This window comes from Gordonia malaquae NBRC 108250 (assembly GCF_000344135.1).
Taxonomy (GTDB): domain Bacteria; phylum Actinomycetota; class Actinomycetes; order Mycobacteriales; family Mycobacteriaceae; genus Gordonia; species Gordonia malaquae.
The window spans coordinates 1-56,829 of sequence record NZ_BAOP01000024.1 but is presented as its reverse complement, the minus strand read 5'-3'; the positions used below and the strand labels follow the sequence as shown (position 1 = coordinate 56,829).

Below are 56,829 nucleotides of genomic sequence, written 5' to 3'. Positions count from 1 at the left end.
CCCGAACCACGTCGCGTTGGTGATGGACGGCAACGGTCGATGGGCGCAGGATCGGGGACTGCCCCGCACCGAAGGGCACAAGCGCGGCGAGGCTGTGCTGATGGACTCGGTGTGCGGGTCCATCGAGATCGGCGTCAAGTGGCTGTCGGCGTACGCGTTCTCCACCGAGAACTGGTCGCGCAGCCCCGACGAGGTCAAGTTCCTGATGGGGTTCAACCGCGACGTGATCCGTCGTCGTCGCGACGAGATGAACGAGATGGGCGTCCGCGTGAGGTGGGCCGGTCGACGCCCCCGTCTGTGGCGCAGTGTCATCAAAGAACTCGAAGTCGCCGAAGAACTGACGAAGAACAACACCGTCATGACGCTCACCATGTGCGTCAACTACGGCGGACGCGCCGAGATCGCCGACGCGGCACGCGAGATCGCCCGCCGCGCCGCTCGCGGGGAGATCGACCCCGAGCGGATCACCGAGGCGTCGTTCGCCAAGTACCTCGACGAGCCGGACATGCCCGACGTCGACCTGTTTCTGCGGCCGTCCGGTGAACAGCGACTGTCGAACTTCCTGCTCTGGCAGTCGGCGTACGCCGAGATGGTGTACCAGGAGAAGCTGTTCCCGGACTTCGACCGTCGCGACCTCTGGGCCGCATGCCTCGAGTACGCCAAACGCGACCGCCGCTTCGGCAGCGCCTGACCAGTTCAGGGAGTCATCGCGTCGAGCATCGCGGTGAGATCCGACTCCAGGGCGGCACGGTCGACGCCTGCATCGGCGAGCGGTCCTTCGCCGTTCTCCACTTCGAGAAGCGCCAGCAGGATGTGTTCGGTGCCGATGTAGGCGTGGCCGAGCCGGAGCCCGTGGCGGAAGGTGAGCTCCAGTGCTTTGCGCGCCGAGGCGTCGTAGGGGACAAGGTCAGGGACCTCGCCGTCGACGACCGGCGATGCCGCCGCAACCGCCTTCCGGATCTCGATCGGATCCACCCCTTGGCGTGTCAGGAGCAACGTGGCGAGTGACGTCTCGTCGTCGAGCAGTGCCGCCGCCAGGTGAGCAGCGGTGACCTCCGGATTCCCGGCGGACTTGGCGTCGTTGTGCGCAGCGGCCAGCACGTTTCGAGCTCGTTCGGTGAAGGCGGCGAAGCCCTTGCTCGGATCGAGTTTCGCGGCGCCGGGCGTGAACCGCTTCTGGGCGGCCTGCTTCGTGACTCCGAGGCACTGCCCGATGTCGTTCCACGAGGCGCCCGCTGCTCGTGCAGCGTCCACGAAGTGGCCGACGAGGTGGTCGGACATCTGGTCGAGGTGTTCGCCGGTCAGGACCGCCGAGGTGAGACGGTCCAGCGGGTCGTCGGAGTTCTCGGTGATACCGCAAATCAAATCGTCGAGGTTGATGGAGTCGAGGCGTGTCGGTTCGGTCATGCGTCAACTGTAGGTTGACGAATTGTGAACGTCAACCGTTGGTTGACAACGGAGTGGGCGTTCCCAAGATCGGTCTAGGTATCGAAGTCCGACGGCACAGTGCCGCCGAGCAGTGACAGATCGACCGATCTTTGAACCATCGCCCGGTCCTTGACGCCGCGAGCGCGGTGCCTGTCCGCCCTGGTGATCGCGCGAATGTCGGCGAGTACGCCGTCCCAGTCGCACAGGATGTCGTCATACGTCAGGCGCATCACGATCCATCCGTCGACCAGGGCGCGGCGATCGCGGTGGTGGTCACGCTCGTAGTCCTCCTTCGAGGAGTGGTGACGAACGCTGTCGCATTCCAGCAGGAGTTTGCCGATCCGCAGGTCGGTGTGGCCGACACCCTCGACCGCTGGCTGGACGACCACGTCGTAGCCGACGGCACGGAGCCGCACTCTCGCGATGCTCTCCGTGCCCGACTGTGATCGCCGGTCGGTCTTCTCGAGCATCCCGATCACCTTCGCGCCTGTGACGCCCATGTCGGCAGCGAGGTCGCCGCGACCGACTCCCGTTCGGTTCCGATACGAGTCGCATACTGCGATCCACTCATCGGAGTCGAGACATCGAGTCGCATGATTGAGGGCGACTGGAATCGGGTCGACGGCCTCGTTCGCCGTTCTTAGGCGGCCGACGAGTGGACGGCATTCGGGGAGCTTTCCAGTCAGATGAGGCGTCCGGCGCAGATGGAGTCCAGGATGGCCTGGAGGAACCCAGAGGCCGTGGAACTGAAGGGCGACGGCGGGGTGCGTACCAGCCGACGCGGAGTCGGACCAGGACGCCGGACTGCACTGCTCGGCGGATCTGTTCGTCGTCGTAGCCCATCGCCAGGAGTTGTGCGCGTGTGTACACACCGGAGTCGTCCATACAAGGTTGGACGCGCAGAACGGGGGATCGGTTCCAACATGGTTGGGGATACTCCGAAGATCGGTCGCTATTCCGAGGTGCGGCGGCACTATGCCGTCGGATCTGGAAATAACGACGGATCTCAGGAGCAGGCGGCGCAGGTGCCGAAGATCTCGACGGTGTGTGCGATCTCGGTGAAGCCGTTGTCGGCTGCGATGCGGGCCGCCCAGCGCTCGACCGGGTCGGCCTGGACCTCGACGGTGGTCCCGCACTCCCTGCACACCAGGTGATGGTGGTGGCCGGACGAGCAGTGGCGGTAGCGCGTCTCTCCGGAGCCGTCCCAGATGGCGTCGATCTGGGCGGCTTCGGTGAGCGCGGTGAGATTTCGATAAACAGTCGTGAGGCCGATCGACTCGCCTCGGTCACGCAGTTTGTCGTGCAACTGCTGTGCCGACAGGAAGTCGTCGGTCGAGGCGAGCACGTCTGCGATCGCGGCTCGCTGCTTGGTGGACCGCTGGCCGGTCACCGGCTTCGCGGGTTTCTCGGTCACTGTTTCGCCTCGCGCAGTTCTGACGCGTGGATCAGTGCGTCCACCACGATGTGGGCGACGTGGTCGTCGGCGAGCGCGTAGTCGATCTCCCTGCCACGACGGGTTCCGACGACGACTCCGGACTTCTTGAGAACGCTCAAGTGCTGGCTTACCTGCGGTTGGTTCAGGTGCAACGCGTCGACGAGTTCGTGGACGCACATGGACCGCTCGCGCAGGCTCAGGACGATGGCGACTCTGGCAGGCGACGCGAGAGAGCGCAGGAGGTCGGCGGCTGCTGCGTTTCCCGCGTGGTCGGTCGTCGGCGTCACGGAGGGACTCGGGTGAACCATCCCACCATCTTAAAGGAAGTGATTGTCATTTGCTGTTCCAGTGTGGAGGGAGGTGATGCGGTGTTGCACGCAACGACTACCCTGGTGACTGTTCCCAACCCCAACGTCGTGGAGATCAGAAACCGTGGCTGTGCAGTCCAAAGTCGATGCTGTCGTCAACCTCGCCAAGCGGCGCGGTCTGGTGTACCCGTGCGGTGAGATCTACGGTGGTACGCGCTCGGCCTGGGACTACGGCCCCTTGGGTGTGGAGCTGAAGGAGAACATCAAGCGTCAGTGGTGGCGGACCATGGTCACCTCGCGCGACGATGTGGTCGGCCTCGACTCATCGGTCATCCTCCCGCGTCGCGTGTGGGAGGCGTCGGGTCACGTTGACGTGTTCACTGATCCGCTCATCGAGTGCACCAACTGTCACAAGCGTCAGCGCCAGGATCATCTCCAGGAGGCGTACGCGCTCAAGAAGGGCATCGACGACCCGGACACCGTTCCGATGTCGGAGATCGCCTGCCCGGACTGCGGGACCAAGGGCCAGTGGACCGAGCCGAAGGCCTTCTCGGGTCTGCTCAAGACCTTCCTCGGCCCCGTCGACGACTCCGAGGGTCTGCACTACCTCCGACCGGAGACGGCCCAAGGCATCTTCATCAACTTCAAGAACGTGATGACGACGTCGCGCCGCAAGCCGCCGTTCGGCATCGCACAGGTCGGCAAGAGCTTCCGCAACGAGATCACGCCCGGAAACTTCATCTTCCGCACCCGCGAGTTCGAGCAGATGGAGATGGAGTTCTTCGTCAAGCCCGGTGACGACGAGGAATGGCACCAGCACTGGATCGACGCTCGCTTCAACTGGTACGTCGATCTCGGCATCGACCCGGAGAACCTGCGTCTCTACGACCACCCGAAAGAGAAGTTGTCGCATTACTCGAAGCGCACCGTCGACGTCGAGTACAAGTTCGGCTTCGGCGGCAACCCGTGGGGTGAGCTCGAAGGCGTTGCGAACCGCACCGACTACGACCTCCGTACGCACAGTGAAGCCTCCGGCGACGACCTGGTCTACTTCGACCAGGCCACCGGTGAGAAGTACACGCCGTTCGTGATCGAGCCCGCCGCAGGCCTCGGCCGGTCGATGATGGCGTTCCTGTGCGATGCGTACACAGACGAAGAGGTCCCGAACGCCAAGGGCGGCACCGACACCCGCACGGTGCTCAAGCTCGACCGTCGTCTCGCGCCGGTCAAGGCCGCGGTGCTCCCGCTGTCGCGGAACGAGAAGCTGTCGCCGAAGGCGCGCGACCTTGCCGCGGAGCTGCGCAAGCACTGGAACGTCGAGTTCGACGATGCCCAGGGCATCGGCAAGCGTTACCGCCGTCAGGACGAGATCGGCACACCGTTCTGCGTGACGGTCGATTTCGACACCCTCGACGACCAGGCCGTCACTATCCGTGAGCGCGACACCATGAGCCAGGAGCGTGTCTCGCTGGACAAGGTCGTCGAGTACCTCGGCGGCAAGCTCATCGGTTCCTGACCTCGTTCGACACCGAGCCCGCCGCCGTGTTCCGGTGGCGGGCTTCGTCGTGCGCGCTGTGATCAGGCGAGCGCGGCGACGACGCCGAAGCCGTCGTCCCAGCCTGCGACGAGTCGTGCGTCGCCGATGGCGGGTTCGGCGAGGTCGTGGGTGAAGAGGATGGTGTCGCCGGTCGAGGCGCCCTCGAGGCGGATCCGGACGGGCGGGTCCATCGGAACGACGCTCCCGTCGGCTTTGTGGACCTCGAGTGCGGCTTGCTCCAGATCTCCGTGCAGCGCACGTGTGAAGCAGTCGACGCCCACGGGGTCGGCGGCGGCGTCGTAGATCCACCTGTCGCCGAGCACGGAGTGGCTCATCGTTGTGATGAGGTGCGCATCGGCTTCGGGAAGGGGAGCGTCGCGATAGGTGAGCGGAACGTGCAGCACGCGGTCGCCACGCGTGACGAGCAGTGCTTCGACGCCGACTCTGCCCGCTGGGTCGTCGAAGCGATATCCGCCGATCATCGTGACCTCGCCTGAACCACCCCACGGGACCGCATCGAGATGCGCGATGACGAGTTCGAGTTTGGTGGGCGTGATCGTCGCCTGATGCAGGACTGCCATCTCTGCAGAGCGTAGTCGGTACTGTTCACGTGTGAACCCGAGATTTCTCATCTTCTTCGCCTGTGTGCTGATGTTCGTCGCCTGCGCCATGATGGTCGGTCAACAGCAGTGGATGATGCTCGCGATCGCCGTGCCGGTCTGGCTGGCGATCCTCGGCTTCTGGGTGTACCGGCAGCGGACTCGCTAGGGCTTCTCCTCGGCAGCGGCCCGGAGTGCGGCGACCTCACTCTGCAGTTCGGTTATCCGGTCGATGTACGGCTGGACCCGCTCACGAACTTGGTCTGCCGTGTATTGAGGGACGAGGCTGCGGGAGCAGTTCCAGTCGAATGCCTCCACGTCGACGACGATGCTGCGCTCGCATGTCGCGGAGATCTCGCCGTCGTCCACCCGGCGAAGTCGGCGAAGGAGTCCGGGGTCGTCGGACACGTGTGCCCGGCCGAATACTTTGAGACGACTGCGCAGTGGATAGTCGGCGACGAAGATCGCGACGAGGCCGTTCGCGTCGATGTTGCCGGTGGAGACGAATTGACGGTTGCCGCGGAAGTCCGCGAACGCGATCCGGTTGTCGCCGAGGTGATGGACGAATCCCGCTGGACCGCTTCGGTATTGGACGTACGGCCACCCTGATTCGGTGACCGTTGCGAGATGGAGTTGAAAGGCGGACGTCAGCATCGACAGCTCGCGTGACCCGAGTTCCTGACGGCCTTCATCGACCGGAGCCTCGTCGCCTGACATGTCTCCGCCGTAGGCTCCGACGCTGCCGGCCGACCGTTGGCGCGCTCGGGCGGCGTCGCCGAACACGATGCGCTGGTAGCGATTTCCCATGACCTTCAGTGAACACTGATCCTTCGTTCGAAGGACGCCCTGGCGTGCTGATTGTGCTGGTGAGCACATTTTCCAAACAAAGTAGAACGTGTTCTAGTTCGCTGATGTAGTGTCGCCGACATGGACCGACTGAGTGGCCTTGACGCAAGCTTTCTCTACCTTGAGACCCCCGAGCAATTGATGCATGTCTGTGGGCTTCTCGTCCTCGACACGACGACGATGCCCGGCGGCTACTCGTACGCCGCCATGCGCGACACCCTGGAATCGCGAGTGCGGAAGGTCCCGCAGTTCACTCGCAAGATCAGGCGTGTTCCCCTCGATCTCGGGCACCCGATCTGGGTGAACGACGACCATTTCGACATCAATCACCACTTCCATCGCATGGCGCTGCCTAAGCCGGCGACCTACGCCGAACTCGTCGAGGTGTGCGGACATCTCGCCGGACTGCCGATGGACCGGAACCGGCCGCTGTGGGAGATGTGGCTGATCGAGGGGTACATCGACTCGAACGGCGTCGAGAAGGTGGTGATCTTCTCGAAGATGCACCACGCGACGGTCGACGGCGCCTCGGGTTCGAACCTCATCTCGTACCTGTGCAGCCTCGAGCCGGACGCGCCCCCGCTCGCTCCCGACGCAGACGCCCGCAACGAGAGCGGCCCCGGCGGCCTGGAACTGTTCGGTCGAGGACTGCTGGACACGCTCGCTCGTCCGCTGTCGATCCCGAAGATGGTGATGCCGTCGGTCGGGCTGATCACCGCGACGATCGGCCGCGCACGCGAAGGAACGGCGATGGCGCCGCCGTTCACCGCGCCCCGCACCTCGTTCAACGGGACCATCAACGGTCATCGCACGATCGCCGTCGCCGACATGGATCTCGAGGACATCAAGACTGTCCGTCGAGCCACCGGCGCGACCGTCAACGACATCGTCCTCAGCGTTGCCGGCGGTGCACTGCGCGCCTACCTCGACGAACGTGGTGAACTTCCGGAAGCGCCTCTGCTCGCGTCGGTTCCCGTGTCCGTTCGCGGCGAGTCGGAGCGCGAAGGCGGCGCGAACAAGGTCTCGGCGTTGTTCGCACGCCTCGGGACCGACATCGACGACCCGATGGAGCGCCTCCAGTCGATGACGGAGGCCAACAAGAACGCCAAAGAGCACCACAAAGCGATTCCCGCCGACACGTTGCAGGACTGGGCCGAGTTCGCGGCGCCCCGGACCTTCGGACTCGCAGTCCGGGCCTACGCTGGTCTGCGCCTCGCCGAGAAGCACCCGGTGGTGCACAATCTGGTGATCTCGAACGTGCCCGGACCGCCGATCCCGCTCTACTTCATGGGTGCTCGGATCGACGGCCTCTACCCGCTCGGACCGGTCTTCCACGGTGCGGGCCTCAACATCACCGTTCTGTCGAACAACGGCGTGGTGCACGTCGGAATCATCGCCTCCGAGTTGAGCGTGCGCAATCCTCAGACCATGGTCGAGCACTTCCCGCGTGAACTCGCTCGACTCAAGGAAGTCGCTGAAGCTGGGGCTGCTGCGGTCGAGTAGACCGCGTCATCACTCGACGACGGCGGCGCTGAACGTCGGCGGATCACCCAGAAATGGGCGGTGCGACGGTGGTTGGTTGCCGTCGACGTCGGTGACTCCGAGTTCCTGGGCGATCTCGGCGCCGACGAGCACCTGGCCCGTCCGCTCCATGAGTGACGGGTCGCGATGCAGCGCGTCGATGATTCGGCCGGGGAACTCGACGCTCTCCGCCGTCGCGGCCAGGCCTTCGTACATGGCCGGGTTCGCGGCGAAGGCTGCCATCGTCCTCTCGGTCTTGAGCAGCCCCATCCACAGTGAGATCACGGCGACGCCGAACGGTTTGAAGTCGACGGCCATGTCGTGGGCCATCTTGTCGACGGCGGCCTTCCCGGCGCCGTATGCCGGTCCGTGCATGTAGCAGGATCCGCCGAACGACGACGTGTTGACCACCAGGCCCGAACCGTTCGCGGCGAGCAGTGGGCCGGCGTAGAACGACGACACGTACGACGAGCGCATTCCGACGTCGAACAGGTCGGTGAGATCCAGTGGTTTCTCCCAGAACGGCCCCTTCTTGGTGAGCGCCGACGGGATCGCGATCGCGTTGTTCACCAGAATGTCCAGCTTGCCGTGTTCGGATCGGACACGATCGAACAGGGCTGCGACCTGGGCGTCGTCGGAGTGGTCGACGATCACGGGGATGCCGACTCCGCCGCGGGCGGTGATCTCGTCCGCGGTCTGCGCGACGGTGCCGGGCAGGTCGGCTTGGCCGTCAGCCGAGGTGCGGCCGGTGACGTAGACGGTGGTGCCGCTCGCGGCGAGTGCAAGGGCGATGCCTTTGCCCGCACCACGAGATGCTCCGGTGACAACGGCGATGCGGGTTGCGTTCATGTCCATCCTCAGTGCGTACTCCTGCTCGATTCGACGAAGCGTGTTCGCTCCCACCGAGCGGGAGGGAAGTCAGTTGGGGGTGCTGTTCTCGCGCCAGCGCGCGAGGACGGTGTTCGTGGCCTCGATGAGGACTGGGACGAACGCGTCGGCGTTCATCACGCAGCACGAGTGTCCCGCGTCGACCTCGTGGATGGTGGCACCGGGAATGCGTCGTGCCATCGCCATCTGGCGGGCCGGGGGGATCGCCTTGTCGCGCAACGGGACGACAACCGCGGTCGGAACATCGATCTCACGGATCCACGGCTTGGTGTGGTGGCTGCCGATCGCGGCGACAGCACGTCCGACGGCGGCCGGGCGAGTGGACTTGAACTCGGCGAGCGCCCACCTGTGGATGTCGTCTCTGGGATCGACAGACCGGGGAGTCGCGCCTTTCGCCGGTGTCCGCCGACGGGGCGAACCGAGAGACATCCCCATGGCGCGATGAAACAGACGCTCGGTCGTGTTGGTCTGGAATTGATCGGTGCTGGCGCACAGCACGAGCCCGCCGACACGATCGGGATGCTGTCGCCAGACGCGCTGCGCGATGAGCGATCCCATCGAGAAGCCCGCGATGATCGCCTTGTCGATGCTCAGTGCGTCCAACACCGCGGCGGCGTCGTCGGCGCAGTCTTGCAGCGTGAACTTGTCGGTGTCGATGCCGCGACCGTGCAGTCGTTGGTCCATCGTGATGACGCGGAACTTCTTCGACAGCGCCGGAATGCTCGGGAACCACGCCAGCAGGCCGGTGGTCGACAACGCATGCAGCAGCAGAATGGCGGGCGCGTCATCTGTCGGGCCGGGGGTGTCGGTGACGTACGTCGATCCGCGCCCGGGGAGTTCGACCATGCGGCCGTCGGGGATCTCCACGTCGGGGATCCGGACGTTCGCGGGCAGACGGGAGCCGAGGTCCCGGCGTGTACTACTCATCGATCCAGCCTTCGGTCGGCAGCAAGAAACTGAAACACGTTCCAGTGGTTTCGATCACTATGCCACAGGTCGACTTACGCTCGATCATGTCGAGTCGTCACTCGGCGTAGTCGTGTCCGTTCCAACGCAGGGTCTTCTTCGTGATCGTTCCGCCCGCGCAGTCGGGCGTGCAGTTGTTGCTGCTCTTTTCGATCACGTACCGCCCGTCCGACCCCGGGCCCTTCGCCTCGGCGTAATAGAACATGAGCTCGCCCATGTATCCCGATTCGTCGACGCCTGGATCGGCGAAGCCGGTCGGAGTCGGGACCAGGACGATCACACCGTCGTAGCGGCCGGGGTTGTACTTCACAAAGGTGTTCCCGGTGATGTCGTACGCCGGGGAGTAGAACGACAGGCTGTCGTCATAGACACCGACCTTGATGACGGGCAGGACCGCCCCGGAGCCGGTCACCGAGATCACGCAGCCTTCGCCCATCGAATCGCCCGGTGCAACGAGGAACACCCGAACCGTGCCCAACTGGGGATGCTTCACTCCGTCTTTCCGGTCACCGTGGTCGGGCATGTGCCGGACGGTGGCGGTGAATCGGGCAGTGGTGTCTGCGGGGCGGGTCTTGCTGCGCATCCGCAGACGACGACGTCCAGGATGCGACCGGAGCTGCCCGCGCCCTGCACTCTCGTCCGATACCCGGTGCCGTCTGCCGTGCCTGCGTCGAAAACGACGGTGCGGGTCCCGTCGGCGTTGTCGGAGTCGGGGACCGGCTTGCCGTAGAACCTCGTCGCGTCTGCGACACTGCTGCCGCGACCGATGCCGTCGATCGTGGTCGTCCCGCTGCCGGGGCGGATCTCGACAAGAACCCCCGTGCCGGCGAACGCCCAGTCGCAGTCGTGCCAGTGATACACCGTCAGGTCGCCGTCGCGTGTCGACGACGTCGGGAAGTCCGGATGGTCGCGGCGGATGTCGCTGATTCTGTCGCCCAACTCGATTCCGTTGAACGACGGACCGTTGAGAACTGTGGATTGCGCCTTCTCGTCCTGCGTCGCCAACAGTCGCGCCGCCACCTGCGCCCCGTTCGCTGCGCCGACGAACATTCCTCCAGTGCTGTCGGCGACGCATCGCGCTTCAGCGGTTCCGCGATCGGCGTGAACCCACGTGGCACGACTCCGTTGACAGCCGTCCGGGCGGAGTTCTTGTCCACCGCACCGAGCGGGACGAGAACGCTCACGTCGCGGCAGCCTGCTCGGCGTTCTCCACGTGTGTTCCCGGTGCCGGTGTCGTAGGTGAGGATCGCCAGGCGTGATCCGGCTGGAATGGCGTCGATGAGCCCCGTCGCCGCTGATCGTGCAGCGTCGATCCGCGCGCCCGGCGCGTCCGCGATGAGCATCGAATCGGACGCGTCGATGATCAACGCGGTCGGCGCGATGGCGGTGATCGTCTTCGACGTCGGCGCGGGCTGGGCGACCCGTGCCGGTGAGCCTTCGACGGAGCAGCCCGCCAAAACCGTGATGGTCGTCAGGGCAGCGGCGGCGAGCAGGCGACGACAGGCGTTCATCAGCGCAGATTGCGTCCGCGGAATCCTCGACGGCCGAACGCCAACGACTCGATTCCTTCGAACGGACGAACTGTAGGACCGAGGCTTGTAGTCCGAACGCGCTAATGCAGGTCACGATTGGGCACGCATTCATCACATTTCGGCACGAGACTGGTGTGGTGGGAGTGAATTCGGGACACCATCGTCATCACCCGATCCTCTGATTTCTGAATCCTGGAGTGCCCTCATGAAGATCCGTCTTGCCGTCGCCGCCGTCGCGGCGTCCGCAGCCCTGCTCGGCGGTGTCGTCGCCGCACCGGCCCACGCCGCACCGACCGGCCAATCCCTCGCCGCCAAGAACGCGCTCGATTCGATCAACCCGCAGCCGCAGGACGCGGCGAGTGTCATCGACGGCATCGAGGCCGCGAACGCCCTTCTGAAGAAGATGGGCATCACACCGTTCACTCCGACCATCGGTGCGTGCACGGACTTCACCTTTCCGCTTGCACTCGGCGGCGCGATGCCCGGACCCAACACGCCGTTGCTCGGTGACCTGGAGATTCTCGGTCTCGACTTGAACACAGTGAAGAAGGGCGAAGTGTTGTATGGATTCGTACCGGTCGGGGTGTTCAACGATTCCGGTGACAAGGCCGGAATGCAGGTAGCTTGGTTCAACGTCAACACCTTCAAGGGCGGACTCGGCGCGCCGATGGACGGGCTGGCCGACACCCTTGTCAATGCGACCGTCAAGCGTGTCAAGGAACTGTCGCCGGTTCCGGTCGTCGATTCGATCGTCACGGCAGCAGTGAAGACGACTCTGAAGCCCGTCCTGGATCTGCTTCCGTCGAACGGCGTCCGCGGTGGACTCGTCGACACCGGATCGGGAACGGTGCTCTCCGCGATCTACGGATCGGTGAAGAAGGGCGACGCCACCTGCTACTTCTTCCCGTCACTCGGCATCGCGACCGCGAAGTAGTCCCGCACCACCGCACACAACGCCGCCCTTCTCCGCTCATCGGGAGGAGGGCGGCGTTGCGTGCGGTGAGCGGCCGGACCGTACGATGGACGGGCCAGCGTGCCCGACGAGTCGGGTAGGGAATCCGGTGCGAATCCGGGACTGACGCGCAGCGGTGAGAGCGACGCTCCGGACAACATGCCACTGGTGAGAACTGGGAAGGCGTTCGAGAAGCGGTAGACCTCGAGTCCGAAGACCTGCTGGCTCCGGCGGGCAGCGGCCTGCAGGATCCATTGAGAGTCTCGCGCACAGACTCGGACCCGCTGAAGGACTCCATGTCTCTCACCGCACGTCGCGCCCTGATCGGTTCGACCGTTCTGATCCTCGCCCTCGCCGGATGCGGCGCGACCGATCCCGAGCCGCCGAGCACGTCCGCCGCAGGATTCCCGGTCACCCTGCAGAACTGCGGCCAGTCGCTGACTGTCGATGCACCGCCCCAGCGCATCGTCTCGCTGAATCAGGGGAGCACCGAAGTCCTGTTGTCTCTGGGGCTCGCCGACCGGATGGCGGGCACCGCAACGTGGACCGACCCCGTCCTGCCGTCTCTCGCCGACGCCAATGCGAGAGTGAAACGGATCTCCGACGACTGGCCGTCGTTCGAGGCTGTGCTCGCCGAAGAACCCGACCTGGTGACCGCGTCGTTCGGTTCCACCCTCGGCAAAGGCGGCACCGCGCCGCGCCAACGCTTCACCGACCTCGGAGTGCCCACCTACCTCGCGCCGTCGGACTGCGAAGGCAAGAACGACACCGGCGGGGACGGGTCCCGAGACGAACCGATGACACTCGACTCGGTCTACAAGGAGATCACCGAACTCGGCGCCCTCACGGCGACGACGGATCGGGCGACTGCACTCATCGCAGAACTGAAGGGGCGCGCTCAGGCCGCCGCCGACTCGATCGACGCACGTGGGACGCGGGTCGCCTACTGGTTCTCCGACTCCGAGTCGCCCTACCTCGCAGGCTGCTGCGGCGCGCCGGGCGTGATCACATCGGCACTCGGTCTGACGAACGTCTTCGACGACACGCATGACGAATGGCCGCAGATCAACTGGGAGGTGGTCGCGAGCCGGAACCCGGACGTCCTCGTCCTCGGCGACCTGACACGCGACATCCAGACAGGCGAATCGGCGCAGGGCAAGATCGCGTTCCTCGAATCCAACCCGGTCACTCGTGAGATGGACGCAGTGAAGAACAAGCGCTACATCCTGCTGTCGGGGGCTGCGATGAACCCGTCGCTGCGGACGGTCTACGGCATCTCCGATGTGGCGGCCGGACTGAAACGGCTCGGCCTGGGCAGATGATCCACCGCCTGCAGACTCGCCCGACCGCCCTCGCCACGCTGTGGCTGGGCGGCCTGGTGCTGCTGACGATCTCGATCGGGTTCGCGGTGACGATCGGCCCATCCGGTCTGGGCATGTCCGACGTCGCCGCGTCCGTGCGCGCGGAGATCGTCGGCGGCACGTCGGGTCTGAGTCGGCTCGAGGAGTCGATCATCTGGCGACTTCGGCTCCCACAATCGGTCTTGGCCGCTGCCTGCGGCGCGGGTCTGGCGGTGTGCGGCGGCGTGCTGCAGTCACTGCTTCGGAACCCACTCGCCGACCCGTTCGTCCTCGGTGTCTCGTCAGGCGCATCGGTCGGTGCGGTGTCGGTGATTCTGCTCGGCGTGGGTGCAGGTGTCATCGGCATGGCCGGAGGCGCGTTCCTCGGCGCCATCGCCGCGTTTGCGCTCGTCCTGCTCCTGGCTCGGCTCGCGGGTGGCACCACCGACAGGGTGGTCCTCGCGGGCATCGCCGCGACACAACTCTTCTCGGCGTTGACCTCGTTCATCGTCTACACGTCCGCCGACGCGGAGCAGACCCGCGGGGTGCTCTTCTGGCTGCTCGGATCACTGTCGTCACCGTCGTGGACCGAGGTGGTGATGTGCGGCGCCGTCACCGTGGGCGGCCTCATCGTGTGTCTGCTGTACGCGGGCGGGCTCGACGCGTTCTCCTTCGGCGACGACGCGGCCGCGTCCCTGGGAATCCACGTGGCGCGCACCAGACTCGTGCTGCTCTCGGTCACGGCGCTCATCACCGCCGTGGTGGTGAGCGTTGCGGGCGCGATCGGATTCGTCGGCCTTGTGCTGCCGCACGCCGCACGGGCGATCGTCGGGGTTCGGCATCGGGTGATGATGCCGACACTCGCCCTTCTCGGCGCCTTGTTCCTCGTGTGGGCGGATGTCGCAGGCCGGGTCCTCATCGAACCGCGCGAACTGCCGATCGGCGTGATCACCGCTATCGTCGGCGTCCCGGCGTTCATCGTCGTCCTCATCCGAGAGGGCCGACGATGATCCTGCAGGCGCACGACATCGGGTGGGACGTGGGACGGCGGACGATCTTGACCGGTGTGGACCTGACCGTCAGCGACGGCGAGGTCGTCGGACTCATCGGACCGAACGGATCGGGGAAGTCGTCGTTGCTACGCCTGCTCGCAGGCCTCCGACGTCCGTCGCGTGGACGAGTCGACCTCGACGGCGCCGACCTCGGTTCGGTGTCCCGACGCGACGCCGCACGTCGAATCGCATTTGTCGAACAGTCCGCGGTCACCGACCAGAATCCGACTGTCGCCGACGTCCTCGATCTCGGGCGCACTCCGCACCGCCGGTCGTGGGCGATCGGCTCGGACCGGGACAGACGAGTGATCGCGACCGTGGCGCGTGAGACCGAGATCGAGGGATTGCTGGGCGAGCGGTACGGCGCGCTGTCGGGTGGCGAACGCCAACGGGTTCAGATCGCGCGGGCATTCGACCAGGAACCCGAGGTGATGATCCTCGACGAGCCGACGAACCATCTCGACGTGAAGTATCAGCTCAGTCTGCTCGATTTGGTGTCTACGCACGTCCGGAAGACATCGGCGGCCGCCATCGTCGCGCTGCACGACCTGAACCTCGCCGCGGCCTACTGCGACCGCATCGTCGTCCTGGCGGGTGGACGAGTGGTCGCCGACGGAACGCCGGCAGACACGCTCACCGAGCAGACGATCGCGTCCGTCTTCGACGTCGCGGCGCGCATCGTCGACGACGATGGACTCTGGGTCCGAGTGGATCGCCGTTGACGCTTGTAGGGTTGGAGAAATGTCGTCTGACGGTCGGAATCCGCTCGTGCCGCCGATGATCGGGGTGCTCGGTCCGGTCACCGTGGACGGACGTGCCGTGCCGGGTGTTCGCGCCCGCAGGCTCCTTGTCGCGTTGGTACTCGCAGGTGGACGTCCCGTGTCGACGGCCGCGCTCATCGACGACGTGTGGGGAGGGGATCGGCCCAGATCGGCGCTGTCGGCCCTTCACACTCAGATATCCCGACTGCGCCCACTGCTGGGCGGCGCGGACCTCGCAGGTTCGGACGGCTTCTATCGGCTCACCGGTGCAGTCACTGACATCGAATCGGTGGAAAGGCTCCTGACGCGAGCTGATCCGCAGGCGGCAGAACGCCTGTGGCGCGGCATCCCCGGCGCCGACCTCGGCGCCGACGACGGTCCCGGAGAGCGTCTCAGAGCCGAAGCCGACCGATTGCGGATCCGTGTCGACGATGCTCGGGCACATTCGGCGTTCACCTCGGGCGACTACGCGACGGCGTCCGACATCGCCCGTTCCCGGATAGCCGACGACTTTCTCGACGAATCCGCCCACGTGCTGCTGATGCGCGCGCTCGCTGCGCAAGGGCGAACGAACGAGGCGTTCGCTGTGTTCGCCGCGCTCCGGCGAACACTGGCGGAAGAGCTCGGCGCGGATCCGGGTGTCGAGGCGACGGCTCTCAACGCCGAACTCGCCGCCGGAAGACCGCAGACCAAGTCTGCCCGTAGGCCCCCGCGGCTGCGTGCCGAACCGTTGATCGGACGGGCCGGGGACCTCGCATCACTTCACGACCTGATCGCCCGGCATCGGGTCGTGACCGTTCTCGGTCCCGGTGGCGTCGGCAAGACGAGCATCGCGTCCTCGCTCGGCGACGATCTCTCCGATAGCGGTGCAACGGTCTTCTACGTGCCGCTCGCCGCCGTCCGTGATGACGACGATCTGGTCGGTGTGGTGGCGTCCGCGCTCGGCGTCGGTGAATCGGACGTGCGCAACTCGTCGGTTCCCAGACTGCACCTGCGTGACCTCACCGACAGCCTCGGCGACGCTCTGCGAGCTGTCGACGCCGTCCTCATTCTCGACAACTGCGAGCAGGTGATCGACGCCTGTGCAGGTCTGGTCCGGGGCCTGATCGCCGTTCTGCCCGCACTCCGCGTCGTCGTGACGAGTCGTTCGCCCTTGCTCATCGGCGCCGAGCAGGTGTACCGGCTGCCCGTGCTCGACACGGCCGGGGCGGCATCGGCCGGGGTGGAACTGTTCACCGCTCGCGCACTGTCCGTACGACCGGACGCCGACTTCGATCCGGTCGCGGTCGCCACACTGTGCGCTCACCTCGACGGTGTGCCGCTGGCCATCGAACTGGCGGCCGCTCGAACCCGCGTGATGAGCGTCGGCGAGATCAGTGACGGCTTGGCCGAGCGGTTTCAACTCCTCCGATCTGCCGACCGAACGGCGCCGCATCGCCATCGGACTCTCGAAGCGGTCATCGACTGGAGCTGGGATCTGCTGGACGACGACGCGCGGGTCGCGCTGCGCCGCACGTGTCTGTTCCCGGACGGCTTCTCGCCCGCCGCGGCAGCCGCCGTCGTCGGAGCGTCGGGGGCGGCGTTGGCCGACGCGCTGACGGCGTTGGTCGACCAATCGTTGCTTCAGGTGGACGAGGCCGACGGCCGCACCCGTTACCGGATGCTCGAGATGGTTCGGGAGTTCGGAGAGCGACGCGCGGCCGATGCGGGGGAAGTCGCCGAGACGACCGCGCTAATGGGACGGTGGGCGCGTGACACCTGCCGAGACATTCGCAGTCGCTACGACGAGTCTCCGGACAGTGTGCTCGCGGCGGAGGTGGACGTCGAGAGCGAGAATCTCGTATGGGTTCTGCGACGAGCAGTCGCAGCCGCAAGCCCCGATGCCATCGACACCGTCGTCACAGTCTTTCCAGTGATCGCGGCGTTCTGGGCGAGCCGAGGACTGCACCAGGAGGTCGGCTCGTGGGGCGTCCGCGTCGTCGACGTACTCGCGACGCCCCCGGCTGACCCGGACGATGAGACGCGGACCAACTGGGAGCTGACTCTACTGATCAGCGCTGTGCACCTGCTCCCACTCCGGGATCTGCGTCGGGTCGCGACCGCGTCGTATCTCCTGCGTCGGCTGCATCGACCGGAGCGCACCTTCGAGGACGTGGTGGAGTTTCTTGTCGCGGTGGCATTGGCGCGACGTCCGACACGGGCGTACCGGACCGTCCTGCGCGGTCTCGAGTCGCATCGGCCAAGCGGTGTCCGATGGGCGGCGCTGACGATCCGGTTCAACGTGCGCGAAAATGCGGGCGACCTCGACGGGGCGCTCGCTGACAGTGTCGAGGTCGCAGCGCTCGCCCAGCATCCGGACTCGTTCGCGGCGGCGATGACCGACATGACGACGGCCAGCGTCATCGGACAGCAGGGACGCTGGGCCCAGGCTCTGGCTCTGTATGAGCGGGCCGTCGCCCGGTTGAACAAGCTCGGCGCGGTCGACGACGCACGACAGGTGGACGGCTACATCATCGCGATGCTGCTTTCCCTGGGCGAACTCGACCGTGCCAGGGTGGCGATCGACGAACTCAGCGGCGGTTGGAAACCGACCGACCCGACGCCGCAGGGAAATCCGGAGACGGTCGCCCTGATGATGATCGTGATGGCCGAATACCAGCGGCTCGCTTCCAGCGAACCGGTCGACGCCGTCGTCGGACTCTTGCGGCGAGCCGCCGACCTCCTGCTCGGGCAGAGCGACGACACATCGCGGGACCCCGGTCTGATGGGCTGCGTGACGGCCACGGTCGCCGCGAGGATCAGGCTGGATTCGACCGACGGCGTCGACGAATGCCTTCTGGCACTCGCCGACGCCGTGTTGTCGATGCGCGACCACGCAGGCTGGGTCGATGTCCCGCACTCCGCGGGCGTCGCCTATGTCAGCGGCGTCCGGCGCTGCCTTCGAACACCAGGCGACCTCGTGGGTGCGCGGTGGATGGCGCTGGGTCTGCGACTGCGACCGCGCCACGACTACCCGGCCATTCACGAATTGATCGGCGACGCCCAGAGCTTGTCCGGCTGCCGTCCACACGAATGGGAGGCGGTCGTCGCCGACACCGCGTCACTGTCACGGAAGAAGGCGCTCGACGAACTGCACGAGCAGTTCGCCGAGCTCCGGTCCGTGGATGTCACTTAGCGGTGCGGATGTACGCTCTCACCGCAAGCGGCGCGAAGATCACAACGATCACGGCGGCGCCGACCAGACTCCAGAGGACGTGCGTGCCGACGTGGCCGTCGTTGCAGAGTTCACGAACCGCCGACACGAGATGACTGATCGGATTGACGTTCACGAAGCTGCGCAACCAACTCGGCATGGTCTCGACGGGCACGAACGCGTTCGACATGAAGGTGAGCGGAAACATGATGAGCATCGAGACGCCCTGGACCGACGACGCCTTGCTCATGAGGCAGCCCATCAGCGCGAAGATCCACGAGACTGCGAAGCTGCAGATCAAGACGAGGACGACGGATCCGAGGACGCCGAGCGGTTCAGGACGCCAGCCCATCGCGATGCCGACCGAGAACGTGATGACGCTCGCCAACAGGTAGCGGACCACATCCGCCAACAGGGCGCCGGCGAGCGGACTGATTCGTGCGATCGGCAGAGAGCGGAACCTGTCGAACACGCCCTTGTTCATGTCCTCACGCAACTGAGTGCCGGTCACGATGGAGGTGACGATGACAGTCTGCACGAGGATGCCCGGGATGATGACCGGCAGGTAGGAGCTGACGTCGCCGCTGATCGCGCCGCCGAAGATGTAGGTGAACATCAGTGTGAAGATGATCGGCTGCAGCACGACGTCGAAGAACTGTTCGGGGTTGCGGCGCATTTTGACGAGGCCGCGGAACGCGAACGAGAACGACTGCCGGACGGCGTCGGCGACGCTGACCGACGTTCTTGCGGCACTGCGGACCGAGTCGATGCTGATCGACGTCCGCTCGAGAGTGGTGGTCATGGTGAAGGGTCCTTTCGCTCAGTCGCGGCCGGTGATGGTGAGGAACACCTCGTCCAAGCTGGGCTTCGACACGGCTATCTCGTCGACGGTGATGTCGCGGTCCCGGAGGGCGATGAGGAGATCGGGCACCAGATCTTGTCGGTGCAGGGGAGTGGTGACGCGGCCGGCTTCGGCGCTCAGCGTCGCCGCTTCACCGAGGACTGTCTCGGCGAGCTCGGCGACGGCCGCGGCGTGGGCGTGATCGACGGGTGTGAGAGTCAAGGTGCTGGTGCCGATCGACTGCTTGAGTTCGTCGGCTGTTCCGTCGGCGATCACTCGACCGTGGTCGATGACGGCGATGCGGTCTGCCAGTTGGTCTGCCTCGTCGAGGTACTGCGTGGTGAGCAGGACCGTGGAACCCTGGGCGACCAGCTTGCGGATCGTCTCCCACATCTGGGCGCGTGTGCGAGGGTCGAGGCCGGTCGTCGGTTCGTCGAGGAACAACAGGGGAGGCGTGTAGATCAGACTCGCCGCGAGGTCCAGACGTCGCCGCATACCGCCCGAGAAGTCCTTGAGTGGCCGATCTGCGGCTTCGTCGAGGGCAAAGTCGGTGAGAAGCTCCTCGGCGCGAGCCTTCGACTGACTCCGCGACTTGCCGAGCAGCCTCCCGAACAGGACGAGATTCTGGCGAGCGCTCAGATCCTCGTCGACGGACGCGTACTGGCCGGTCACCCCGATCAGGGATCGGACGGCGACTGGATCCCGGACCACGTCGTATCCGAAGACAGTCGCGTCTCCGGCATCGGGCCGCAGGAGTGTCGCGAGCATGCTGACGGTGGTCGTCTTGCCTGCCCCGTTGGGGCCGAGGACCCCGTAGACGGAACCAGTGGGAACCTGCAGATCGACGCCGTCGACTGCCGTGTTGTCGCCGAAACGTTTGACCAGGCCGCTGGCGTCGATCGCGAGTTCGGCGCCCGCCCTCGACGTCGATGCGGTGGCGCCGTGCGGCGCGAGAATTGAAGTCATGCCGAGCACTCTGCTCGGTCGACCTGTCGTGGCCCTTACGTCGTCTTACACGGGACTGGCGTGGTCTGACGTCAGAACATGGTGCCCGAGAACGGAGCGTGGTCGGTGGCGAAGAGGACGTCGAGTGTGCTGATCGCGTCGGGGTCGGGCGGGGTCGAACCTTCGTGCAGTCGCCCTGCCGCGGCGAGTTGCCGCCAGCGTGTGCCGCCGAGGTAGACCGATGCCAAGTCCGTCACGTCGACGGTGACGTCCGGCGCGTTCGAGCTGCGCTCTGCGCCGTCTGCGGTGATTCGATACCTTCCCGCATTCGACGGGAGTCGATGGTCGAGTACGGCGATCGTGACGGGTCGTCCCGGGCCGTAGGTGCGGGCGGCCAGCGCAGTCTCGACGTCGACGAGTCGGAGCCAGATCTCGTCGCGGACCTCGCCGAGGTGCACCGACCGCTGGTCGGTCACCAGCAGTGGCAGTGGATCGTCGACGGGCAGGGACGCGACGGTGATGGTGTCGACAAGATCGAGGCCGAACAGGTGCGCCCACAATCCGCGGTGGGCGTCGCCGGTGAGAGCGACGAAATCGGTGACCTGGATGGTCCGATTCCGGCTGGTCCACCACGTCGCGGAGTCGAGCGGACGGTAGACGGCGTACCCGTCGTCGACGCCGTCGGTGCTGTGGACGATCACGTATCGCAGCGGCTCCGCGTGCGCCCGCCGTTCGGCATTGACCCACCACGACGCCGAGCGCGTGGTCGCGCCGGCCGTCGTGACCCGTTCGTGGATTGCGGCCAACGACGAGGCGTCGACGTCGTCCGCGATCCGCACCGTGCCGGCGCCGTCGGGAAGCTCGCGCAGACCGGTTCGGACACGATCGATCCGCGCCGGGCGGCTGTGCGACGCGACTCCGTATCCGTACCGACCGTAGATCACCGCCTCGGATGCACGCAGGGTCGCGACCGCTTCGCCACGAGCGGCGGCGTCGCTGAACTGCCTGGTGATGAGGGCGGTCAGCACACCACGTCGGCGATGTGTTGGCAGTACGCCGATGTGAGTGACCGCCGCATGGGCCAGTCGCGCCCCGCCCGGCACGGTCAGCGATGTGGCGTACGAGTCGGCGCCGCCCACGATCTCTTCGCCGTCGAACGCGCCGAAGTATCGGCCCTCCTCGGTGATCGTCGCCGCGTCCAGGTCGCCGAAGTCGAGTCCGATCATGGCTCGCCCGAACACGGCGAATGCTTCTCGCACCTGCTCGGGGGTGGTGAGACGATCGATCCGGACATCGTTGCTGCGCTCGTGGACAGTCACCCTGCCGAATGTAGTGGACTGATTGTCGATGGCGCCGAGCTGCTGTCTTCGGGGTGTCGGTCGATCCGTATCGGACATCAGAGAGTGATTCACGTCTAGACCAGGCGTTTTCTCTAGGTGCGAAAGCCTCTGATAAGGCATGATTGACAGAGAGTGCGCTGCGCGGGCAAGGGGTCCGCGATGTGGGCGCATATTCAGAGAGTGAGATTGTGGTGGCTGTCAGCGGCAAGGTTGTGCATTTCGACTCGAATCGCGGGTTCGGATTCCTGGCACCGGTCGACGGTGGGGACGACGTGTTCCTGCACATCAATGACATCAGCATCGACGAGAACCTGCTGCGCCCCGGCGCAGTCGTGGAGTTCGACGTCGAGAGCACCGACCGTGGCTCGAAGGCCACGAACGTGAAGGTGACCGAGGAGGCTCCGGCAGGCGATCCCGCCGCCGAGCGCGCTCACCGTCGTGAAGACACCCGTGGCCGTTTCGGCGACCGTGACCGTGGAGATCGCGGCGACCGTCGTGACCGCTTCGATCGCAACGACCGCGGTGATCGCGGCGACCGCGGCCCGCGTCGTCCGAGCCGCACTGCGGGAGGCCCGCTGTCGAACGAGATCACCGAGCTGCTCCTCGACTCGTCACCCGACCTGACCGCGCGTCAGATCACGGCGATCCGTTCGCGGATCCTCGACCTCGCCGCTGCACGCGGGTGGTCGAACGATTAATTCCGCATCTGCTGGTTGGTTCGCGGCGGACCCGCCGATGGCGGTGTACAACGCCGACGATGTCGAGCGCATGGTGGCCGAAGCGCCCAAGCTCGCCGTCGTCGATCCCACAACCGACCATCGGAGCGACTTCGCCCGCGACCGCGCCCGCGTGCTGCACTCGGCAGCGCTCCGGCGTCTCGCGGACAAGACGCAGGTCGTCGGGCCGCGTGAGGGTGACAATCCCCGCACGCGTCTGACGCATTCTTTGGAAGTGGGTCAGATCGGCCGCGGTATCGCGGTCGGTCTGGGCTGCGACCCCGACCTCGTCGAGCTGGCCGGCCTCGCGCACGACATCGGACACCCGCCGTACGGACACAACGGCGAACGTGCGCTGGAGGAGGTCGCACGCGACCGAGGCGGATTTGAAGGTAACGCGCAGAATCTGCGCATCCTCACCGCGCTCGAACCCAAGATCCTCTGGCCGGACGGGCAGAGTGCGGGTCTCAATCTCACCCGAGCATCCCTCGACTCCACACTGAAGTACCCGTGGTCGCGCACCTCACCCGGCAGCAAGTACGGCGCCTACGTCGAAGATGAAGCTGCGCTCGACTGGGTTCGTTCCGGCGCGCCGGACGGCCGACGGTGCCTCGAAGCCCAGGTCATGGACTGGTCTGACGATGTGGCGTACTCGGTCCACGATCTGGAGGACGGGGTGATCGGTGGACGTATCGATCTCCGGCAACTCGGCTCACACGAAGATCAGGCGGCACTCGCCGACCTCGGTATGCAGTATTTCGGCGGGGACGACCGGGAGGCGCTGGTCGACGCCGCGCAGCGGCTGTCCGAGATGGACATCTTCGCCCAGCTCGGTGACTTCGACGGTTCCCTCGACGCATCCGTACGCCTCAAACGACTCACCTCGGAACTGATCGGGCGTTTCGCGTCGACCGCGATCACCTCGACCCGAAGAGCCGTGGACTTTCAGCCGGTCAGCCGATACGACGCCGACCTCTGCGTGCCCGACGACGTCGCCGCCGAGGTGGCGGTGCTCAAGACCGTCGCATTGCGCTTCATCTTCTCCGACCCGCGGCACCGGGCCCGCCAGGACCGCCAGCGCGAACGCATCCATCGCGTCGCCGAGATGCTGCTCGTCACCTCGCCCGGCGGCCTCGATCCGTTCTTCGCCGCGCGGTGGAATCGGGCGCAGAACGACGACGAACGCATGCGCATCGTGATCGACCAGATCGCGTCGATGACCGAGGGCCGCCTCGAACGCCTCGACAAGTCGAGTGCCGAGGTGCAAGCCCACCTCGGTTGAGTTCGAGTGTCAGCGGGCGGCGTGCATCCCCGACCGGATCTGGACTGCGCGGATCGCGGCGCACAGGACGGCGCCGCCGGCGAGGACGAGGATCGGCGCGGTGATGCCCGCCGCAGGCTGAATCGCGCGGAGCAGGACCGGTAGGCCGAAGCCGAGGTATGTGCCGACGTAGAACACGCCGGTCGCGAGTCCCGCTCGGTCGGTCGGGGCGTTGGTCTCGACGTCGAGCAGACCTTCGCGGAGGCACAGGCCGTAACCGGAGCCGAGCGCGACGGATGCCGCCACGAACGCGATCGGCGACGGATCCGAACCTGATGCGGCGACGACTGCGAAGCCCGCGGCGGCGAGAAGGGCGCCGCCGACGCCACAGCGCGGACCCCATTCGCCTCTCCGTGCAAACACCTGAATCGCGACGCCGGACCCGAGGGCGAGGACTGCCGCGACACCCGGCACCCACGGGCCGTCGAAGTCGGACATGCGTGCGGCCATCGTCACGACTGATGTGGTGACCGCGGAGAACACCCACAGAGACATCGGCAGACTGGTCACCAGTGCGCGGCGCAGGCTGCGTGTGTCCTCGTCGGCCCGCCGGGCACGAGCCGATCGGGTGTGCCGCTCCGATGGGACGCCGAATCCGGCCACAACAGCCAGCGCGGAGCCGGTCACGGTCACGACGAACGGTGCGACCACGGCAGCGGAACCGCTGAACTGGGCGATCAGACCGGAGACGAGCGGGCCGATGCCGAACCCTGCAGTCAACGTCGCGCCTGCAGCGACAGTCCCGCGCGCTCCTCCGAGGTCCGCTGCCCAGGCGGTGCCCGCGCTGACCGCGAGACCAACACCTAGACCGACCGCGAAGCGTCCGACGAACACCCCCGGTTCGGTGTGCCACACCAGCATCAGGAGATTGCCGAGCGCGGCACCCGCTGCTCCGGACAAGACGATCGGGCGCCTGCCCACGCGGTCGGAGATTCCGCCGCCCGTCAACAGACCGGGAAGCAGACCGACGGCGTAGATGCCGAATGCGCCTTCCAGAGCCGCGTCGGAGATGCCGCTGCGCTCGTGCAGGACCGGCATCATCGCGACGAAATGATTGGTCGCCCAGCCCGTGGTGAACAACAGAGCCAGGACAGTCAGGAGCGGGCGACGATCCGACGAGGCGGAAGCGGTCATGGTGTGTCGAGTGCCGCGAGCGCCTGTCGTGCCTCGTCGAGTTCCCGACTGAGCTGTTCGACGCGGCGTTGGGCCTCCTCGCGGGCCGCGTTGAGAAGCGTGGTGACCGCCTCACGCGCGGAATCGTCGCCGAGACTGCGCACGGCGGCGTCGACAGCTTCCGGGGCCACCGGTCGAGACCGCTGCGGTTTGCGTGCACCCCGAACGAGGGACACGGACCATTCGTTGTCTGCGGTCCCGAAGATCGTCACACTGACCGATGCGGTCGCCTTCTTCGTTGCCGCGCGCTTCGTCGCCGGCTTGGCTGCGGGCTTCGGAGGTGCGTCGCTCGGTGACGGGTTCGGCGGAACGCTCGTCTGTGCGGCCCTTGGTCGATGCGGGGACTGAACAGGCACGGCGACCTGCGCAGGCTTGGGCTTTCCTGGTCGCTTGGGCTTCGTGGGCTCGGGCTTCGGCGGCGGGGTCTTAGACATCCGCAGCTCATCGGCTTCGAATGGCAGTTCGTCGTCGACGCCCGTCGGGCTGACGGTGAGGGTGGTGCCGTCGATCGAGACGACACGCGCTGACGCGCCTTCGGCGAGACCGAGGCCGGACATCCCCTCACGGAGGTACACGGTCGCGCGTTTGCCGGTCGCCAGAGCTGTCGTCAGCGTTGCGAGATCGTCAGATGTCAGCGATTCCGACGCGGGGGCTGAACGGCGGCGCGGAGGCATGGCGTGATTCCTTCCAGGCGGTGAACTTATGAACACTGTCCCACACGGGTACGACCATGTTCGCACGGGTGTGCGAATGGCGAGAGTGCGGTCACTGCGCGTCGTAGCGCTCCCAGAACTTCGCCCGGAGGCGATGACGCACCGTCTCATCGAGGTCGTCTACATCGAGTGCTTCGGATGCGTCGATCAGCAAGGCTCGGTCGACGTCACGCGGGATAGACGGACGGGCCGTGAGGAGGTCCTGACGTTCGACGGGACTGGCGCTCTCAAGGAACGAGATGAGGACGCGATCGACCACGGGTTCGATCATGTCGTCCTGCGCGTCGACGTCGTATCCGGGCATCACGTGGCCGTTCGAGCCTGTGGACGAACTGTAGGCGAGCACGCCCGTCTGTTTCGGGGCAGTTGTGGGCGGCTGGACGACACGGTGGTTGGCGACGTCGAGCGGAGTGAGGGAACTCGGCTTGGGGGCCGCGGGGTGAGGGCCCGGTTTCGGTGCGTCGACCGCAGGCGCAGCCGGCGCGCACGGCGAGTCGGGCATTGCCTGCCTGTCGATCTTGACGACTGCGTCGTCGATCAACTCGGCGTCGATCGTGTGCAGGTCGTCGGCTGCTCGGATCAGATGCTTGTTGACTCCGTGCGGCTTCCCCTGCGCGTTCGGAACTCCGAGGACGACCACTTGCACACCGTGGACTTGAGCTTCTTCGACCGCTTCCGTGAGGTCGTCGTCGCCGGACACGAGGAAGAACACGTCGGAAGCGTTGTTCCGCGCGTGCGTGACGAGGTCGAGTCCGATGCGGAGATCAACGCCCTTCTGCTCGCCGTTGTATCCGAATCGTCCGAGCCGGAGTTTCACTTTTGAGAGCTCGCCGATCCGTTCCTGGAGATGACTGGGCACACCGTTCGTCGCCGAGTCGTACCAGTACACGCGAAGGACCGGGAGTCCCGAGAGGTTCTCTGCGGTGGAGATCAGAGCCTTGACGAGGGATCCGTATTGCACGTGGATTCCGTTGCGCAGCGATGTCCCCGTGGCGCGTGTGGCGGCGGAGGCGAGGAGGTAGCCGGTGTCGATGTAGAGGCAGCACGTGGATCGCATTGCTCGACTGTGTCACGGACGAGCGGCGGCGGCCGGAGAACCGAGGGCGCAGCGTCAGGAGAAGAGACTGCGCACGTCGTCGGCCGTGATGGCCCCGGAGAACGCCTCGCCGTCGTCGATCAGAGCGTTGAACAGTTCCCGTTTGCGGTTCTGCAGCTCGATGACCTTGTCTTCGATGGTGTCGACGGACGCCATGCGGTAGACCGTGACGGCGCGATGCTGCCCGATGCGGTGCGCGCGGTCGACCGCCTGCGCCTCCGCGGCTGGATTCCACCACGGGTCGGCGAGGAAGCAGTAGTCGGCGGCGGTGAGGTTGAGCCCGAATCCACCCGCCTTGAGGCTGATGAGGAACACTTGTGTGGCACCCTGTGTGAACTGCTCGATCTGATCCGCGCGCTTGACGACCGGTGTGGATCCGTCGATGTAGCTGTACGCGATGCCTGCCTTGTCCAGGCGAGCGGCGACCAGGGCGAGAAAACCGGTGAAACTGCTGAACACCAGCGCGCTGTGACCTTCGTCGATCAGAATCGGCAACTGCTCGGCGAGATACTCGATCTTCGCGGACTTCACTGCGGCGTGCTCGTCGTCGACGAGGCCGGGATGCAGGCTCAGTTGGCGCAGACGGGTGAGCGCGCGCAGGATCTGGATGCGATTGCCGTCGAAGTCGTCGAGCAGGCCCAGTGTCTCTTGCCGGTGGCGTGCCAAGTGGGTGTCGTACACCTTGCGGTGTGCCGGCTCGAGTTCCAGGTGCAGCACCTGCTCCTGCTTCTCAGGGAGATCGGTGAGGACCTGTGACTTGGTGCGGCGCAGCATGATCGGGCGGATGCGCCGGCGGAGCAGGTCGAGCTTCTCCGGTGCCTGGCCGCTCTCGATCGGGCCCGCGAAGTGATCCTTGAACAGCAGCGGCGACGGATAGAGGCCGGGCGCCACGACAGACACGAGTGACCACAGTTCCATCACCCGGTTCTCCATCGGCGTTCCGGTGATCGCGAGTTTGAACGGTGCGTCGAGCCGTCGTGCAGCGTGGTGCGTCTTCGCATTGTGGTTCTTCAGGAACTGCGCTTCGTCGAACACGGCGCCGTCCCACGACATGGCAGAGAACGCGTCGACGTCGAGCCGGAGGAGAGCGTACGACGTGACGACGACGTTCGCGTTCCCGACGCGGTCATGCAGCGGCGACCCCGACCGCTTCTGTGTCGCCGTGACCGTCATGACGTCGAGGTCGGGGACGAACCGCCGAACCTCGGCCGCCCAGTTCGAGATGACGCTCGTCGGCGCGACCACCAGGAATCTCGCCGTCGGATCGGAGTCGACAGCGTGTTGCATCAACGCGAGGGTCTGGACCGTCTTGCCCAGACCCATGTCGTCTGCGAGCACGCCGCCGAGACCGTTCTCCCACAGGAACGACAGCCAGTCGAGCCCGTCTTGCTGGTACGGACGCAACTGAGCACGCAGGCCGACCGGCGGCGCCACCTGCTCGGGCGGTTCGGCCTGGGCCAGTCGCGACATCCGATCGCGCCACGACGCGAGTTGCTCGTCGACCACCCCGAGTTCGAGGAGTTCGTCCCACAGACTCGCGTTGAGACTCTGCGACGACGCGCGGTCTCCTTCGAGTTCGCCCATGTCCCGTGCCTCCTCGAGGCGTTCCCGGAGTGTCGTCAGTTCGGGAACGTCGAGGGAGAAGTACGTGGTGTGGTCCACCATCATGTGCGTCTGACCGCTTGCGAGGGCGGCGATGACTTCGGGGAGCGGGACGCTGTGGCCGTCGACGTCGACTGTGATGGTGAGGTCGAACCAGTCGGTCGTCGCGTCGCCGGAGAAGTGAAGTGACGGAGTCTCCTCTGCACGGCGGAAGACTGGCGTGGGCCCGTCGGTGACCACGCGGATGTCCGTCCCATCAGTGATCTGCGGGACCACCTCGGTCCACAGCACGGCGGCTTCGATCTCGGTGAATCGGGACGTAGACGTGCGGAGGTGGGCGGGCGCCGATGTGAATGCTGCGTCGACGGTGCAGCCGCCTTGCAATTGTCGGAGCACCGCGTACAGGTGGTTGTACTTCTTGAAGTCTCCTCGCCAGCGGGGCAGTTCGGCCTGCAGTCGTTGCGCCGCGGCTGCCACCCACCCGTGACCCGTGCGGGCGACGGCTTCGAGCTGCGACCGGTACTGATCCCACATCGCCGCTTCGTCGCTCGGAGTGCGGTACCGCCCGGAGACGCTCCCATCCAGCGGGTACTCCACGATATCGCCGTCGACTTCGTAGCCGATGAGCCAGTCGGCAGTCGTCATCGCTCGTGTGCCGATGTGCAGGACGGGGAACGGTCCGGTCACCGCGGTGGCCGGGAACGCGTCGGGCGCCACGTCGATCACTCGTTCCGGTGCGACTGACGCGAGTGCGTCGCGGAATTCGCCGATCTCCGATTCGGCCACCCGGAGCGACTCGTCGGATATGAGCAGCATCGATTCGGTCGGAGTGAGGTCCGGGAGTCGACCGAGATGCGCGATTCCGTCCAGCACGGCCGCGACGCCGTGCACGCGCGGTCGGCCGATCAGTCGCCGGTGACCTTCCGTCGTGGAGACGGGCCGACCGTCGATGAGCACCTGAAGTCCGACGGCCACTCCGGAGCCCGACGGTTCGACATGCAGCGCGGTGGTGATCGGAGCATCGAGGTCGACGTGCAGCTCACGTCCATGCGTGTGGGTGTACCGCAGCTCGACGCCTGCGTCGACGGCGTCCCGCAGGATGGACCACACGATGCTCGGCGCGTGCATGAGCGACATCGACTCGTCGCTCGGGCCGTTCCCTCTCGCCGTCGACAAGAGCACGGCCAGTCGGGTGAGCGGTTCGAGGCCCACGACAGGGTCGACCTGCACGCCGTTGACGAGCTTCTTCCATGTGACTCTGGTCGACACCCACCGACCGGTCGACGACAGGACGGTGGGTCGGACCTTCACCGACGACGCAGTGGACGTGTACTCCTCGGCGAACACGAGACGCACAGGCAGAGGGGGCGTCTGGACGCGTGCGGTGTCGGCGGTGATCTCGGCGACGAGGGTCCGCCACCGTGACAGGGTCAACGTCGACGCGTCGTCTGCCTCGAAGGTTGCGGGGATCGCGTCGCTGGTCGCCGCGATGATCAGCGCGGCGCAGTGCTTGCAGTTCTGCGACACCGGGCAGGTGCACGACGCGACTGCGCGCGCCCGCGGTCCGAACGTGACGGCCACCCGGCAGCGATACCGCTTTCGGCCCGACCCCTCCGAGTACCCCGACACAGTGTTGCCGACCCAGGTGATGTCGTCGATCATGCCTTTGAACGCGTAGTCGCGGCCGCGCGCGAGTGTGGGGTTGTCGAACATCGTGAGGATCGCGTCGATCCGGTCGTCGGTCCACTCTGCGGGGTAGGTCATCGACGTTCAGGATAGTGGAGTGCTCGGACCTGGATTGCGAGCGACGGCCGGGCCCCGCCACCGGCCGTCGCCCGCACGTCTGGTCAAGCCGCGTCCTCCGCGGTCCACGGCAGTTCGACCGCCAACGCCTCGATCGGGACCACATAGGTGATCACCGCGTCGAGCGGTTCTACTTCCCACGAGTCCAGCGCGACCGTGGTCCGCACCGCCGCTTCGCGGAGAGCGTCCGTGCAAGAGTCGCTGACGATGCTCGTCCTGTCCTCTTCGCCTTGCCGGGCGTCGGGCCACATCGGAGCCGAGGGGGCGGGAGTCGCCGACAGGATGAGCGCACGACGCAGGTGCCGGGTCATCGCCCCGAGCATCACCGATGGGCCGTCAGCCGAGGGCCCGCTCACGATCAGGAGCTCGCCCCGCTCGAAGGCGTGCTCAAGAGCGGTGACCAAGATCCGTTCGAACTCCACCCACAGACTCGCCGCCTGGTCGCCCGACGGGCGGACCGGGTCGGGGACGGGAACCAGGGCGATGTGCTCGTGTCCGGCGATGACACCGCCGAGTCGGCTGACCGGTGTCGTCGTCTCCACGCACAGCAGGTTGTTCTCACGATCGAGAACGGCGGCATCGCGATACCGGCCTTGAGCGATCGGGTCCGTGAGGATCGCTCCTGTGCCGGGGAGACCGTCGAAGAGACCGGGATCGACGATCGTCCACGTCTGCGGGCGCTGGTCGTCCCACGTGCGGATCCTCCCGCCCAATGGTGATCCAAGTGTGACCAATGCCGTGTCCGCCGGGTCGAATGTGTCCGAGTCGATCATGTGCTTCCCCCATCTCGTGTGGAGAGAAGGATGGCCGCGATGACCGAATCGCGCAAGGGCGATTTCCACAGGTGCGACCTTCGGTCTGGGCTACCCTCCGTCGCAGGCCACGCCGTCCCGGTCGCGGTCGAGATCGGTGCTGTAGCCTGGCTGACCCTGGTAGAGCGGGGCTTTTCCGGCCGCGCGGACAGCGGCGCAGTTCGCGTAGTACGCGCTGCCGCTGTCCTCGGTGGTCGGCGGAGTGTATGCGGGAGTGGCTCGGCGTGGTGCGGGCGCGTCCACGTCGGGTTCGGTCGTGGCGGCCTCCGTCGGAGCCGTCGACGAGCTCTCGGCGGTGACGGTGACTGTTGTCGACGAAACGACAGTCGACGTGGCAGTCGTTGTGGTCGTCGAGACGGCGCTGCTCGACGACGAGGTGTCCAACAGAGGTGCAGGCGTCGGCATCTTGTCGTCGGGGTCGGCGAGGCCGATGAGGACGAAACCCACGAGGATCAGGCCGACTGCCACGGGGCCGCCGACCTTCCACGGCCACCGGCGCCAGATCAGCGTTGCGCCGAGCAGCCCGACGGCACCCCAGAACAGGAGCAGGCCGATCGCCTGCATCGGATCGCTCCACGCCGTGAACGACGCGAGCACGCCGATCGCCCCGAGCACCAAGAGCACCCAGCCGCCGATCTTGGCAGCGGTGCCAGGCCTGCTGGGCTCGGACGGGCCTGGTGCAGGTGTCGGCGGGACCGGTGGTGTCGGCGGAGGCGGCGTGAAGCCGTTGCCGCCGGTGTTGCCGGGATCGAAAGGGTTGGCGAAAGGACTCGTCACGGCGCTGATCGTAGAGTCCGACTGACGCGGTCAATCGATCAGACGACGTGAATCAGGCGTCGACAAGGCCGTCGGCGAGCGTCACCAGATCGGCCACTCGCGCAGGTGCACCGGATCGGACCGGCCAACCGTGTATGTCCGCCTGCCACTGCTCGCTGATCGCGGATCGTCCCCACCGCGCGCCAAGAAGGCCGCCGGCGATCGCGGCGACGGTGTCGGTGTCGTCGCCGATCCGGATCGCTGTGAACAGGCCGTCTCGGACGTGATCTGCGCCTTCCCCTGGGGCGTGAAGGACGGACGACGCTGCAGCCTGGAGCGCGGTGACTGTGTAACCGTTCGGCGTGAAGGTGTTCGGGTGCTGGTCGCGGGCCTCGTCGAGTAAGGTCTGCCACTCGTCTCGGCGCTTCACGTCGATCAGATCGAGACCGGCGTAGACGTCGATTCGAGCGTCGACCACGGCGACCCGGATCGCCTCGCACCACAGCACACAACTGTCGGCGGCCTCGTCGTCGAAGTGGGTCAGCCGAGCGACGTTCTGGGCTGCGTCCGCCAGTGCGTTCCGATCGTCCAGGTGAGCGAGCGCAACGGGCGCTGTCCGCATCAGGGCTCCGTTTCCGCCAGTGTGCTCAGCAGTCTGCGCGAAATCACGTGATGCGTCGAGTGTTCTCGTCGACAGCCCGGTGTCGGACGTTCCGCGGTGGACGTTGCCGAGGACCTTCCGCGTCTGATTGCCGACGTCCGGCGGGTTCGACTCGAACCAGTCGAGAAACCCCGCGGCGACGTCGTCGAGCGCGGCCGGGGATACGAGAGTGCGATGCCGGGCACCCGCCATCGCAACGCCCATGGCCATAGACGTGTCGTCGCTCCACTCGCCGGGAGCGAAGTCTCCGAGGCCACCACCACGCATGATCGGCACTCCGGTAGATGCAAGACGCAGGCTGAACTCGTACGGCACACCGAGTGCGTCGCCGACTGCGCCACCGATGAGTGCACCACGCGCGCGGTCCAGCACCTCGCCAGTCAGTGAAGTCATGTTCGATCCCTTCCGTCAGTTCTCGTCAGTCGTCTCGCGGTCGGGAACCAGGTAGGTGACGGCGACGTCCCACGGAGCGACGCCCCAGCCGTTCACCGCCGCCATGGTGAGAACACCGATGCCCGGCAGCGACTCGTCGGACAGGGGAGCGGTCACAGTCTGTCCGACCGGGTCGTCCGAAGGCGGCCAGAAGTCGTTGTCGGTGGGCGTGGGAGCGGTCTCGATGAGAACGATCGGCTGTCCGTCGTTGATGAGCGCACCGGCGAGGCAGTATTCGGTTTCGGACGTTTCCCACCCACCGCGTTCGGTCACGATGATCTCAGCTCGTCCGAACGCGTCGGTTGCGATGCGCGTGACTGACGCGTTCAGCGAATCCCAGAAGTCGCCGTCGAATGCATCTGCGGGAGTGAGAGTGAAGGTGGCGTCGCCGACGGTCAGCGTCCCCGCCTCTTCGTCGAGCAGGCCGACTTCCCGAAACCGGCGCGGCGCGATCTCGGTGCGCGTGATCTGCCCGGTGCCGACCAGTGAAGCTAGTCCGGCGAAGTCGTCGACCTGCCAGATGCTCGGCGCGTCGGTCCACAGTTGGACGACGCCTGCGACGGGGACGCCGATCACGGCGGTTGTCGAGTTCATGGCGTCACCGTAGCGCGGAGGACTGACAATCCCGACGGCTCCACCCACCGAAGACGGCCCCACGAAGGAGTCTGCTCACCTCCGCGACATCCGCTCACCTCCGGAGGTGAGCGGATGTCGCCGAGATGAGCGGACTGTCGGTGAGGTGAGCGAACTGGGGCTTCGCGCGGCGAGCAGGGGCGATTCGAGTAGTAGGGTCTACGGCGTGCCCCACGAATTCGACGACGCCGTGATCGCCGCGGTTCTCCGTCATATGAACGATGATCACACCGACGACAATCTGCTCATCGCGCGTGCCTTCGGCACCGTCGACGCGGCTGAACCGACCGCCGCGGTGATGACTGGATTCGACGGTGACGGCGGTGTCTGGGACGTCACCCGTGCCGGCGTCGTCAGTGAACTGCGGGTCCCGTGGCCCGGCGGCCCCATCGACGATCGTCCCTCCGTCCGACGCGAGGTGGTCGCCGTGTACGAAGCGGCATGCGACCGCCTCGGAGTGACGCAGCGCGAACACTGAGCGCTGCGACCACGCCTACGACTCGCGGGATCGCCGCGATTCGCGGTACTGCTCGATCGTCAGACATTGGAGCTGGGAGTAGTTGCCGCCGCGATTCTCGACGTAGCCGACCGCCGACACGAACGGTTCGATCGTGTAGATCTTCGTGAGCGGCGTGACGATCAACAGCTGCAATCCGAGCTTCGCGAACAGGGTCAGCGCGTAGCGGGCCGAATCGTCCGACCCGCGACCGAACGCTTCGTCGATCACGACGAACCGGAAGTCCCGTGAGCACGTCGCGCCCCACTTCAAGTCGAACTGGTACGCGAGGGACGCCGCGAGGATCGTGTAGGCCAGCTTCTCCTTCTGACCTCCGGACTTGCCGTCGGAGTCGGTGTAGTTCTCGTACTCGGCGTCGTCGTCGACGTACCGCTCCGACGCCGCGAAGCTCACCCAGTTCCGGACATCGGTCACCAGTTCGGTCCACCGTCGATCGATATCGGCGAAGCCCTCGCGACCGCGGAATCGTTCAACGATCGCTTTGACGAGGAGGAACTTCTCCTCGCTGTACTGCTCCTCCTCGGTGCCGATCTCCATCTCGCCGTCGCTGCATCGACGCAGATCGGCGCGGAAATCACGGATCTCCTGCGATGTGGTCGGGTTCGCCTCGAGACGGATGTAGCGCCCGGGGTTGTACTCGATGCCCGACAGCGACTCGTTGATCGTGTCGATCTTCGAGTGGATGAGATGCACTTCCTTGTTCAGCTTGGCGGCGAAGATCGCGATGTCACGGATCGCATTGGTGTTCAAGTAGTTCTTGAACTCGTCCTCGAAGCGAGGCAGATCGTCCTCGGACAGTCGACGATGCAGTTCGCGGTACTCGTCGGCCGACTTGATGTCTGCGTCGAACTCGGTGGTCAGCACCGGATGGCTTCGATTGAACTCGGACATCCGATTCACGACGCGAGTCTGGTAGGTCCCGGCGCGTGACGTGTGCTGCTCGGACGCATCGGTCAACGACTCGCCGAGCGCAGTCTCCAACTCTCCGCATTCGTCGACGGTCAGCTCGGTGTCTGTTCCGCCGTCGACCTTGGCGCGGTAGTCGTCGACCGCTGCGCTGATCGCGTCGAAGTGGGTCGAGGCGTCCCCGAAGCCGGGCTCTTCGACGGTGATGCGCGCTGTGTCCCTGGACTGCTCGGCCTGAGTGCGCGCCATCTCCAGACGCGACACCTTGTCGCGGAGACCGTCGCGAGTCGCGTCTACCGCCGACAACTGCTCGCGGGTGGATGCGATCGTCTCGGTGATCTCGACCAACTCGTCCGACGAGTGCTCCAGGTCGGACTTCCGGCGCGTCAGGTCGGCGATCCGGGACGCGACGGACATCCAGTCGACGGCGTCGAACGTCGGATAGGCGTCGAGCCCGGTGAGCGCATTGCGCCGGTCCATCGAGCGGCGTCGGCTGTCTTCGAGCTCGGTGATCTCCGCGTCGATTCGATTGAGCTCCTCCTGGACTCGCTGCCCGGCGGTGAACAGCGCGTTCACCTTCTGCTCGTTGCTCCAACCGAGCACGTAGTCGCGGTGATCATCGACCCGGCGCGAGTCGTCCTTCTCGTGACGGCCGCCGCCGGAGCGAACTTGACCGCTGGCGGTGACCGCGTATTCAGCGGATCGGAACTCGTCGAGCGAGTCCGCGCACACATGCCGCGCACGTTCGAAGAGTCGCCGTTCCAACCAGGCGTAGAACGGTCCCTCTTTGATGTCGAGTTTGTGCACGAGGGCGTTCGGCGGGGGAGTCGCGGCGCCCTTGGCCTGCATGCGTTCGGGAACTTTGAAGTACACGAGACGACCACCGAGATGATTCGCATCGATCCAGCTCGACACCGCGTCGTACAGTTCCGTCGACACCAGCAGGGAGAGGCCGAATCCGCGCAGCACTCGTTCGGCGGCGCCCTCCCATCGGCTCTCGTCGGCGCGGACCCCGATCAGTTCGCCGACAAAAGGCAGGTCGTCGTGCCCGACGCCGACACCGGCGCAGATCATGTCACGCATCCGCAGATTGCGCTCGGGAATGTTGCTGGTCCGTCCACGCAGGCTGGCGATCTCGCCTGCGACGCGCCGCCCTTCGCCGTCGAGCTGACGACGATCGACGACCAGCTCGGTGATGGCGTTGGCGACGTCCGCGACCTCGGCGTCGAGTTCGTCGATCGCGGCGGACGCCTCCGACCGACGGTGATCGAACTGTCCACGATCTTCGACGGGGCCGAGGCCGGAGTCGTCGAGAAGTGCGGAGTACCGCTCGAACGCGGCGGCCCGCTCCTCGCGTTGACGCTGTGCGTCCGCGATCTGTGCTTCGAGCGTCGCGATGTCGTTGCCGCCGAGACCGGCCTGCTGGAATTCGAGTTCCCGCACGCTGATCCGAAGGTCGGCGAGGTCGCGCTCGGTGGCGTCCAACGCGCTGCGCGTCGCCGCGAGGTCGCGATTGTAGGTGTCGAGGCCGTCTCCGAGCAGGTCCACACGACGCTGCGCGAAGTAGTAGCGGAGGGCCGAACGACGTTCCTTCAACTCCTCCGACATCGCGACGTGGCTGGTGTACCGGTCATGGTCGGCGAGCATCGGCGTGAGTTCGTCGAGCTGACGCCGGGCCAGGACCACCGCGTCGTGTGCCGCGGTCAGATCTTCGAAATGAGCGACCATCGTGTCGACCCAGCCGCTCGAGTCGAACGGCTCCAGCATGTGGTCGCGGACGAAGTCGTTGAGATTGCCGACCGCCTTCATTGACACCGTCTGATGGAACAACTCCATCGCCTGCTCGGAGCGGACGGCGAGCGAACGACGGTAGTCGCGACCGTACTCGGGGAAGTGCTCGTGGATGCGGGTGCCGCCCGCGGTGAGCCGCTTCCGGAGCGCTCGGAGGTCGGTGCCGAAGTCGGCGAAATCGGCGGAGATGTCGAGAGCGCGGTCGGTGACCGTGAAGAACCGCTCGGGTTGTCCGCTGTCGTGCCGCATCGAGAAGACCTGCGCGAGAGTGACGGTCTCGTCGTATCCCTCGTTGGCGAACACTCCGAGGATCACCGAGTAGTTCGACATGCCGCGCAACGCGACCGGACGCGATGCCCCGCTGCCCTCGTTGCGCTCGGATCTGTAGTAGCCGAGCACGTACGACCGCAGGTCGCGTTCGCGCGACTCGGCGCCTGCCGCCTTGTTGTAGGCGACGCGGTGCGCCGGCATGAGCAGGGTGGTCAAGGCGTCGACGAGAGTCGACTTGCCCGAGCCGATGTCTCCGGTGAGCAGGCCGTTCTCGCCGTCCAACTCGAGTGTCCAGACCCGCTGGTCGAAGGTTCCCCAGTTGAGAACCTGGAACCTCTGGAGTCGAAAACCGGACCTCGCGGACTCGGTCGACTGCAGTTCGGTGGCGGAGAACAGGCCGGTCATCGTGTTTCCTCTCCGGCGATCGCGGCGTACTCGGCCAGGTGGGTGTCGAAGTCGGCCAGCCACTGCGCGTCGACGTATGCCTTGATGACACGACGCACCTCGTACTCGCCGTCCTGACCCGGCATGCGCCGCAGGAATCCGAGCTCGGCGACCCGACGGATCGCGGTGTCGGTCTGGTCCGTCGTGCGTGCCTCGTTGGTGGTCGCAGGGAAGAACGGTGCGAGGAGTTCACGGAGTTGATCGCCGGTGAGGACCAAACGGCTGCCCGCGTCGGTGGTGTCGTACTCGGCAAGACGCTTACGCAGCAATGCCAACAGCAGAGACGTGTGCAGCGGCAGCTGATGACGCGCGACGAGACGGGGGATGCCGAGGTCGGCGAGCTCGTCGTCACTGCGAGAACGGAGGAACGCGTAGCCCTCGGCCTCGTCGATCACGACCGAGAGCCCAAGTGTGGCGACATAGTCGCTGACCTGGGCGGCGAGGCCGACCACGTGCTGCCATGTGGTCTGCCCCGAGTCGCGGTAGACAACGCCCTTCATCAACGACGTGACTGCGAGAGACAGATTCAGCTCGTCTCGTCGGACGGTGCGGCTCATGGGGTCTCCATCTCGACTGCGCTCGATGACCGGGGGTAAGTGCTTGATGACCGGGGGGAGGTGCTCGATGAGCTGGGCGAATCGTTCGATGATCGGTTATGGGTGTAGATGACGCGGGGGACGCGGGCGGTCCGAGCATCGCCGTCGTCGTCGGTCCATGTGACCGACTCGGTGGAGGTGTCGTCGAAGATCTTGGTGAAGCTGTCGTCGGTGAGGGACAGGTACGTGATCAGCTCGGCGAGTCCCTGCGTCAGCGGCGTCACCGCGAGCACATCGGCCAAGGTGACCTGCGTGGTTCGTCGCAGAGCACGACGGACGCCGTCGATGAGTGGAGCCGGGTCGATGTGGATCTGCTCGAACAGCGCGTCGGCGTCACCGTCGGACTCGCCGTCCTCGATGCCGTCGGAATCGACCTCGAGGCTCGCGGTGGGGCGGAACAACGGCCGTTCCATCGGCAGGTGGACGCCGGGAGACGGCGAGTCGATCTCGTGTGTGAAGTCGTCGATGCGCTGGTCGCGGACCGTGTACGCGGTCGCCTCGATGCTCCGCAGCAGATCCATCACGCGGCGGTTCTCCAGCCAGGCCTGGTCGTCGAGGAACCGACGAAGTTGCTCCGACAAGCGTCGGACGGTCGTCTGTGCGCGCGTCCCGGCGTCGAGCCAATCATGGTGGATGTTGGTCAGGCGCGCATCGGTGACGGTGTCGATGGACTGTGCCTCACGCACCAACTGGTCGAGTTCGTCGAGGCGGTCCGCGGAGAGCAGCAGGTCGTAGAAGGCCTGGAAGCTGCGGCCCTGATCAGAGTCGGTGATCGTGGTGCGGCTGCCGACGATCTCGTCGAGCAGTTCGCCTTTGGTGCCCCGCCACGTCGCGATGCGTTCGCGCATCTGTCGGTCGAGCGTGCGGAAGTTGGCCTCGACCTCGCGGAAGTCCGAGAGGAGTGCACGCGAGACCTCACCGAACTGCTGGTAGCGGTCCCGTCGCCGCGATGCGTCGAGGACGCTGACCTCACCGCGCTCGACGGCCTCTATCTCGGCGTCGATCTCGGCGCGACGGCGCCTGAGCTCGGCGAGGCGCACGTCCGGGTCGGCATTGGCGCCGTAGACGATCTGTCGGAGGAGGTCGAAGACGGTGTTCAATCGAGACTCGGTGCCGATGAACTCACGATCGGCCAGCGACCGGACCCAGGCGACCGCACGTTCGACCGCCGGCGTCGCGTCGTAATGAGGTTCGTCGCTCTCGACGACGTAGTACTTCCGCAGCCAGCCGGTGTCCGGAGCCGACCACTCGTCGAGATACCCCTTCGGCGTTCGGGGGTACGTCCCGTCGCCGAGTCGTTTGTTGAGGGAGTACAGCTCGTCGTCGAGGAGACTGATCAGTCCTGACTCTGAGATCTCGCGGACGTTGTCGTCGACGAACACCCGGCCGAGGAACGACAGAACCAGCGGCGCGTTGTCCGCGCGCAGGAGTCGCCACGCCGCACTGGTCCGTCGGACAGCGACGATCTCGTCGAATTGCACGCCCGTCAGGGTATCGGCCGCGGTCGGGTGTCCGTCCTCACGGGCACCTCTTCACTCCCGGTGCTGCACGATGTTCAACAGAGTCCCGTCGGGAGCGCGAACGAAGAAGCGTCGGACGCCCCAGTCCTCCGTGGTGACCGGGTAGACGATCTCGTAGCCGCGCCGCTGTGCTTCACGATAGGCGGCGTCGACGTCGTCGGCGTGCACGGACATCGCCGAATCCTCCGGCGCAGTGAGATCCCGTGTCACCAATTGGACGTGAGCGCCTGACTCGACATCGGTGAACCGTGCGACCCAGCCGAGATTGAACTCTTCGGTCTGCAAGCCGAGGAAGTCCTGGTAGAACTCGCGCGCACTGTTGATGTCGTCGACGGTGACGTTGGTGCTTATCTTTTTCGCCCGCATCACTTCAGCGTATGCCCGCCAGACCGTCTGCCAGTCGAACAACGACGACGACCCCGCCGGGAACGGCGGGGTCGTCGGACGTTTGCGGGTCAGAGTGGGCGGAAGCCCGAACCTGCGAAGTTGGTGCGGTTCAGCGCTGCGAGGATCGTCGTCATCTTCGTCGCGACGATCGGGCTGTGAATCGGGACGGCGGGAGTGAGGCAGGGGATCGACGGGGTGCCCGCGCCTGCGATGCGCACGCCGCCGTTCAGCATTCCCACGACGCGGCGACCGACGATGATCGGCCCGCCCGAGTCGCCGTGATCGGCGCAGACGTAGCTGATGGTGTCGACCCTGCTCTTCGAGAGGGTGGGGCCGCACGTGTAGCCGGTCGTTCGGCCCGATTTGCAGACCGTCGCGTACGGGCGCGGGTATGTGCCGACGCCGGTGATGCGCGCACGGCCTACCTGTCGGACCGCGCGGGTGCGAGCGGGATTGAAGACGATCACGGCCACGTCGAGCGAGGCGCCCTTCGTGGCGATCGTTCCGAGAACACCCGCGCCTGGGTTGCGTTCAGATCGGATCGACGCGCCCAGGTTGCCGCAGTGTGCCGCGGTCAGACCCACGAGCCTGCCTGCACGATCGTGACCGATCGTGGTGAGTGTGCACAAGGCGTTGCCGCCGACAATGATGCCGGAGCCGCCGCCGATGGTGGCGCGGGGCGCGGCGTCAGCCGTCGCGGCGGGCATCAGCGCTGCGGTCGCGGCGACGGCTGCGACGCTCACAAGCGCCTTCTTCAAGAACTTCACGTGGTCACTCTCCATTCGGTTCCGGCCATCGGGTTCGACGGCCGGGCGGCTGGGAGACGATGCGCGGCCCGGATGGGCGTGGCGGCTCCCCCCTCGGCGAACCGGTTGCCATCCGGTTCGTAACGATTGAATCACAGGATCGTCTCAGGTAAGGCCATCGGTTCTGTCCCGCGTGGCGGTCGGACCCGGGCCGCGACAGTGGCGTGCGCCACCGGGGCGTGTGTCCTAACTCGCTTCGCGCGGTCTTGACGGCCAGATGCACGTCCGGCAGCGTTGTCGTCGGTCGCGATACCTACCGGTATCCCTCCCTCCTCCGCCTTGCCGGACGCACATCTGATCTGCCAAACCCGAGCGGCGAGTTAGGACACACGCCCTAGGGTGAGCCACATGGGATCCACCGATGTGACAGGACTGGCAGAGGCGCTCGCACCGGGGATGGTGGTGACCGACCCGGACATACTCGGCGCATACCGATTCGACCGGGCCAACGACCCCGATGCCGGGACTCCGCTTGCACTCGTCAGGCCGACCACGACGGAGGACGTGCAGACCACCGTCCGCTGGTGCGCAGCCAACGGCGTACCGATCATCACCCGCGGCGCCGGCACGAGTCTGTCCGGCGGGTCGACGGCGGTAGACGGCGCAGTCACGCTCTCCACCGAGAAGATGCGGAACTTGACGATCGACACGGCCACGCGGACCGCCGTCGCACAACCCGGTCTGCTGAATGCCGAGGTCAAGGCCGCTGCCGCAGAGAACGGGCTCTGGTATCCGCCGGATCCCTCGTCGTTCGAGATCTGCTCGATCGGCGGGAACGTCGCCACCAACGCGGGTGGCCTGTGCTGCGTGAAGTATGGGGTCACCACCGACTATGTGCTCGGCCTGCAGGTGGTCCTCGCAGACGGTCGTGCGGTTCGACTCGGCGGCAAGCAGCTCAAAGACTCGGCTGGACTGCCGCTGACCAAACTCTTCGTCGGAAGCGAGGGGCTGCTCGGCATCGTGACCGAGGTGACGCTGCGACTGCTGCCGCCGCAAGCACCCGCGTGCACCGTCGTCGGATCGTTCTCAAGCGTTCGCGCGGCGAGCGAAGCGGTGCTCGCAGTGACCGCGCAGATCCGCCCGGCGATGCTCGAGTTCATGGATTCGGTATCGATCAATGCCGTCGAAGACATGCTCAAGATGGGGCTCGACCGGAACGCGGGGGCGTTGCTCGTCGCGCAATCGGACGCGCCCGGCCCCGCAGGCGAGGCGGAAGTCGCGATCATCGAGCAGGCGTTCGCGCGGTGCGGGGCCGGGGAGGTGTTCGCGACGGCGGATCCGGTCGAGTCGGAGGCGTTCACCCAGGCGCGTCGGGCCGCGATCCCTGCCGTCGAACGGCTCGGCGCGCTCCTGCTGGAGGACGTCGGCGTGCCGCTGCCCGCACTGCCTGACCTCATCGACGGCGTCGAGGCGATCGCTGCTGCCAACAGGGTGCTGATCTCCGTGATCGCGCACGCGGGTGACGGCAACACGCACCCGCTGATCGTTCACGACCCGTCCGATGCGGACGAGACGGCGCGCGCCAACGCCGCGTTTGGCCAGATCATGGACCTCGCGATCTCGCTCGGCGGCACCATCACCGGCGAGCACGGAGTCGGCAGGCTCAAGAAGGGCTGGCTTCGAGATCAGGTCGGCGACGATGTCATGGACCTCACGAAGCTCATAAAATCGGCTCTCGATCCGGCCGGGCTTCTCAACCCGGGCGTCCTGCTCTGACAGAGCGTGAAATGTACACGTGAGCGCGAATACGTGCCGGTATAGGCCGACGTCCGGTCGCTCGCGTGTACCTTTCACGAACGATGTGATCATCGGGATGATTCATCGCTCCAATCCGAATCGTCGAAGGGCCGAGGAACGTGACCGTCGCCCCCAACCCTGCACTCGGAACCTCGACGGTGTCCGCAGGCACGCCGTGTCACGGCTATCAGACCGGTTCGTACGCGTACGACGCGTCCGGAACCCAGCTCATCTGCAGTGACTACATGTGGCAGGTGAACGTGGGGCAGCGGCCCAAGACCGACTGGGGAGACGGCCAAAGGGAGTGGACCGAGTGTCTCGAGAGCAACACTCAGGCCGAGTGCAGGCGGCGGCTCAACCGCTGGCGCTCGCGATCCGGGCGAGAATGACGTCGGCCAGTTCTGTCGGACGCTGATCCGGGATCCAGTGGGACACACCCTCGAACACTTCGAGCCGGAAATCCGCGGTCACGTAGTCTGCGGCGAGCTCGGCGCCTGCACGATCGAGAGCGAAGTCGGCGTCGCTCCACACGTGTGTGGTCGGGACGGCGACGCGTCGTTTCAAGTCTCTCGGGGCACCCAGCATCATGGCTCGATACCAGTTCATTCCACCGGTCAGCGCGTCCGTTTCAAGGACATCCCGACGAATCTCGGCCGCCTCCTCTGGAGTGAGGCCACCCGAGGACAGCTTCGCCTCGAATCGATCCGGGAATCGCCGAATCAAGTACTCCGGAAGTCGGGGGACCTGAAACGCGAACATGTACCACGATCGGAGCAGCTGTCGGCTTCGTGTCATGGACGAGATGAACGCTCCGGGGTGGGGCACGGAGACCGATGTGAACGAGCGGACGAGATCAGGTCGGCTCGCGGCCAACGACCACGCAACAGCGGCGCCCCAGTCGTGCCCGACGAGGTGTACCGGACCGCGGTCGAGTTGCTCCACGAGCGCCACGGCGTCGGCCGTCAGCTCGCTGGTCCGATACGCGCGTCGTCCACGCGGCCGAGCGCCGGGGGAGTAGCCGCGCTGAGTGGGAGCGATCGTCCGGAACCCGTGCTCGTTCAGCACCGCAGACACGCCTGACCACGAGGAACCGGTCTGCGGGAACCCGTGAAGGAGAAGGACGACGTCGCCGTCGGTCGGCCCCGAGTCGATGACGTCGAACGTCAACCCGTCGCGAGTGAACTGCTCCATCAGTGGGCCTCTCGTCGCCGCCATATTCGAGTTCGATTGTGCCAGAGTCGAACACGTGCGAGAAGGGCCGCGCAGGCACGAATCGGCGGTCGGCGTGAGCCTTCCCACAGCACCGCTTCGAGGTTCGAGAACGAGGCCGCCACCGGAGTAACTTGTCTCCTTGCCTCGGGTGGAATCCCGGCACCCCGGTGCCGCCCGACACTCGTCTCAGCACGCGCCGCGCACCCCTCCCGCAGGCGCCACGACAGAAGGTGTGGACACGCACGCATGACCGGTTCGGCGAGCCCCCAGACGGCCGATATCGAGACCACCATCCGCGAGCGGTTCGCCCCCGTCGCTCTTGTCGTCGAAGCGAACTTCACCCCCGACGAGCTTCGTGAGGCCCAGCGAAGCCTTGGCGCGCTCATGCGCGACATGCCTGCGGGCGCACACATCGCGCTCATCACCCGGCATCCGGCGCTGATCATCACCGCTCTTGTCGGACACGCCACGATCCGGACGTCGGACGACGACTTCTGGGATGGCTTCTTCACGGCGATCGGCGTCGATGCCGACCAGTCGTTCTCCGCCGCCGTCTCGGCTTTCGCCGGCGACATGCTCCGCGAGGCAGGACTCCGAGATGTCGCCTCTCTTCGAGCCGACGACCTGCTGCCTCTTCTCGACCTCCATGCCGGACTCACTCCGCGCACCGTCGACGCCCTGGTCGACGTGATCGAACGGCACGTCTCCGCCGGCCGCGCGCCGTCGGGGACTGCGATTCTCGATCACCTGACCGAACCCGGATTCGGCCACCGCCACACCGTCCTTCCGGCGGGTTTCCGGGTCCTGCTCGAACAGGCGCCCGATATCGCCGCGACCTTCCTCGCCCGGATCTGCGCGACGCTCGTCGCAAGCGTCGCCTCACCCGGTGAGTGGAACGCCGACAGATTGACGCCTGCCACCGTCGACCTTCCACCGACGATCCTCGCCGCGGTGAGCGAACGACTCGAGCGAACAGCGTTCCTCTCCGGGGACACCGATGCGGCCGCACTCTGCAGTGCACGATTCCCCGAGCTTCGCTACGATGCGGCCGAGGGCTCGCTCACGGTGATCGTGCCGTCCGACGCGGCCGCTACGACGTGGCGCGTCTGGGCGGGCGACGCTCCCGAACAGGTCGCCGTCGGCGCCGATGAAGCCGCTGTGATCCCGGTGACGGCGGCACTGCGCGAGTGCGTCCTCGTCAGTCTGGACAACGGCGCCCGCCGTTCGGTTCCCGTCGTCCTGCCGGGCGACCCGGTTGTCCTGTTCGCCCCGGACGGTCGTGTGATGTCGCGTCATCGCACTCTGCCAGCCGGACACGTCGTCGCGCTGGTCCCGAACGATGCAGAACTTCTCGGCGCGGACCGCGCCGCGGTGCCGATCGTCGAGACCCGGACCGGGCCGTGGGACGGGTGGCTGCTGCGCACTATCGATCTGGAGGGGCATCGCGAGCTGACCGTCCATCGTGACGGACGCGCGGGCCAGACTCGTCGGGTGCGTCCGGCCGAGAGCCCGAGCATCGAGCTTCCGGAACCGCTCGCCGGAATCACCACGCGAGACGGCGACCCCGTCTTCGGAGAACGACCGCTCGTCGATCTTCCTGCTCACCTGGGCGACGACGTCAAGGAGTGGCGGGTCCGTGTCCGGCGCGCGGGGGAGATCGACTGGCTCGTCGACTATCCGTGGGCGGCGGAAGACTACGTGACCTCGGCCGACCCGTTCGACGGAGTCGAAGGACCACTTCTGGGACGCTACGAGATCGTCGTCAGCGACTCGTACGGCCTCGACCTCCGTCGTGTCGCCGACATCGCCGAGGGCTTGGACATGGTCCACGAACCCGCCGTGCGACTTCCCGTCGACAAGGGCCTCACCGAATCGACGACGGAGTTCACCGTCGACGAGGGTCTCAGCGTGGTCGACGAGACCGTCGAGTTCGCGCCGGACGTCACCGAGCTGATCACGACCGTCTCGGCCGGATCAGATCGGCTTGAGTTGGTGGTCAGGCCACCGCATGCTCTCGTCCGCATCGAACGGTCCGGGGTTCCGGCCGCGTGGCAGACGAGCCTGGCCGAGCTCGACGTGACAGCCGCCGACCATCACAGGCTGGCCGTGTACGTCCCCGGCGCGGTCGACGTGTCGTTCGCGCTGCTCGACGGAAACCTCGAGATCGTCCGCGAATGGGACGCCGACGGCAGGTCGGGGGCGGAGTTCTCCCTCGCGACGCGTGGTGTCGCCGACGCTGCGAAGCGGCTCGTGTCCGGCACGCTCGTGGCGCTCATCGACGACGAGTCCGGCGAGACCGACGAGGCCCCGGTGGCGACCGTCGTGCGCGGTGGCGACCGAACCGTCGTACCGAGTGTTGTGGTCGAGGACTCGCTGATCAACGAATGGATGAGTCTGGACGCGGCCCACGCGGAGGAGACCAGTGCGCCCGCAGACGAACCGCTGCTCGACCCGGCCGAAGCCCCGGTCGACGAATTGTTGACCGCGGATCCGACGGCGTCGCTTCTGGCGCTCGCCGACAGCCCTGTGTCACCGGACCGCGTGCCGGCGATGTTCATCCGCTCCGGACTCGCCGAACTGCCGTTCGCGCCGAGCGGGCGAACCGCCGCGTCGCACCCGAACCCGTACATCGGCTGCATGCTCGCGATGTCGGAGATCGCCGATCCGTCCGCGCCCGACCGCGACGACGTGCAGTCGTATCTCGTCACCCGCGGCGGAGACGAGATCCTCCGGCTTCTCGCGTCGGGTCGGATGAGTGACCCGCGCACCGGAGTGTTCGACCGGAACGTGCTCGCGGTCGACGCCATGAGCCGCGATCAGGTCGACATGCTGTTCCAGCACTTCCGCATCGTCCCGGGACCGGTGCTCGATCTCGACATGCGCACCAGCGCGACCATCGACGCCTTCCACCGGCGGGTGGACTGGATGGCCGACCCGGTGAGTCTGGAAGCTCCCCGCCACGTGAACACCATGCTGCGCGACGTCCGCCGTTCGTCGCCGGAGATGTACGACCTGATCGCCGCGCGCAATGAAGCGCTGGACGGCGTCGACACCGGAGGCAATCCGTGGATGCTGCTGTCGATGCAGTCGATGTGCTTCGCGGCCGTCGCGCGTCTGCAGGCTCATGGCCGATTGAAACAGGGCGGCCTCACCGACGAGGGGCGTGCGATGTGGGCTCGGCTCGCGGACTACTTCCCGGGAATGGTGTCGACCGACGTGCTGATGGCGAACGCCGTCGCAGTGTGGGCCGCTGCGCTCGCGCGCGGCTGACTCAGCCTGCGTGTCGGACGGCGTCGACGTCGACTCCCGCTTCGCGGTGCAGCGCCTTCCGCAGTCCCGAGCCGGTCGAGTAGCCCGCGGCATGTGCGGCACGAGTGAGCGTGGCGCCGTGGCGGAGGCGATCGATCGCGACATTCAGGCGCGACCGCACACGCCACTGGTGCAGGCCGATGCCTGTCTCGGCGACGAACAGACGTTGAAGGTGGCGGGTGCTGACGCCGTGGCGTGCGGCGATCTCGTCAAGGGGTTCCGTCGAGAGTCCTATCTCCCGGGCCACGGTCGCGGCGACCGGATGGGTCGGCGACGGAAGTGCGAAATAGGGTCCGCCGAGAGTGGTGAGGACGTTGTCGAGTGCTTCCCGGAACACGGACACCTCGGCAGCGGTGCTCGGCGCCGCCCCGAGCAGGGCGGTCATCACCGTGGTGATCGACGGCCTCACCCCGAGCCGGTGGACGCGTTCGGGCGGGATCGTCGTGGGGGACAGCAGCGGGCCGAGGACGAGGCTGCCCGGTGCGTAGCGTGCGGCATGAGGGACGTCGGGGGCGAGCCACACCGACTCCTGCGGACCGAGGACGACCTGTTCTCCGTCGATCTCCAGGCGTGCCGACCCGGCACTCACATACACCAGATGGGGCTCGGGGTGACTGTGCGTCGGGTGACCGAGGAATCTGATCGAGTTCTCGGGGACAAGCGTCGCCAACCGGCCTGGCACGTGGTCCATCGTCAGCCTCCTGAAGGTCCGTCGTGTCCGGTCCGTCTCCAAATCGTGTCGGGTTGGGATCAGTGGAGACCGATCGAGGGTTTAGCTTAGGGTTGCCTAATGATACGGCGCGGGGTTCGCCATGCCTACCCGACCCCGCGCCCGAGACTCGAGAAGAAGGTCCTCATGCGTAAACCTCGCGCGATTCCCGCGGTGCTCGCCGCCGTGCTGGCAGTGCTCGCTCTGGCGATCTCGGCCTGCTCGTCGAGCTCTGACGACAGTTCGTCGGGTGAGAAGCGAACCGTCGCCACTGACCAAGGAAGCGTAGAGATCCCGGCGGCGCCCAAGCGCGTGGTGGTCCTCAACTACGCTCTCGCAGGCTACCTGTACGACCTCGATGTCCCGGTCGTCGGCGTGACGACCCAGGCGACCGACGAGAAGGGCGAATTCGCCAAGCAGTGGGCCGACAAGGCCACCGAGCAGGGAACCACCTTGCTGCCCTGGAGTGCAGACGGCTTCGACATGGAAGCGATCCTCGAGCAGGATCCCGACCTCATCGTCGCCGGTGGTCTCGGATTCCCGCTGAAGCATGCGACCACCGCATACGCCGAACTCTCGAAGATCGCACCCACGGTCATCGTCAGTGGAGATCTCACCGACTGGCAGGGACAGTACGAGTTCCTCGCGGACAAGGTGTTCGGCAAGCCCGAGGTGTATCGCGACGCGGTGTCGGCGTACGACGCCCGGATCGCCGAGGTCAAGAACAACATCACCGTGCCCGCGGGGGAGTCGGTGTTCCTGTCGATGCTGGCCGACGGACGTGCGTTCGTGCTGATCGAGGACCGCGGTCTGCCGAAGGAGTTCGCGAAGCTGGGCTTCCGTCCCGCGCCGCTGTTCGCAACCGGCCGATTCAAGCCCTACACCGCAGGCGGTGACAGTTTTGAGCTCTCCACCGAGCAGGTCGGTCAGGTCCTGACGCAGCCGACCCTGTTCCAGGCCGGGTTCAACGCCGACGTGACCACGGTCGCCGACATGCGCAAGCAGCCGATCTGGTCGGCGCTGCCGTCGTTCACGAACAATCAGGCCTTCGACCTGCCCTACTGGGTGCAGCGCAGCGACTTCGACGAAGCTATGGAACTGCTCGACATCATCGAGACGAAGTTCAAGAAGTAGAAGTAGAGGAATCATGGCCCAGCTCCGGATCACGCCCCTGCCCATCATCCTGCGGCGACTGATCGTTCTCGACGTCGGTGATGTCACCGACCGCATGCGGAGGGTGACGCTCGGCGGTCCGGAGCTGGGCTGTTTCGAACGTGACGGACTCTCGCTTCCGGCCCTCACCAGCGAGGCGTTCGACGATCACGTCAAACTGATCTTCACCGCGGAGGGCGACATCGCCGATGCGCTGCCCGCACAGCGGGAGCTGGGAATCGAATGGGGTGTGTCCGAGCATCGGCTGACCCGCGACTACACGCCGGTTCACGTCGATGTGGAGGGCGGATCGATGGCGTTCGACTTCGTCGTTCACTCAGATGGCAAAGATCGCGGACCCGCGGAGACCTGGGCGTGCGCCGCTTCTCCGGGCGACGAGCTCTGGATCGTCGGCCCGAAGTCGTCGACAGTGGTTCCGGCCGACGCGGAGTGGGCCCTGCTCGCGGGAGACGAGACCGCCCAACCCGCTGTTGAACGATTCCTCCTCGACCGGCCGATCGCGGGCCCGGCCCGCATCGTCCTCACGATCGCCGACGATTCCGCGCGACGCGAACTGCCCCTGGGGCCCGACGACACCATCACCTGGGTGGTCGCTGCACCCGGTGATCGAGACGCCCTCGTCGCCGCCGTTCGTGCGGTGACACCGCCCCCGGGTGTGGCGTACGTGTGGGCCGCGGCGGAGAGTCGGTCGCTTCTCGCTGTCCGCAAGTACGTCGCGCGCGAGCTCGCCGTCCCCAAGGACCATGTCGACATCACGGGCTACTGGCACCGACGGGAACCCGAAGCGCTGCCCTCGTCAGACGAGTCCGCAGTCGCCGTCAATCGGCTCGAACTCGTCGAATCCCCAGTCACCTGGTTCGCGGTCCGTGCAGCACTGCGGCTCGGACTGCTCGAGCTGGTCGACGCCCACCGCCCGCACCGCGCAGCGCTTGCCGCGCATCTGGCACTTCCCGAGGGCCGCATCGATCCACTGGTCGAGGTCCTTGTCGCGTGCGGCGTGTTGGCAGAGGACAACGGCCGTCTCGTACTCGGCGAGGTCGGCGACACGCTGCTCACCGACCCCCACGAAGCGGAGGTGTTCGACGGCGCGGAAGCGGACAAGATCCTGGCACTGAAGGATCTCGCCGAGGCGTTGCCGACCGGTCGGTCGGTGTGGGAGACGACAACCGGCCAGACCTTCGCCGCTCACGTACAGTCGTCGTCCGCGGATTTCGCGGAACTGATCGACGAGAGCAGCGGCCGAGTGTTCCTCATGCCGGCCGTCGCCGCACTGACGGCGTTCGCTGATCAGAAGACGATCGCGTTCTGCGGACCCGGCGCGGCCGTCGTCGCCGACGGACTGCAGGCCGCTGGGCGCGTCGACGGCGCCCGAACGACGATCATCGGAACGAGCGCCGAGGTGGATGCGCTGCGCGCGTCGTCGACTGGTGATCACGAGTACTCCGACTGCCCGCTCGTCGACGGGCCTCCCGTCGATCTTCTTGTCGGTGTCGATGCGCTCAGCCATCTCAACGACCAGGAAGCGGCAGCGTTGTTGCGTTCGGCCTCCGGACGTGCGTCATCCGTGCTCCTGATCGAGTCGACATCGGCCGACGCCCTCGGCACCGGCGAACTCGAGGAGGCGCTGGTCCACCTCGCAGCGGTCGGGGAGTCACCGCGGAACGCGGACCGGCTGTCGACGGTCGCAGAAGCCGCCGGGTGGAGAATCGCCGACACAGTCGCGCTCGGTTGGGGAGTGGACGCGGTCACGCTCACCGCCACGACGTGACCGGCGATCCGACAGCGGTCGAAACACGGCGGTACGTTCGAGCCGTCGGGCGACACCGGGTCATCTGGTTCATCGCAGCCCTCGCACTCCTCGCAGGGGTGTGTGTCGCGAGCGTCGCAGTGGGCTCGGCGCTGCTCCCGCCGTCGACGGTGTGGGACGCGCTGACCTCCTACAACGGCAGCATCGACCACATCACTGTGCGTGATGTCCGCGTTCCGAGAACGGCGATCGGCGTGATGGTCGGTGCGGGACTCGGTGTGGCCGGTGCGTTGATGCAGGCGGTGAGCCGCAATCCGCTCGCCGATCCCGGAATCCTCGGAGTCAACGCCGGCGCAGGGCTCGCTGTTGCGCTCGGCGTCGCCTACCTGGGCCTCACGCAGATCTCGGAGTTCATCTGGCTGGCGCTCCTCGGTTCGGTGATCGCGGCCGTACTGGTCACTGCCATCGCGGCGCGCGGGCCGGGCGGGGTCACGCCGCTGAGGCTCACTCTCGTGGGCGTCGCGATGACGGCGGTGTTCAACGGCATGAGCATGAGCTTGTCGTTGGTGAATCCCGCCCGCTTCGAGCACGTCCGATTCTGGGGAGTCGGGACCATCGCGGATCGCCCGCCGGGGACGGCGGGCTTCATCGCCCCGTTCGTCATCGCCGGTCTGGCTCTCGCGGTGATCGGTTCGCGGTCACTCAACGCCCTTGCTTTGGGGGACGATGTCGCGCGTGGCGTCGGTGTCCGAGTCCGCACCACACAGGTGATGGGGCTTGTCTCGCTCGTCCTCCTGTGTGGCGCAGCCACTGCCGCTGCCGGGCCGATCGCATTCGTCGGGCTCATGATCCCGCACGCGGTTCGCCTCGTCGCGGGTGTTGATCAGCGGTGGGTGATCCTGTACTCGGCTGTGGCCGGACCCATTCTGCTGCTGTCCGCCGACATCGTCGGACGACTCGTCCTGTGGCCCGCGGAACTGCAGGTCGGCGTGATCACGCCGCTCATCGGCGCACCGATTCTGATCTGGCTCGTCCGACGGAAGGCGGTCCGATGACCGTGCATAGACGATCGGTGATCGTCGGACTCCTACTCATCTCGATCATCATCGGTTGTGTACTTCTGTCGTTGTCCCTCGGCCGATCCGGCCTGACGATGACCGACCTGGTTGATCTGCTCGGCCCCGACGCGTCGAAGAAGCAGGTGTTCGTCTACGAACGACGTGCGCCGCGCGCGTTCGCGGCGGTGGTCTTCGGAGCCTGCCTCGGTGTCAGTGGTGCGCTGTTCCAATCGTTGACCCGCAACGCGCTGGGCAGCCCGGACGTCATCGGACTGAACTCGGGCGCGTACACCGGCGTGATAGTGGTGCTCATGATCGGCGGCTCCGGTTTCGGTGAGCTCGCCGTGGGCGCGGTCGTCGGCAGCCTCGCGGCGGCGCTCGCCGTGTTCTTCCTCGCTTATCGGCAGGGCCTCGCGGGTTTTCGGTTGATCATCGTCGGCATCGCCGTGAGCGCGGTGCTGTCCTCCTTCAATCATTGGTTCAGTGTGCGCGCGGACCTCGACGAGTCGATGCGCGCCGCGATCTGGGGTGCAGGGTCGCTCAACGGAATGACGTGGACACCGCTGATCATCACCACGTGCGTCGCATCAGTGATGGCGTTGAGCCTGCCCCGGCTGGCTTTCCTCACCCGGGCCCTCGACCTGGGGGAGGACACTGCCGCGTCGCTCGGCGTGCGGGTGGAACGGACCAAGCTCGTGATGGTGGTCGTCGGCGTGGTCTTCACCGCCATCGTCACCGCGGTGGCCGGCCCGATCGGATTCGTCTCGCTCGCCGCGCCGCAGATCGCGAAACGGCTCCTCGGCCGGCCATCGTTGAGCCTGATCGGGTCGGCACTGGTGGGCGCCGCTGTGCTCGCGATCGGCGACCTGGCGGCCCAACACTTCCTCGGCGACGTCCACCCGCCGGTGGGCGCCGTCACTGTCACGCTCGGCGGCCTCTACCTCGTCTGGCTCCTCCTCCGCGAATCGTCGAAATGACTCAGGCGGCGTTCATCGCGATACCGAGCAACGGCTGATCGTCCGGCGCGAGGGCGTACCCGCGATCCCACGGAAGTCGGTGGCTCATGTCCGACCACACGAGTTGAACCGCCTGGAATCCGCGTCCGAACAGCAGCGCCGTGACTCGGAGCGGCGACATGTCGATCACGTCGATCGCGGTGAAGTCCGACCCCGGCGCGCTCGACAGGTCGGCCAGGGTGGAGCCCGCGCCGAAGTCGGGCCGCGCGACGATGAGTGCGGCGGCCTCATTGAGGACCGGGCCCGCGTGTTCCGGTGCGACACCGGTGATGACGAGCTCGGGGCGGCCGAGCTCGGTGAGCCCGGTGGTGTACGCGATCGCCGGCGCCGAGTCGTCGCCGTACACGCCCGTGACCGCCCATGACCCGGCGGCGATGAGGGCGAGCGCGTGTCCGACCAGATCGTCCGACCCGCTGCAGCGGGGGTCCCATTCACACATGTTCACTCCTTCGGTTCCGCGGTCCGTCGGCGACGAATCGCTCATGTGTTCGATCTGGTGGAACTGTAAACCCGGGGTACGACAGAACGGACTAAAGGCACTCTGACGTGCGCGGATGCTGATTTCGAGGCACGATCAACGGTAGGTCCGCCGTTCCGTGCGGTCCGCACGATCACGAAGGGACACCGGTCATGGCAGGAACGTTCAAGATCAAGAAGAACGCGGGCGGCAAGTACTACTTCAACCTCGTCGCCGGAAACGGTGAGGTGGTCGCGACGAGCCAGCCGTACGCATCGAAGGACGGTGCGATCAAGGGGACCGAAGCCGTTCAGCGCGCCGCCGACGGCGCGAAGGTCGTCGAAGAGGAGTGACCCAAGAGGCACGACCGCCACGACGACTACAGTGGTGGTCGTGCCAGGACGTATCCCCGATCGCGACATCACCGCGATCCGCGAACAGACGCGGATAGAGGACGTCATCGGCGAATACGTCGCGCTGCGACGCGCCGGCGCAGACAGCATGAAGGGGCTGTGCCCGTTCCACGACGAGAAGTCGCCGTCGTTCCACGTTCGGCCCAACCACGGCCACTTCCATTGCTTCGGCTGCGGTGAGGGCGGTGACGTCTACACATTCCTCCAGAAGCAGGAGCACATCAGTTTCGTCGAAGCCGTCGAGCAGATGGCCGACCGCATCGGGTACCGCATCGACTACCAGGGCGGCGGAACGACGATCACGCGTGACCGCGGCACCAGGGCGCGCCTCGTCGCCGCGAACGCGGCCGCGCAACGCTACTACGCCGAACAGCTCCGCACGCCCGACGCGCAGACCGCGCGCGACTTCCTGACGGGCCGTGGATTCGACGGCGCCACCGCGGAGAAGTTCGGCTGCGGATACGCGCCCGCCGGGTGGGACACCATGACCAAGGCTCTCCAGGCGCAGGGTTTCGCGTTCTCCGAACTCGAAGCGGCGGGCCTCTCGAAGCAGGGCCGCAAAGGGCCCATCGATCGGTTCCATCGTCGACTGCTCTGGCCGATCCGCAACCTCGGCGGCGACGTCATCGGATTCGGCGCCCGCAAGCTCTTCGACGACGACAATCTCGGCAAGTACATGAACACGCCCGAGACGATGCTCTACAAGAAGTCGCAGGTGCTGTTCGGCCTCGACCTCGCGAAGAAGAACATCGCGCGCGGTCACCAGGTGGTGATCGTCGAGGGCTACACCGACGTCATGGCGATGCACGTGGCGGGTGTCGAGACTGCGGTCGCCTCGTGTGGCACCGCGTTCGGTGAGGACCACCTCGCCCTGATCCGTCGACTCATGATGGACGACTCGTACTTCCGTGGTGAGGTGATATACACGTTCGACGGCGATGCCGCAGGTCAGGCTGCTGCATTGAAGGCATTCGAAGGTGAGCAGGCCATCGCGGGGCAGACCTTCGTGGCCGTCGCCCCCGACGGGATGGACCCGTGTGAGCTCCGCCAGGAGTCGGGGGACAGTGCTGTCCGCGACCTCATCGCGCGACGCATCCCGATGTTCGAGTTCGCGATCAAGGCGCTCATCCGCAATCACGACCTCGACACCGCGGAAGGCCGCGTGGGCGCACTGCGTGACGCAGTCCCGGTGGTCTCTCGGATCCGGGACGTCGCACTGCGAGACGAGTACGCGCGCCAACTCGCCGGTTGGGTCGGCTGGGACGACGTCGGACAGGTCCTCGTGCGTGTCCGAGGCATGGCGAAGAAGGGCGGCGGCGCCCGACAGAAGGGCCGCAACGTCGGACGTGTCCGACCCGAAGCGATGTCGACGCCGCCCACCGCCCGGCCGTTGCCGAACGATCCCCGACTGTGGGCGCAGCGTGAGGCCCTCAAGGCGGCGCTGCAGTACCCGGCGATCGCGGGCACCGTCTTCGACTCCCTGCCGGGCGAGTGCTTCAGCGACCCCTCGTACCGTCGTGTGCGCGAGGCGATCTCCGACGCAGGCGGGACGGCGAGCGGACTCGGCGGCGCCACCTGGGTGGACGCCGTGATTCAGGCCGTCGACGACGCGGCTTTCACTCCGCTCGTCACCGAACTCGCCGTCGAGCCGATGCCCGTCGAAGACGACAAGGTGCCGCGCTACATCTCCAGCGTTCTCGCCCGCTCCCAGGAAGTGTGGGTGGGCTCGCAGATCGCCGACATCAAGTCGAAGCTGCGCAGGATGTCGCCCGGCAGTGATCCGGACGGATACAACGCACTGTTCGGCGACCTCGTCGCGCTCGAGGCCTACCGCCGCAGCCTGCTCGAGCAGGCATTCGAACCGGGCGCCGACGCAGTCTGACGACATTCGGACAATTCCGGGTCGTCGCATGAGATGACACGGCGGGTTCTATCGTGAGACAACGTAATTCGTAGCTCAGCCGGGAGGACCCCCATGTCTGAAACAACCACGGACGCGCCACAAGCGCCGTCCGGCGTTCGCGAACTCACCATTCGGGCGGTCGTCCTCGGCGGCCTGATCACGTTGGTGTTCACTGCGGCGAACGTTTACCTCGGACTCAAGGTGGGTCTGACCTTCGCGACGGCCATCCCGGCGGCCGTCATCTCGATGTCGGTGCTCCGCTACTTCAAGCAGCACACGATCATGGAGAACAACATCGTCCAGACGATCGCGTCCGCGGCGGGCACGCTGTCGGCCATCGTGTTCGTGCTGCCCGGCCTGATCATGATCGGCTGGTGGTCGGGCTTCCCGTACTGGACGACGGTGGCGGTGTGCGCGATCGGCGGCATCCTCGGCGTCATGTACTCGATCCCGCTGCGGCGAGCGCTCGTCACCGGTTCGGACCTCCCGTATCCGGAAGGTGTCGCCGCGGCAGAGGTTCTGAAGGTCGGGGAGGCCTCCGAAGCGCACGCGGCCGACATCGACTCGAAGGGAGTCGACCAGAACCGCGGCGGTATGCGCGCGATCGTCGTCGGCTCACTGGGTGCAGCGTTCTTCTCACTTCTCGGCTCTCTCAAGCTCGTCGCGACCGAGGCGTCGGCGGCGTTCAAGGTGGGCTCCGGCGCGACGATGGTCAGCGGCAGCCTCTCCCTCGCACTGATTGGTGTCGGGCACCTCGTGGGCGTCGCCGTCGGTGTCGCCATGGTCGTCGGCCTGGTCATCTCGTTCTTCGTCGTGCTGCCCATCCGAACGTGGGGTTCGGGGCCGGCAGCCGATGAGAGCCTCCTCGACTTCGTGAGCGGCATCTTCTCCAGCGAAGTGCGCATGGTCGGCGCCGGCGCCATCGCGGTCGCCGCGATCTGGACGCTCGCCACGGTGATCGGTCCGATCATCAAGGGAATCATCGCGGCCATGGCGAGTGCGAAGGCGCGCAAGGCGGGCACCGTGGTGGACGTGACCGAGCGCGACATCCCGATCCAGTGGGTCGGCCTCACGGTGGTTCTGGCGATGATTCCGATCGGATGGCTCCTGTGGGACTTCGCGGCCGACTCGCACATCTCCGATTCGCTGGCAGGCATCATCGCAGTCAGCATCGTGTTCGTCCTGGTCATCGGACTCGTTGTCGCCGCAGTCTGCGGCTACATGGCCGGTCTGATCGGCTCGTCCAACAGTCCGATCTCCGGCGTCGGCATTCTCGTCGTGCTGACGGCTGCGCTGCTGATCAAGGTCACTCACGGTCCGACTGACGACCCGAACCAGATCGACGCATTGATCGCGTACACCCTCTTCACTGCGGCAGTCGTCTTCGGCGTCGCGACGATCTCTAACGACAATCTGCAGGACCTCAAGACCGGCCAGCTGGTCGGCGCCACGCCGTGGAAGCAGCAGGTGGCACTGGTCGTCGGTGTGCTGTTCGGTTCGGCGATCATCCCGCCGATCCTCAGCCTGATGAACAACGCTTTCGGATTCGTGGGATCGACGAACGCCGAGGGCGCGGAAGGCACGCTCTCGGCTCCCCAGGCGAATCTGATGTCGACCCTCGCCAAAGGCGTGTTCGGCGGTGACCTCAACTGGGCC

The 56,829-nt window shown here is 66.3% G+C and carries 51 protein-coding genes, 1 pseudogene and 1 riboswitch (1 of these 53 only partly in view); of the genes and pseudogenes, 22 read left to right on the top strand and 30 right to left on the bottom strand.

The genetic code is table 11. The features are described from left to right. A protein-coding gene (locus tag GM1_RS15395) for an isoprenyl transferase (RefSeq protein ID WP_052005432.1) crosses the window boundary here: on the top strand, nucleotides 1-691 show its 3' portion. Its footprint begins 107 nt before the window's first position; only the last 691 of its 798 coding nucleotides appear in the window; its start codon lies off the left edge, out of view; its stop codon occupies nucleotides 689-691. Nucleotides 692-696: 5 nt separating this feature from the next. On the opposite strand, the gene GM1_RS15390 is transcribed toward GM1_RS15395, so the two are convergent. From GM1_RS15390 to GM1_RS15375, 5 genes are all read right to left on the bottom strand, one after another. Beyond that, complete coding sequence (locus GM1_RS15390; protein ID WP_008380290.1) at nucleotides 697-1,407, bottom strand: Clp protease N-terminal domain-containing protein; 711 nt, start codon at nucleotides 1,405-1,407, stop codon at nucleotides 697-699. 74 nt (nucleotides 1,408-1,481) lie between these two features. Further along, entirely contained in the window at nucleotides 1,482-1,928 is a 447-nt protein-coding gene (locus GM1_RS22980; protein WP_223291392.1) for an endonuclease domain-containing protein, read from the bottom strand. Between the two features lie 67 nt (nucleotides 1,929-1,995). Next, on the bottom strand, nucleotides 1,996-2,271 hold the full coding sequence (locus tag GM1_RS22975; protein WP_244874776.1) for a hypothetical protein: 276 nt from the start codon (nucleotides 2,269-2,271) through the stop codon (nucleotides 1,996-1,998). A 163-nt stretch (nucleotides 2,272-2,434) separates the two neighbouring features. Then, nucleotides 2,435-2,842 (bottom strand): Fur family transcriptional regulator, encoded by a 408-nt coding sequence (locus GM1_RS15380; protein ID WP_008380286.1) that lies wholly within the window; start codon nucleotides 2,840-2,842, stop codon nucleotides 2,435-2,437. Continuing rightward, nucleotides 2,839-3,171 carry an ArsR/SmtB family transcription factor gene (locus GM1_RS15375; protein ID WP_008380284.1) on the bottom strand — a complete coding sequence of 111 codons (333 nt, stop codon included), beginning with the start codon at nucleotides 3,169-3,171 and terminating at the stop codon, nucleotides 2,839-2,841. Before GM1_RS15375 ends, GM1_RS15380 begins: the two co-directional genes overlap by 4 nt. A 124-nt stretch (nucleotides 3,172-3,295) precedes the next feature. Between GM1_RS15375 and GM1_RS15370 the strand changes: the two genes are divergently transcribed. Next, nucleotides 3,296-4,687: a glycine--tRNA ligase gene (locus GM1_RS15370; RefSeq protein ID WP_008380283.1), complete on the top strand. Its 1,392-nt coding sequence runs from the start codon at nucleotides 3,296-3,298 to the stop codon at nucleotides 4,685-4,687. A gap of 62 nt (nucleotides 4,688-4,749) precedes the next feature. On the opposite strand, the gene GM1_RS15365 is transcribed toward GM1_RS15370, so the two are convergent. Further along, entirely contained in the window at nucleotides 4,750-5,289 is a 540-nt protein-coding gene (locus GM1_RS15365) for a maltokinase N-terminal cap-like domain-containing protein (protein WP_040520323.1), read from the bottom strand. Nucleotides 5,290-5,320: 31 nt separating this feature from the next. Between GM1_RS15365 and GM1_RS22625 the strand changes: the two genes are divergently transcribed. Beyond that, nucleotides 5,321-5,476 carry a hypothetical protein gene (locus GM1_RS22625; protein ID WP_169332789.1) on the top strand — a complete coding sequence of 52 codons (156 nt, stop codon included), beginning with the start codon at nucleotides 5,321-5,323 and terminating at the stop codon, nucleotides 5,474-5,476. Here GM1_RS22625 and GM1_RS15360 read toward each other — a convergent pair. Beyond that, nucleotides 5,473-6,114, bottom strand: coding sequence for a pyridoxamine 5'-phosphate oxidase family protein (locus GM1_RS15360; RefSeq protein ID WP_008380280.1), 642 nt, complete (start codon nucleotides 6,112-6,114; stop codon nucleotides 5,473-5,475). The genes GM1_RS22625 and GM1_RS15360 overlap by 4 nt on opposite strands. Before the next feature lie 120 nt (nucleotides 6,115-6,234). Between GM1_RS15360 and GM1_RS15355 the strand changes: the two genes are divergently transcribed. Further along, a complete protein-coding gene (locus GM1_RS15355) occupies nucleotides 6,235-7,656 on the top strand; it encodes a WS/DGAT/MGAT family O-acyltransferase (protein ID WP_008380279.1) in 1,422 nt (473 codons plus the stop codon). 9 nt (nucleotides 7,657-7,665) lie between these two features. Here the strand turns inward: GM1_RS15355 and GM1_RS15350 are convergent, their stop codons facing one another. The 4 genes and pseudogenes from GM1_RS15350 to GM1_RS15335 form a co-directional block, all read right to left on the bottom strand. Continuing rightward, on the bottom strand, nucleotides 7,666-8,523 hold the full coding sequence (locus GM1_RS15350) for an SDR family NAD(P)-dependent oxidoreductase (RefSeq protein WP_157436073.1): 858 nt from the start codon (nucleotides 8,521-8,523) through the stop codon (nucleotides 7,666-7,668). Between the two features lie 177 nt (nucleotides 8,524-8,700). Then, nucleotides 8,701-9,408 (bottom strand): annotated as a pseudogene (locus GM1_RS15345) (alpha/beta fold hydrolase); the annotation flags it as partial. A 178-nt stretch (nucleotides 9,409-9,586) separates the two neighbouring features. Beyond that, a complete protein-coding gene (locus GM1_RS15340; RefSeq protein WP_157436070.1) occupies nucleotides 9,587-10,051 on the bottom strand; it encodes a hypothetical protein in 465 nt (154 codons plus the stop codon). Further along, on the bottom strand, nucleotides 10,018-10,578 hold the full coding sequence (locus GM1_RS15335; RefSeq protein WP_008380275.1) for a hypothetical protein: 561 nt from the start codon (nucleotides 10,576-10,578) through the stop codon (nucleotides 10,018-10,020). Before GM1_RS15335 ends, GM1_RS15340 begins: the two co-directional genes overlap by 34 nt. A 228-nt stretch (nucleotides 10,579-10,806) precedes the next feature. On the opposite strand from GM1_RS15335, the gene GM1_RS15330 reads away from it, so the two are divergent. The 6 genes from GM1_RS15330 to GM1_RS15305 all read left to right on the top strand — a co-directional run bounded on the left by GM1_RS15330 (nucleotide 10,807) and on the right by GM1_RS15305 (nucleotide 18,340). After that, on the top strand, nucleotides 10,807-11,115 hold the full coding sequence (locus GM1_RS15330) for a hypothetical protein (RefSeq protein ID WP_008380274.1): 309 nt from the start codon (nucleotides 10,807-10,809) through the stop codon (nucleotides 11,113-11,115). Between the two features lie 150 nt (nucleotides 11,116-11,265). Beyond that, nucleotides 11,266-11,994 (top strand): hypothetical protein, encoded by a 729-nt coding sequence (locus tag GM1_RS15325; RefSeq protein WP_008380273.1) that lies wholly within the window; start codon nucleotides 11,266-11,268, stop codon nucleotides 11,992-11,994. A 78-nt stretch (nucleotides 11,995-12,072) separates the two neighbouring features. Continuing rightward, nucleotides 12,073-12,252: riboswitch (cobalamin riboswitch) on the top strand. Nucleotides 12,253-12,308: 56 nt separating this feature from the next. Next, nucleotides 12,309-13,334 carry an ABC transporter substrate-binding protein gene (locus GM1_RS15320; protein WP_008380271.1) on the top strand — a complete coding sequence of 342 codons (1,026 nt, stop codon included), beginning with the start codon at nucleotides 12,309-12,311 and terminating at the stop codon, nucleotides 13,332-13,334. After that, complete coding sequence (locus GM1_RS15315; protein WP_008380269.1) at nucleotides 13,331-14,362, top strand: FecCD family ABC transporter permease; 1,032 nt, start codon at nucleotides 13,331-13,333, stop codon at nucleotides 14,360-14,362. Before GM1_RS15320 ends, GM1_RS15315 begins: the two co-directional genes overlap by 4 nt. After that, nucleotides 14,359-15,126, top strand: a complete 768-nt coding sequence (locus tag GM1_RS15310; protein WP_008380267.1) for an ABC transporter ATP-binding protein — start codon at nucleotides 14,359-14,361, stop codon at nucleotides 15,124-15,126. Before GM1_RS15315 ends, GM1_RS15310 begins: the two co-directional genes overlap by 4 nt. Before the next feature lie 19 nt (nucleotides 15,127-15,145). Further along, nucleotides 15,146-18,340: an ATP-binding protein gene (locus GM1_RS15305; RefSeq protein WP_008380265.1), complete on the top strand. Its 3,195-nt coding sequence runs from the start codon at nucleotides 15,146-15,148 to the stop codon at nucleotides 18,338-18,340. On the opposite strand, the gene GM1_RS15300 is transcribed toward GM1_RS15305, so the two are convergent. From GM1_RS15300 to GM1_RS15290, 3 genes are all read right to left on the bottom strand, one after another. Next, the gene (locus tag GM1_RS15300; protein WP_008380262.1) at nucleotides 18,333-19,160 is read right to left on the bottom strand and encodes an ABC transporter permease; all 828 of its coding nucleotides are present in this window, start codon (nucleotides 19,158-19,160) and stop codon (nucleotides 18,333-18,335) included. The two genes, GM1_RS15305 and GM1_RS15300, sit on opposite strands and share 8 nt — an antisense overlap. A gap of 18 nt (nucleotides 19,161-19,178) precedes the next feature. Further along, nucleotides 19,179-20,165: a daunorubicin resistance protein DrrA family ABC transporter ATP-binding protein gene (locus tag GM1_RS15295; RefSeq protein WP_040520334.1), complete on the bottom strand. Its 987-nt coding sequence runs from the start codon at nucleotides 20,163-20,165 to the stop codon at nucleotides 19,179-19,181. Between the two features lie 71 nt (nucleotides 20,166-20,236). Then, on the bottom strand, nucleotides 20,237-21,463 hold the full coding sequence (locus GM1_RS15290) for a GNAT family N-acetyltransferase (RefSeq protein ID WP_008380259.1): 1,227 nt from the start codon (nucleotides 21,461-21,463) through the stop codon (nucleotides 20,237-20,239). A gap of 212 nt (nucleotides 21,464-21,675) precedes the next feature. Here GM1_RS15290 and GM1_RS15285 point away from each other — a divergent pair, with 212 nt between their 5' ends. Both GM1_RS15285 and GM1_RS15280 read left to right on the top strand, forming a co-directional pair. After that, a complete protein-coding gene (locus GM1_RS15285) occupies nucleotides 21,676-22,182 on the top strand; it encodes a cold-shock protein (protein WP_008380258.1) in 507 nt (168 codons plus the stop codon). Nucleotides 22,183-22,219: 37 nt separating this feature from the next. After that, nucleotides 22,220-23,482 (top strand): deoxyguanosinetriphosphate triphosphohydrolase, encoded by a 1,263-nt coding sequence (locus GM1_RS15280; protein WP_008380257.1) that lies wholly within the window; start codon nucleotides 22,220-22,222, stop codon nucleotides 23,480-23,482. Nucleotides 23,483-23,491: 9 nt separating this feature from the next. On the opposite strand, the gene GM1_RS15275 is transcribed toward GM1_RS15280, so the two are convergent. The 8 genes from GM1_RS15275 to GM1_RS15235 form a co-directional block, all read right to left on the bottom strand. After that, the gene (locus GM1_RS15275) at nucleotides 23,492-24,655 is read right to left on the bottom strand and encodes an MFS transporter (RefSeq protein ID WP_008380255.1); all 1,164 of its coding nucleotides are present in this window, start codon (nucleotides 24,653-24,655) and stop codon (nucleotides 23,492-23,494) included. Continuing rightward, on the bottom strand, nucleotides 24,652-25,368 hold the full coding sequence (locus GM1_RS15270) for a DUF6319 family protein (RefSeq protein WP_008380253.1): 717 nt from the start codon (nucleotides 25,366-25,368) through the stop codon (nucleotides 24,652-24,654). The genes GM1_RS15275 and GM1_RS15270 overlap by 4 nt, the downstream gene beginning before the upstream one ends. A gap of 91 nt (nucleotides 25,369-25,459) precedes the next feature. Continuing rightward, nucleotides 25,460-26,464: an NYN domain-containing protein gene (locus GM1_RS15265; RefSeq protein ID WP_008380251.1), complete on the bottom strand. Its 1,005-nt coding sequence runs from the start codon at nucleotides 26,462-26,464 to the stop codon at nucleotides 25,460-25,462. 54 nt (nucleotides 26,465-26,518) lie between these two features. After that, nucleotides 26,519-29,869, bottom strand: coding sequence for a DEAD/DEAH box helicase (locus GM1_RS15260; RefSeq protein WP_008380250.1), 3,351 nt, complete (start codon nucleotides 29,867-29,869; stop codon nucleotides 26,519-26,521). 83 nt (nucleotides 29,870-29,952) lie between these two features. Beyond that, nucleotides 29,953-30,681 carry a hypothetical protein gene (locus tag GM1_RS15255; protein WP_008380248.1) on the bottom strand — a complete coding sequence of 243 codons (729 nt, stop codon included), beginning with the start codon at nucleotides 30,679-30,681 and terminating at the stop codon, nucleotides 29,953-29,955. Between the two features lie 90 nt (nucleotides 30,682-30,771). Beyond that, nucleotides 30,772-31,497 (bottom strand): excalibur calcium-binding domain-containing protein, encoded by a 726-nt coding sequence (locus tag GM1_RS22765; protein ID WP_008380246.1) that lies wholly within the window; start codon nucleotides 31,495-31,497, stop codon nucleotides 30,772-30,774. Nucleotides 31,498-31,549: 52 nt separating this feature from the next. Then, on the bottom strand, nucleotides 31,550-32,530 hold the full coding sequence (locus tag GM1_RS15240) for an ADP-ribosylglycohydrolase family protein (RefSeq protein ID WP_008380245.1): 981 nt from the start codon (nucleotides 32,528-32,530) through the stop codon (nucleotides 31,550-31,552). Between the two features lie 15 nt (nucleotides 32,531-32,545). Then, the gene (locus tag GM1_RS15235) at nucleotides 32,546-33,163 is read right to left on the bottom strand and encodes a hypothetical protein (protein ID WP_040520317.1); all 618 of its coding nucleotides are present in this window, start codon (nucleotides 33,161-33,163) and stop codon (nucleotides 32,546-32,548) included. 205 nt (nucleotides 33,164-33,368) lie between these two features. On the opposite strand from GM1_RS15235, the gene GM1_RS15230 reads away from it, so the two are divergent. Continuing rightward, complete coding sequence (locus GM1_RS15230) at nucleotides 33,369-33,680, top strand: DUF2470 domain-containing protein (protein ID WP_008380242.1); 312 nt, start codon at nucleotides 33,369-33,371, stop codon at nucleotides 33,678-33,680. 15 nt (nucleotides 33,681-33,695) lie between these two features. On the opposite strand, the gene GM1_RS15225 is transcribed toward GM1_RS15230, so the two are convergent. From GM1_RS15225 to GM1_RS15205, 5 genes are all read right to left on the bottom strand, one after another. Then, nucleotides 33,696-37,091, bottom strand: coding sequence for an ATP-binding protein (locus GM1_RS15225; protein WP_008380240.1), 3,396 nt, complete (start codon nucleotides 37,089-37,091; stop codon nucleotides 33,696-33,698). After that, entirely contained in the window at nucleotides 37,088-37,687 is a 600-nt protein-coding gene (locus tag GM1_RS15220) for a DUF4194 domain-containing protein (protein ID WP_008380238.1), read from the bottom strand. The genes GM1_RS15225 and GM1_RS15220 overlap by 4 nt, the downstream gene beginning before the upstream one ends. Beyond that, nucleotides 37,684-39,207 carry a DUF3375 domain-containing protein gene (locus tag GM1_RS15215; RefSeq protein ID WP_008380236.1) on the bottom strand — a complete coding sequence of 508 codons (1,524 nt, stop codon included), beginning with the start codon at nucleotides 39,205-39,207 and terminating at the stop codon, nucleotides 37,684-37,686. Before GM1_RS15215 ends, GM1_RS15220 begins: the two co-directional genes overlap by 4 nt. A gap of 51 nt (nucleotides 39,208-39,258) precedes the next feature. Beyond that, a complete protein-coding gene (locus tag GM1_RS15210; RefSeq protein WP_008380235.1) occupies nucleotides 39,259-39,612 on the bottom strand; it encodes a VOC family protein in 354 nt (117 codons plus the stop codon). An 89-nt stretch (nucleotides 39,613-39,701) separates the two neighbouring features. Beyond that, a complete protein-coding gene (locus GM1_RS15205) occupies nucleotides 39,702-40,400 on the bottom strand; it encodes a chymotrypsin family serine protease (protein ID WP_008380233.1) in 699 nt (232 codons plus the stop codon). 387 nt (nucleotides 40,401-40,787) lie between these two features. Between GM1_RS15205 and GM1_RS15200 the strand changes: the two genes are divergently transcribed. Then, a complete protein-coding gene (locus GM1_RS15200; protein ID WP_040520316.1) occupies nucleotides 40,788-42,155 on the top strand; it encodes an FAD-binding oxidoreductase in 1,368 nt (455 codons plus the stop codon). A gap of 375 nt (nucleotides 42,156-42,530) precedes the next feature. Here GM1_RS15200 and GM1_RS15190 read toward each other — a convergent pair whose 3' ends face one another. Then, nucleotides 42,531-43,367, bottom strand: a complete 837-nt coding sequence (locus GM1_RS15190; RefSeq protein ID WP_008380229.1) for an alpha/beta fold hydrolase — start codon at nucleotides 43,365-43,367, stop codon at nucleotides 42,531-42,533. Between the two features lie 267 nt (nucleotides 43,368-43,634). On the opposite strand from GM1_RS15190, the gene GM1_RS15185 reads away from it, so the two are divergent. Continuing rightward, nucleotides 43,635-46,658 carry a hypothetical protein gene (locus GM1_RS15185; protein WP_008380227.1) on the top strand — a complete coding sequence of 1,008 codons (3,024 nt, stop codon included), beginning with the start codon at nucleotides 43,635-43,637 and terminating at the stop codon, nucleotides 46,656-46,658. A gap of 1 nt (nucleotide 46,659) precedes the next feature. On the opposite strand, the gene GM1_RS15180 is transcribed toward GM1_RS15185, so the two are convergent. Continuing rightward, nucleotides 46,660-47,388: an AraC family transcriptional regulator gene (locus GM1_RS15180; protein ID WP_008380225.1), complete on the bottom strand. Its 729-nt coding sequence runs from the start codon at nucleotides 47,386-47,388 to the stop codon at nucleotides 46,660-46,662. Between the two features lie 165 nt (nucleotides 47,389-47,553). Between GM1_RS15180 and GM1_RS15175 the strand changes: the two genes are divergently transcribed. From GM1_RS15175 to GM1_RS15160, 4 genes are read left to right on the top strand one after another with little or no spacing between them, the layout of a single operon-like run. Beyond that, a complete protein-coding gene (locus tag GM1_RS15175; protein WP_008380224.1) occupies nucleotides 47,554-48,540 on the top strand; it encodes an ABC transporter substrate-binding protein in 987 nt (328 codons plus the stop codon). A 13-nt stretch (nucleotides 48,541-48,553) separates the two neighbouring features. Beyond that, a complete protein-coding gene (locus GM1_RS15170; RefSeq protein WP_008380222.1) occupies nucleotides 48,554-50,347 on the top strand; it encodes a siderophore-interacting protein in 1,794 nt (597 codons plus the stop codon). Continuing rightward, complete coding sequence (locus GM1_RS15165; RefSeq protein ID WP_008380220.1) at nucleotides 50,344-51,381, top strand: FecCD family ABC transporter permease; 1,038 nt, start codon at nucleotides 50,344-50,346, stop codon at nucleotides 51,379-51,381. Before GM1_RS15170 ends, GM1_RS15165 begins: the two co-directional genes overlap by 4 nt. Continuing rightward, complete coding sequence (locus tag GM1_RS15160) at nucleotides 51,378-52,361, top strand: FecCD family ABC transporter permease (RefSeq protein ID WP_008380218.1); 984 nt, start codon at nucleotides 51,378-51,380, stop codon at nucleotides 52,359-52,361. The genes GM1_RS15165 and GM1_RS15160 overlap by 4 nt, the downstream gene beginning before the upstream one ends. 1 nt (nucleotide 52,362) lies before the next feature. On the opposite strand, the gene GM1_RS15155 is transcribed toward GM1_RS15160, so the two are convergent. Then, the gene (locus GM1_RS15155) at nucleotides 52,363-52,839 is read right to left on the bottom strand and encodes a DUF4262 domain-containing protein (protein ID WP_008380217.1); all 477 of its coding nucleotides are present in this window, start codon (nucleotides 52,837-52,839) and stop codon (nucleotides 52,363-52,365) included. A gap of 191 nt (nucleotides 52,840-53,030) precedes the next feature. On the opposite strand from GM1_RS15155, the gene GM1_RS15150 reads away from it, so the two are divergent. From GM1_RS15150 to GM1_RS15140, 3 genes are all read left to right on the top strand, one after another. Beyond that, a complete protein-coding gene (locus tag GM1_RS15150; protein ID WP_008380216.1) occupies nucleotides 53,031-53,210 on the top strand; it encodes a YegP family protein in 180 nt (59 codons plus the stop codon). A gap of 40 nt (nucleotides 53,211-53,250) precedes the next feature. Next, nucleotides 53,251-55,152 (top strand): DNA primase, encoded by a 1,902-nt coding sequence (dnaG, locus tag GM1_RS15145; protein WP_040520327.1) that lies wholly within the window; start codon nucleotides 53,251-53,253, stop codon nucleotides 55,150-55,152. Nucleotides 55,153-55,245: 93 nt separating this feature from the next. Next, nucleotides 55,246-56,829, top strand: a 1,584-nt coding sequence (locus GM1_RS15140; RefSeq protein ID WP_008380212.1) for an OPT family oligopeptide transporter, incomplete at its 3' end; no start/stop codon positions are given.

What these genes read in the sequence shown, in the direction of transcription:
- GM1_RS15210 (WP_008380235.1), bottom strand. Translation starts at nt 39,612, where the DNA reads ATGCGGGCGAAAAAGATAAGCACCAACGTCACCGTCGACGACATCAAC.
- GM1_RS15300 (WP_008380262.1), bottom strand. Translation starts at nt 19,160, where the DNA reads ATGACCACCACTCTCGAGCGGACGTCGATCAGCATCGACTCGGTCCGC.
- GM1_RS22980 (WP_223291392.1), bottom strand. Translation starts at nt 1,928, where the DNA reads ATGGGCGTCACAGGCGCGAAGGTGATCGGGATGCTCGAGAAGACCGAC.
- GM1_RS15270 (WP_008380253.1), bottom strand. Translation starts at nt 25,368, where the DNA reads ATGCCTCCGCGCCGCCGTTCAGCCCCCGCGTCGGAATCGCTGACATCT.
- GM1_RS15180 (WP_008380225.1), bottom strand. Translation starts at nt 47,388, where the DNA reads ATGGACCACGTGCCAGGCCGGTTGGCGACGCTTGTCCCCGAGAACTCG.
- GM1_RS15235 (WP_040520317.1), bottom strand. Translation starts at nt 33,163, where the DNA reads ATGAACTCGACAACCGCCGTGATCGGCGTCCCCGTCGCAGGCGTCGTC.
- GM1_RS15200 (WP_040520316.1), top strand. Translation starts at nt 40,788, where the DNA reads ATGGGATCCACCGATGTGACAGGACTGGCAGAGGCGCTCGCACCGGGG.
- GM1_RS15355 (WP_008380279.1), top strand. Translation starts at nt 6,235, where the DNA reads ATGGACCGACTGAGTGGCCTTGACGCAAGCTTTCTCTACCTTGAGACC.
- GM1_RS15305 (WP_008380265.1), top strand. Translation starts at nt 15,146, where the DNA reads ATGTCGTCTGACGGTCGGAATCCGCTCGTGCCGCCGATGATCGGGGTG.
- GM1_RS15390 (WP_008380290.1), bottom strand. Translation starts at nt 1,407, where the DNA reads ATGACCGAACCGACACGCCTCGACTCCATCAACCTCGACGATTTGATT.
- GM1_RS15190 (WP_008380229.1), bottom strand. Translation starts at nt 43,367, where the DNA reads ATGGAGCAGTTCACTCGCGACGGGTTGACGTTCGACGTCATCGACTCG.
- GM1_RS15325 (WP_008380273.1), top strand. Translation starts at nt 11,266, where the DNA reads ATGAAGATCCGTCTTGCCGTCGCCGCCGTCGCGGCGTCCGCAGCCCTG.
- GM1_RS15185 (WP_008380227.1), top strand. Translation starts at nt 43,635, where the DNA reads ATGACCGGTTCGGCGAGCCCCCAGACGGCCGATATCGAGACCACCATC.
- GM1_RS15150 (WP_008380216.1), top strand. Translation starts at nt 53,031, where the DNA reads ATGGCAGGAACGTTCAAGATCAAGAAGAACGCGGGCGGCAAGTACTAC.
- GM1_RS15315 (WP_008380269.1), top strand. Translation starts at nt 13,331, where the DNA reads ATGATCCACCGCCTGCAGACTCGCCCGACCGCCCTCGCCACGCTGTGG.
- GM1_RS15175 (WP_008380224.1), top strand. Translation starts at nt 47,554, where the DNA reads ATGCGTAAACCTCGCGCGATTCCCGCGGTGCTCGCCGCCGTGCTGGCA.
- GM1_RS15335 (WP_008380275.1), bottom strand. Translation starts at nt 10,578, where the DNA reads ATGTTCGTCGGCGCAGCGAACGGGGCGCAGGTGGCGGCGCGACTGTTG.
- GM1_RS15170 (WP_008380222.1), top strand. Translation starts at nt 48,554, where the DNA reads ATGGCCCAGCTCCGGATCACGCCCCTGCCCATCATCCTGCGGCGACTG.
- GM1_RS15320 (WP_008380271.1), top strand. Translation starts at nt 12,309, where the DNA reads ATGTCTCTCACCGCACGTCGCGCCCTGATCGGTTCGACCGTTCTGATC.
- GM1_RS15365 (WP_040520323.1), bottom strand. Translation starts at nt 5,289, where the DNA reads ATGGCAGTCCTGCATCAGGCGACGATCACGCCCACCAAACTCGAACTC.
- GM1_RS15350 (WP_157436073.1), bottom strand. Translation starts at nt 8,523, where the DNA reads ATGAACGCAACCCGCATCGCCGTTGTCACCGGAGCATCTCGTGGTGCG.
- GM1_RS15225 (WP_008380240.1), bottom strand. Translation starts at nt 37,091, where the DNA reads ATGACCGGCCTGTTCTCCGCCACCGAACTGCAGTCGACCGAGTCCGCG.
- GM1_RS15155 (WP_008380217.1), bottom strand. Translation starts at nt 52,839, where the DNA reads ATGTGTGAATGGGACCCCCGCTGCAGCGGGTCGGACGATCTGGTCGGA.
- GM1_RS15375 (WP_008380284.1), bottom strand. Translation starts at nt 3,171, where the DNA reads ATGGTTCACCCGAGTCCCTCCGTGACGCCGACGACCGACCACGCGGGA.
- GM1_RS15360 (WP_008380280.1), bottom strand. Translation starts at nt 6,114, where the DNA reads ATGGGAAATCGCTACCAGCGCATCGTGTTCGGCGACGCCGCCCGAGCG.
- GM1_RS15260 (WP_008380250.1), bottom strand. Translation starts at nt 29,869, where the DNA reads ATGACCTACCCCGCAGAGTGGACCGACGACCGGATCGACGCGATCCTC.
- GM1_RS15160 (WP_008380218.1), top strand. Translation starts at nt 51,378, where the DNA reads ATGACCGTGCATAGACGATCGGTGATCGTCGGACTCCTACTCATCTCG.
- GM1_RS15295 (WP_040520334.1), bottom strand. Translation starts at nt 20,165, where the DNA reads ATGACTTCAATTCTCGCGCCGCACGGCGCCACCGCATCGACGTCGAGG.
- GM1_RS15275 (WP_008380255.1), bottom strand. Translation starts at nt 24,655, where the DNA reads ATGACCGCTTCCGCCTCGTCGGATCGTCGCCCGCTCCTGACTGTCCTG.
- GM1_RS15310 (WP_008380267.1), top strand. Translation starts at nt 14,359, where the DNA reads ATGATCCTGCAGGCGCACGACATCGGGTGGGACGTGGGACGGCGGACG.
- GM1_RS15240 (WP_008380245.1), bottom strand. Translation starts at nt 32,530, where the DNA reads ATGACTTCACTGACTGGCGAGGTGCTGGACCGCGCGCGTGGTGCACTC.
- GM1_RS15220 (WP_008380238.1), bottom strand. Translation starts at nt 37,687, where the DNA reads ATGAGCCGCACCGTCCGACGAGACGAGCTGAATCTGTCTCTCGCAGTC.
- GM1_RS15255 (WP_008380248.1), bottom strand. Translation starts at nt 30,681, where the DNA reads ATGATCGACTCGGACACATTCGACCCGGCGGACACGGCATTGGTCACA.
- GM1_RS15340 (WP_157436070.1), bottom strand. Translation starts at nt 10,051, where the DNA reads ATGCCCGACCACGGTGACCGGAAAGACGGAGTGAAGCATCCCCAGTTG.
- GM1_RS22975 (WP_244874776.1), bottom strand. Translation starts at nt 2,271, where the DNA reads ATGGGCTACGACGACGAACAGATCCGCCGAGCAGTGCAGTCCGGCGTC.
- GM1_RS15265 (WP_008380251.1), bottom strand. Translation starts at nt 26,464, where the DNA reads ATGCGATCCACGTGCTGCCTCTACATCGACACCGGCTACCTCCTCGCC.
- GM1_RS15330 (WP_008380274.1), top strand. Translation starts at nt 10,807, where the DNA reads ATGAGCCCCGTCGCCGCTGATCGTGCAGCGTCGATCCGCGCGCCCGGC.
- GM1_RS15280 (WP_008380257.1), top strand. Translation starts at nt 22,220, where the DNA reads ATGGCGGTGTACAACGCCGACGATGTCGAGCGCATGGTGGCCGAAGCG.